The organism is Anoxybacillus sp. (genome assembly GCF_036834105.1).
GTDB lineage: Bacteria > Bacillota > Bacilli > Bacillales > Anoxybacillaceae > Anoxybacillus.
In genome coordinates, this window is sequence record NZ_DAITON010000004.1 from 1 (window position 1) to 49,471 (window position 49,471).

The window sequence follows — 49,471 nt, forward strand, 5'->3', positions numbered from 1 at the left end:
TTTGTTAGTGAAATATTTCTTCTAAATGAACAAACAAACCTGGAAAGCAAACAGATTGAACAGTTCCAACACTTACTTTAATATCCGCCTGCTCGTATAGCCTATCTTCATTTAATACATAAACGGTCACGGCTTGTTTCATCGGATTGACAATCCAATATTCTTTTACACCATATTCCATATATAAATTAAACTTCGTCACTAAATCGTACGCTTGATTCGAAGGACTGAGTATTTCAACAATTAACGTCGGAACACCGACATATTTTGTGTCTGTAAATCCGGTTTGATCACAAATAATGCTTAAATCAGGAATGACGAGCTTTCTTTCAGAACATGTTTCACTCACTAACTCAATGTCCGTAGGGGCGGCAAATACTTTACATGTCTTTCCTTTCAAATAACTCCCAAATATTGTATGAAGATTGCTTGATACGAGTTGATGCTGGATGCTCGGTGAAGGTGTCATATAAACGACGCCATCAATATATTCTAATCTTTCATCACTATGTTGACGCATAATTAGATACTGTTCATACGTGACGTGTGAAAAGCGAGGTAAAGACATATTCATCCCTCTCTTTTTTCTTCCATTATACACCCGTTTTCTTCACGCATACATCCATTTTTGCCATTTTCGATACATTCTGCCGTTCCAATAAAAGAAGTGGGACGTCATGCCACCGGAACGCAACAATTGTTTCGCTAGCTTATGAATAGCTTCTTGCTCGTGTACTTTTTCATCTGATAAATATAATCCGAGCAAACCACGATGAATGAAGCGATGAAATTCGCGATGTGGCAACTGTGCGATATAGCGATCTGCTTCTTCAATGAAATGACGCAAACGGGCAAATAGCGCCTCCTCATTCGGATAATAAAAACAAAAATTTAAATCCCCACCTTGTCGATCTTCCTCTTGATCAATGAAGTAATCAAGCAAAATGTGCAGCCCTTGTACGTACGGAAAATAGCTGTCGCGCACACGTTGGGCAAGACGCTGATCGAACGCATCATTACAGGCGTAAGCAACTAAACAAAAGATGCCGAGCGTTGAACCAGAACAAGCGGAAAATTCATACCATTCCATTTTCGGCAACGATGCTTCGTATTGAGCAAACCATTGCTTAAGTCGAGGGACTCGCTCCTCTTTTTTTACATGTTTATGTACTTGTAAATCACAATAATATGATGCGAGCTCGTGTAAAAATGGAGCGATCAACTCATAATGACGAACTCCTTCTAACGTTTCTTGGCACGTATCGACAAGAGCATGCAAATACCCCCCATCATCTTGCTCCGTCCGATAGCGATAATACGCCTCTTTTTTTGCTCCGACAGTTAATGCGTGCATCATCGAATCGTGCAATGCGCGAAAATCGTTCGGATCAAGCGACGTGCTCCGATCGCATAAATTATCTAAATAATCGCTAATCGTTTGATAAGCGACAATAAAGCGAACACATCGCTCCAATTCTTTCCCTGAAAGCAACGATAAAATAGCTCCCCCTTCACAATGGAACGTTTTTGTTGCGATGCTCGCCAACGCTTGTTTTCGCAATTCTTCATTCGGAATAGCTTTAGCCCTTTTTTTCCAAACAGATAATTCGCGATGCACGAGCGGAAATACACGACGATATACAGCGCGCATTAAACTAAAAGGATTGGTTGGCACGTTCAATCATCTCACCTCTTTGCAACTGCAAAGTTAAAAACGTATGGGCATATAAAAATACTTGTTCACGTTCAAGTTCGTTAAAAATTTCATGATATAGTTTCGGCCATTCTTTATATACTTTCTCGCTCACCGTCAACTGATCAAACCATGATTTGACTGCACGTTTATCGACAATTTTATCATCCCCCGCCTGCATGACGAGTATTGGCACGTCTCGTAAGTCGGCAATTTTTTCATGAGCGATACGAATGGCTTTCACTAACTCACGATACCAACGAACAGACACCTTTGTGACATACAATGAATCGTTTTTGTCCATTTCTCGCACTTCTTCGTTTCGAGTCGCCATTTCTACCGTTAACCCCGATGGAAATCGCTTTTTCGGATGAATAACATTTAAAATGCGCGAGGCGATCTCAAGTGCTTTCGATGGATAATGAACAAGCCCTAAACAAGGAGAAGATAAAATAACGCCGCGCACGGGAAGACGTTTTTCTTGTAATGTGCGAATGACAACAAGTCCCCCCATACTGTGACCAAGTAAAAAAATTGGCTGTTCATACACACTTGCTTCATGCACCCAGCTTGCAACTGCTTCGATATATTCGTCAAATGAATCGATATGTCCTCTTCGACTGCGCGACGTCGTTCCTTGCCCTGGTAAATCTCCCGCAACGACATGAAAACCGTGCGTGCGAAACATTTCAATAAGCCATTTATACCGACCGTGATGTTCAGCGGCACCGTGAACGATGACGATCGTTCCTTTTGCGTTTTCTCCTTCCCATTTCCACATGTACTTCCCCTCCTTTATGTTTACGAATAGACGAAAAATTTGTACACTAAATATAACAAACTGAACTGAAAGGGACGAGTGAAATGATTTATCCATATAAAGAACATACACCAAACATTGCACCTTCCGCCTTTATTGCAGATTACGTTACTATTACAGGCGATGTAACGATCGGAGAAGAAACGAGCATTTGGTTCAACACCGTCATTCGTGGGGATGTTGCACCAACGATCATCGGCAATCGTGTGAACATTCAAGACAATTCTGTCCTGCATCAAAGCCCAAACAATCCGCTCATCATTGAAGATGATGTTACCGTTGGTCATCAAGTCATTTTACATAGCGCAATCGTGCGAAAAGGTGCCCTTGTTGGTATGGGGTCGATCGTTTTGGACGGCGCCGAAATTGGTGAAGGTGCTTTTATCGGTGCAGGTAGCCTCGTTCCACAAGGAAAGAAAATACCGCCACGCACTCTTGCGTTCGGACGCCCAGCAAAAGTAATCCGGCCATTAACAGAAGAAGACGAGCACGAAATGGCGCGCATTCGCCGTGAGTACGTAGAAAAAGGACAATATTACAAGACGCTTCAAGCTAGCAAGCCACGCAGCAAATAAGCGTGGTATTTTTACATTGTTTTATTATTTACTTAACATACGTATTTTATCATAAAGTTAGGGGGAATGGCTTATGTTGCAAAAGTGGTACGATTGGGAATGTAAATTATTTTACAGCATTAATCGTTATTTCGACCGCAAATGGATGAATATATACTTTCGTTCCATTACACATGTCGGGGGAGCAACTTTTTCAATTACAGCCGTCTTGTTAGCCATTTGGCTGCTGCAAGATGAATGGCGAGATGCCGCCATAGCGAGTGCTGCTGCATTAGCTTTTAGTCATATCCCTGTCGCAGTCATGAAAAAAATGTACCCACGTAAACGACCTTATATTTCGCTTCGCCATACGCGAGTAACAAAAAATCCATTAACCGATCATTCATTTCCTTCTGGACATACAACAGCTGCGTTTTCTGTCATCGTTCCGTTTTTACTATACGCTCCAACTCTTGCTGTTTGTCTTTTACCTATTGCTGTTAGCGTTGCTGTGTCGCGCATTTACTTAGGGCTTCATTATCCTTCTGATGTGCTTGCCGGTTGTATGCTCGGTACGTTGTTTGGCGTCGCTTCATTTTCTGTTATTTTATAAGGGAGGAATCGTCATGAAAGTTGCTTTATTTACTGACACGTTTGCCCCTGAAGTGAACGGCGTCGCCCGAACATTAAAGAGATGGGTCGACTTCTTAGAATCTCGTGGAATCGACTTCCGCGTTTTCGCTCCCGAAACGCGGAAAGATTATCTTTTTACAAATTCTATTTATCATCTGAAAAGTTTTCGTTTTTTTCTCTATCCTGAATGTCGTTTAGCTATTCCAAATGTCATAGCTGTACGGGAACAATTAGAACGTTTTCAGCCTACGCTTATTCACGTTGCTACTCCTTTTAACATCGGTTTATGCGGTTTACATTATGCAAAAAAAATGAATATCCCCTTTGTCGCCTCATACCATACACATTTCGATCAATATTTACAATACTACAATCTCGATTTTTTGTCCCCTTGGCTTTGGCGCTATATGCACTGGTTTCACCGCTCTGCCAAAAAAATTTTTGTCCCTTCTGAAGAAACACTTCAACACTTGCAACAACACGGGTTTACAAACTTGCATATTTGGCCGCGCGGTGTGGATTGTACAGCATTTTATCCTCGCGAAAATAACGAATCATTTCGAAAAACATACAATATTACTGCACGACATATCGTTTTGTACGTTGGCCGATTAGCACGCGAAAAAAATGTCGATCTACTTATTCAACTTGCTAAGCAAATGTCCTCCTCTATCCATTGGCTCATCGTCGGTGACGGCCCATTAAGAGAACAACTAAAACAAAATGCTCCTAACAATGTAACGTTTACTGGCTTTTTAAGCGGAGAGCAGTTGGCAGAAGCATATGCAGCCGCCGATATACTAGCATTTCCATCCCCAACAGAAACATTTGGAAATGTTGTGTTAGAATCTTTCGCATCTGGTACTCCTGCTGTGTGCGCGAACCGTGGTGGTGTGACAACAATTGTAAAGGAACAACAAACAGGTTTATTGTGTCCCCCTGATGATTTAAATAATTGGAAAAAAGCAATCGAATATATGCTTGAAAATGAACAGGAACGAAAACAAATGGGGAAAGCCGCTCGCGAATATGCCCAGACGAAAGACTGGGAAAACATATTCAGCGAACTTCTTTCCCACTACGAGCAAGTCATTCACACGCGTCACTCTCATTACGCATGAGAGCGGATGGCAACGTGTTCTTTGAAGAAATCATACTTCTCCTCTACGTATACGGCATGCCAAATCATAAACATAAGCACGGTCCATAATTTCCGACTATAATCTGCCCTTCCTGTCGCATGCTCATCAAGCAACTGTAAAAGAACATGTTTATGGAATACGTCATCCGTTTCGCTTTGTTGAATGGTCGTTTTTGCCCAATCGTACAATTCATCTTTTAACCAATGGCGAATCGGAACAGGGAAACCGAGTTTTTTACGGTATAATACGTGATCTGGCACAAGTCCTTCCGCCACTTTTCGCAGTATATACTTTGTCGTGCCATTCTTCGTTTTCAAATGAGCGGGAATATGCTTAGCCACATCGAACACTTCTTTATCTAAAAACGGGACGCGCAATTCGAGTGAATGAGCCATCGTCATTTTGTCAGCTTTTAATAAAATGTCACCGCATAACCATGTATGCAAATCAACATATTGCATTTGTTCAACCGGATGATACAAAGACGTTTCATCATACAAATGTTTCGTGATGTTTGTATATGCCAGATGACTCTTGTATTCTTTCAATATAAGAGCTTTTTCTTTCTCCTCAAACATTTTCGCATTGCCGATATATCGGTCACGTAACGGCGTCGTACCACGCTCGATAAAACTTTTCCCTTTCATCCCTTCCGGAAGAAGACGGGCGAATGCGCGCAGCATATGCTTCACCGGCTTCGGAAGATAAGTAAAGAAACGTAACGAATGTGGTTCACGGTAAATATTGTATCCCCCAAACAGTTCATCTGCCCCTTCACCTGATAATACGACGGTAACACGCTTTCTCGCTTCACGAGCAACAAAATAAAGAGGCACAGCTGCTGGGTCAGCGAGAGGATCATCCATGTGCCACATAATGTGCGGCAAATGTTGTACATATTCTTCTGGGGAAACTATATAGCTATAATGTCGAACATTTAGCTTTTCAGCTGTTTCCTTTGCTACGTCAATCTCACTAAATCCTTCATGAGCAAACCCGACGGAAAACGTCTCAAGATGAGGATGAAATTGTTTCGCCATGGCGACAACGAGCGAAGAATCGATTCCCCCAGATAAGAAAGAGCCGACTGGTACATCGCTGCGCATATGCACTTCAACAGACTTCATAAGGGCGTTTCGAATATCTACAATCCACTTTTCTTCCGATTGATTTGTCGGCGTGAACGATGGAGTAAAATAGCGAACAAATATCGGTTGTTCGCCGATTTTTTTTACCATGTAATGGCCTGGCTTTAGCTTACAGACGCCTGTCGTCATCGTCAACGGCTCTGGAACATATTGAAACGTTAAATAATGGTGAAGTGCTTCTTTGTTGATATCCCCGTCTATTGCTAACAAAAGGCTTTTCTTTTCCGAAGCAACGAGGAAACGATCACCTTGGGCAGCATAAAAAAACGGCTTAATCCCGAACGGATCGCGCGCAGCAAATACCGTTTTTTCTTCTTTATCCCAAATAACAAAAGCAAACATGCCGCGCAATTGTTGCACACATGCCTCTTTTTTTTCAGCGTATAACGCTAATATCACTTCTGTATCTGAGTGCGTCGCAAACGTATATTTCTGCTCGAGCTGTGCACGCAGTTCAATGTAGTTGTAAATTTCTCCATTGAAAATGATCCAGTATCGGTCGTTTTCGTATGAGAGCGGCTGATGGCCTGCTTCTAAATCAATAATGCTTAAACGTCGAAATGCGAAATGTACATGCTCATCAAAAAAATATCCTTCATCGTCCGGTCCGCGATGAGTAATGATATCATTCATTTGTTGGAACGTCTTTTTCCATTCATCACATACTTGCCTTGGTTGATCATATATGCAACCAACGAATCCACACATTGTCCCACCCCGCTGTTTTAACAAAGAAAGAGAGTTACATGATGTAACCCTCTTCTCTTGCTTACTTCGCTAACTGTAACGCTTGTTGTTTTAATGCTTCCGCTTTATCTGTACGCTCCCAAGGAAGATCAATGTCCGTGCGACCGAAGTGACCATAAGCTGCTGTTTGCTTATAAATCGGGCGACGGAGGTCGAGCATTTTAATAATGCCTGCTGGGCGAAGATCAAAGTTATTGCGAACAACTTCGATTAAAATATCTTCAGATACTTTACCTGTTCCGAACGTATCAATCGAAATAGATACTGGCTTCGCAACACCGATCGCGTACGCTAGCTGCACTTCACATTTATCCGCAAGACCTGCCGCAACGATGTTTTTCGCTACATAGCGAGCGGCATATGCTGCCGAACGATCCACTTTTGTTGGATCCTTTCCTGAGAACGCTCCACCACCGTGACGAGCATAACCGCCGTACGTGTCAACGATAATTTTACGTCCTGTCAAGCCTGCATCGCCTTGCGGACCACCGATTACGAAGCGACCTGTTGGGTTGATGAAATATTTTGTGTTTTCGTCGATCAATTCTGCTGGAACGACAGGCTTAATGACGTGTTCTTTAATGTTGCGCACAATTTGATCTTGTGTAATTTCTGGATGATGTTGTGTAGAAACAACGATCGTATCGATGCGCACAGGCTTACCGTTTTCATCGTACTCGACCGTTACTTGCGTCTTTCCGTCCGGACGTAAGTAAGGTAAAATGTCTTCTTTACGCACTTCTGATAAACGGCGCGCAAGTTTATGGGCGAGCGAAATTGGAAGCGGCATAAGCTCTTTCGTTTCGTTGCACGCGAAGCCAAACATTAATCCTTGGTCCCCTGCACCGATCGCTTCAATTTCTTCGTCTGTCATTTGTCCTTCACGCGCTTCTAACGCTTTGTCAACACCCATCGCAATGTCTGGTGATTGCTCATCAATTGACGTTAATACGGCGCACGTATCTGCATCAAAACCGTATTTCGCACGCGTATAGCCAATTTCACGAATCGTTTCGCGAACAATTTTCGGAATATCTACATATGTAGATGTCGTAATTTCTCCGCTCACTAAAACAAGTCCTGTCGTTACGCTCGTCTCGCATGCAACACGCGCATTTGGATCATTTGCTAAAATCGCATCTAAAATCGCATCGGAAATTTGGTCGCAAATTTTATCCGGATGCCCTTCCGTTACAGATTCAGATGTAAACAGACGACGTTTAGGCATTTAAACATTCCTCCTCAGTATAGTGGCAAATGATACGGTACTCATCCCTCTTATTATGGTCTATCGTGAAAAAAACCTTTCCCTCAGAGGAAAGGTTTTTGCATTTGTCTGCGCCTTTCACTCTTATCGTTCAAGGGCGTTCCCTTGCCACAGGTTAGCACCTTTTCACGCATGTGACGGTTGCTGGGTTTCATCGGGCCTGTCCCCCTCCACCAACTCGGGATAAGAGTATCCGTTCATTTCAGCATCATATCACATCTATACGAAGCGAGTCAACGTTTTTTATGCCACAATGATCTTGAAAATAAATTCAAGAAAAATACATGAATTAGTATGGATTATTTATTAAAATGTGTTATACTTTTTACATGAAGAATAAATCAAACAAAGGTAGGTTTTGTCCAATGAATTCCATTGAATTGACAAACAAATCATCAACACTCTTACAAAGGGATGGGGTTTTTCATAACTTATCTGTACCACGATTAGTAGAAAAAGTGTTAACTCGTCAAGAAGGCATTCTCACTTCATCCGGTGCTGTTTGCGCAACGACCGGAAAATATACAGGCCGTTCCCCAAAAGATAAATATATCGTTGAAGAACCATCTGTTAAACATAAAATTGACTGGGGAACAGTTAATCAGCCAATTTCTGAAGAAGTGTTTGATCGTCTTTACAATAAAGTCGTTGATTATTTAATGACAAAAGAAGAAGTGTTCGTATTTAACGGTTTTGCGGGTGCCGATCCAGCTTATCGTTTACCTATTCAAGTAGTGAATGAGTTTGCTTGGCATAATTTATTTGCTCATCAATTATTCATTCGTCCAACAGCAGAGGAACTAAAAACGCACGAGCCGCAATTTACAGTCATTTCTGCTCCAACGTTTAAAGCTGATCCAGCTGTAGACGGCACACGTTCAGAAACGTTTATTATCATCTCATTTGAACGTCGCACAGTGCTCATTGGTGGAACGGAATATGCTGGCGAAATGAAAAAATCCATTTTCTCTGTAATGAACTTTTTATTACCGGAACAAGGAATTTTCCCGATGCACTGCTCAGCAAACGTAGGGCAAGAAGGAGATGTCGCACTCTTTTTCGGCTTATCCGGCACAGGAAAAACGACTCTTTCTGCCGATCCGAGCCGTCGCTTAATCGGCGATGATGAGCACGGGTGGTCGAACAACGGCGTCTTTAATATCGAAGGCGGTTGCTATGCAAAATGCATCAATTTATCGCGCGAAAAAGAGCCACAAATTTTCGATGCCATTCGCTTCGGCTCTGTATTAGAGAACGTCATCGTCGATCCAGACACGCGCATACCAAACTACGATGATGCGACGCTTACTGAAAATACGCGCGCTGCGTATCCGCTCGAAGCGATGGACAATATTGTTCAACCGAGCGTCGCAGGTCATCCACATACAATCGTCTTTTTAACAGCAGATGCGTTCGGTGTATTGCCACCAATTAGCAAACTAACGAAAGAACAAGCGATGTACCATTTTTTAAGCGGCTACACGAGCAAACTCGCTGGCACAGAACGCGGAGTAACATCGCCTGAAGCAACGTTTTCTACATGCTTTGGCTCACCGTTTTTACCGCTTCCTGCAACGCGTTACGCGGAAATGCTCGGGCAAAAAATCGATGCCCATGGCGTTCAAGTATTTTTAGTAAACACAGGTTGGACCGGTGGTGGATACGGGGTTGGCGAGCGAATGAAGCTATCTTATACGCGCGCCATGGTGAAAGCAGCGTTAGAAGGAGAATTAAACAACGTCGAAACCGTTCAAGACCCAATTTTCGGCTTGCATATTCCTCTCCATGTCCCAGGTGTCCCTGATGAAGTGTTGCAGCCAAAAAGCACATGGGAAGACAAGGAAGCATACGAACAAAAAGCTAAACAACTTGCGGCTAAATTCCGCGAAAACTTTAAAAAATTTACGAATGTTGATCCGCGTATTGAACAACTCGGTGGACCAATTGCATAACAAAAAAAGCTGCCTATTTTTATCGGCAGCTTTTTCATTTTTGTCATCTCGCATAAACGACAAAGATAAAAGCGGGATTTGTGACAAAAAAAGAAACGTTGTATCACAACCAAACGAAAAAGAAAAATGAAATGGCTTTCAATGACATATATCCTCTATAATAAGACACAAGGGGGGATTTGTGGTGCATATGGCAGATGCGCTTATTTCACCTGCGGTAGGAATAGCGATGTGGGGGGCTACCGCGGGAATAGCAAGCTATTCATTAAAAAAGTTAAACATCGAAGCGGATGAGAAAAAGCTACCTCTTATGGGGGTGCTCGGAGCATTTGTATTTGCGGCACAAATGATTAACTTTGCCATCCCGGGTACAGGGTCAAGTGGACATTTAGGCGGCGGATTGCTGCTTGCAGCGTTGCTCGGTCCGTATGCAGCGTTTTTAACTTTGGCAGTCATTTTGTTTATTCAAGCACTCTTTTTTGCAGATGGTGGACTGTTAGCGTTCGGATGCAATGTGTTCAATCTTGGGTTTTACACATGCTTCATTGCGTATCCGTTATACAAACGACTTGTTCGTCAAATGAACGTATGGTTTTCGTCCATTATCGCTGCGGTCATCGGATTGCAACTCGGTTCATTTAGCGTCGTTGTGCAAACGTTGCTGTCCGGGAAAGTCGAATTGCCTTTTACCACTTTCACATTATTTATGCAACCGATTCATTTGGCGATCGGCGTCGTTGAAGGCATAGCTACTGCTGCTGTCATCACTTTCATGATGAAAGCAAAGCCGGAGCTTTCGACAACGACATATATTCCGGTCAATCGAATGATTGCAACTATTGGTTTGCTTGCTTTAATAGTCGGCGGAATTTTTTCATCTATAGCTTCGTCCAAACCTGATGGATTAGCATGGTCTATTTTTCACACGGCTGGCACAGACGAGCTACATGCAACAACAGCCATTCATGGCGCATTGGAATCGATTCAACAATTATTTGCATTGTTGCCCGATTACAATTTGAAAAGCGCAGACGCATCGATCGGATGGCTAAACATTGGGACAAGCATTTCTGGCATCATCGGTGCATGTATCGTTGCATTCGTGCTCATCATACCGTACATGATGAAAAAATGGAGAAAGCAAACGCGATGAACATGATAACAAGTGTTGAAACGCGACGACATATGATGCATCCGCTAAGCATGCTTATTGCGACATTTACGTATATCGTCATCGTCGCCTCGTTCCACTCGTACGCGTTTGTAGAACTCATTCCGTTATCGCTCTACCCGACCGTCATAATCATTGTTTATCGCCTTTCTATCCGCCGTATAAAAAACATGTTGCTCGTCTCGTTACCTTTCATCATAGCGGTTGGCATGTCTCAATTACTTTTTATAGACGAGCATATTTCCATATTTCATTGGCATATTCAAGCAGGATGGCTGGCGTTTGCTACACTTCTCCTGAAAAATGTACTTGCAGTACTGGCAACAGCACTATTATTTTTCATGATCCCGATCGAGCAACTCGCAGGAGCACTTCTTTCGTTACGCATTCCTCGTTTGCTCGTTATACAATTACTTTTAACATATCGCTACATTTTTTTATTTTTAGAAGAAGCAAAAACACTTCATCAAGCGTATATGTTGCGCGCACCCCAACATCGTGCGATCAAGTTATCCGTTTGGGGATCGCTTGTTGGACACTTGCTGTTGCGAACATTTGAACGTGCTGAGCGCGTATATGAGGCGATGACATTGCGCGGCTTTTCGATTCAACGCCTCCATATCAAAATAGAACGGTGGACAATGAAAGACATCGTATATACATGTATATTGGTTGGATTGTTCATCGTTTATCGGTTGGTGATCATATGATAATAAACGTATCGGATATTTGTTACATATACCCAGATGGTCATGAAGCCATTCGTAATGTTTCCTTTTCTGTTCAGCCCGGGGAATGCATTGGTGTGATCGGAGCAAACGGGGCAGGAAAATCAACGCTATTAAAGTTGCTTGTTGGACTGTATATGCCACAAGCAGGGGAGATCATCATCAACAATATGCGCCTATCTAAGCAGACGCTGCGCGATATTCGCCGCACGATCGGCTTTACGTTTCAACAAGCGGACGACCAACTATTTATGCCGACCGTTTACGATGATGTCGCCTTTGCGCTTCGCAATGAAGGTATGGATGAGGAAGAAGTGAAGCAACGAGTCATACATGCTTTAACAAGCGTCGGAGCGATACACGTGAAAGACCGACCGCCATATCGTTTGTCAGAAGGGGAAAAACGTCTCGTCACTTTCGCTACTATCCTTGCGATGAAACCGAACATATTGCTCATGGACGAGCCAACAGCTGCGTTAGATCCGAAAGCACGACGAGCGCTTATTCAACTCGTTCGATCATTACCTCACACAAAAATCGTTACAACACATGATCTTGACTTTGTGCTTGAATGTTGTGAACGAACAATTGTACTCGCTGATGGAACGATCGTATATGACGGTCAAACAGAAGCAATATTAACGAACGAACCGTTTTTACACGAATATCATTTGGAACTCCCCCTCATGTTCCAACGAAAAAAATAAGACGTGGCGTATTTTGCCACGTCCCTCAACATATAAGAAAAGCGCCGATACACGACGCTCTATTTTTGCTTAGCCATTTTTTTTATAGTGATATGTTCTTCTTCTCCTTTATATGAAATGTCATCTATATTTAATCCGTTTCCAAGCGTTCCGTACACATGCCCCTCACGTGGTTCGATCAGCTCCGTTTGTTCATGATAAAGCCGCGGTGTCTTCCATAGCGCAATTAACGCTTTCGTCATCGGCATTTCATGATAACGATCCGGCCATAGTTGTTTAATATATTGCTTCACTAACGGATAATATTTTGAACTCATCGCTGGAAATAAGTGATGTTCTGTATGGTGGGAAAAGTTAAAATGTAACACATCTACCCACTTCGGAACGATAACTGTTAAACTGTTCGCTAACGGATCGTTGACCGGAACGAGCGGATTTAAACGATGGTTCGTTGAAATGTATCCCATAACAATCGCATTGCCAATTAGCAAAGGAAGAACAAACGCGAATATCCATTTCTCAATGCCAATCGCAAAAAGCAAACCAATCCATACCGACCATGGCAATACAAACTGCCAAAATACAGCACGACGACTTCCGCGCTCAAACTCCTTCCAAAAATGAAGAAGCATATGAAGCGAATGAACGGTAAACATCCCTGCTAATGACAAAAACGAGAAAAACGCACGAATCGGAAACGGGATGCGATAAACCCAACGAAGAAAACGACTTTGAGCTAAACGTTTGATCGTCGGCCACGCATCAGGATCGAGCTCCTCATGCTGTGTATGCACATGGTGTGTGGCGTTATGCCACTTTCTCCACAGCTTCGGTCCTGTACAAAGCGGCAAAAAGGCAATCCCTCCTAACAAATCACGAAGCCATGCCCGTTTGACAACTGTCCCGTGCAAAATTTCATGCCCTAGAAAACCTAAACCCGCAAAACAAAAACCGATAACGATAGAAAGCAATCCGTTCCACGCCCAATGAAGATCAAGTAGAGAAATTGTCATAATGCTACTGACTAAAACGAACATGTAAGCAAGCCCACCAAACAATCGAGACGGAACAGGACGAAACGCTTCTTCGGGCAAATACGGAGCGATACGAGCTGCATACCACCCGAATGAATGAAATTGTTTCATGTAATAAAAAACTCCCCTCATACGTAAAAACTTCACTTAAAAGAAACGAATATTCATACATTTCTCTTTTAAGCTTATTGCCATCGTATCATTTACATTCTCGTCCTGTCAACAAAATTTATTACCTGATCATATGATTTATTTTTACTATTTGATATCAACTTGTACGATGTAGTTGTACATTCGTAATAAATATGTTTCAATGAAGGTAAAAGCGCACAGTATGGGGTGAAATACATGGGCATGCCATTAGAGGTACAAACGATGATTGTCACAAACGGAAAGGAAAAACGGATCGAGCATAACTTATTTATTTTAGAGAAGGAAGGATATCGCTTATATCCAATGGATATTCCGTTAGAAGTAAGGCGAACAAAGCATGGAGAAGCGACAGGACAAGCTGTCGTCAAAAAACTCGTTCTTGAAAACGGGACAACGATCGTTACATATGAATTAATCGCCTTGCATTCCATTAACTAAACCGTCGGGCTATGTATATGCTCGACGGTTTTCTTTTTAGGGCATTCACACATTTTCGTTAGGCGCATACGATAAAGCAAACGAAAGGAAAGAGGGGAAACGCATGCGAAAATGGGGATTTTTGTTCATTATTTTCATGTTCTTACTTACAGCTTGCTCATCAAATGATGTAAAAACGTTGCGCGTTGCAGAGGTAACCCGTTCCATTTTTTATGCACCACAATATGTTGCTATTGAAAAAGGTTTTTTTGCTGAAGAAGGGATTCATATTGAGCTAAATACAACGTGGGGCGGCGATAAAACGATGACGACCCTTTTATCGAACGGAGCGGATATTGCGCTCGTCGGTTCGGAAACGTCCATTTACGTATATAGCCAAGGTGCTGTTGATCCGGTCATCAACTTTGCCCAGTTGACACAAACAGACGGAACATTTTTAGTTTCACGCGAACCGATTGCTAACTTCACATGGGACCAATTGAAAGGAAGTACATTTTTAGGACAGAGAAAAGGCGGCATGCCGCAAATGGTCGGAGAGTATGTGCTTAAGCAACACGGAATTGATTCACATAAAGACTTAAACCTTATTCAAAATATTGAATTTGCCAATATTGCTAATGCGTTTGCAAGCGGAACAGGTGATTTCGTCCAACTATTTGAACCGACTGCTAGCGTGTTTGAACAAGAAGGAAAAGGATATATTGTCGCTTCATTCGGGACGGAATCTGGTCATCTCCCATACACGACATTTATGGCAAAACAAAGCTTCATTGAAAAAAACAAAGATGTGATTGATAAATTCACACGAGCTCTTTACAAAGCACAACAATGGGTGCAAACACATAACGCCAAAGAAATCGCAACGGTCATTCAGCCGTACTTTGAAAATACGGATGTCGCGCTCATTGAAAAAGTCGTCGATCGCTATAAAAAACAAGGCTCATACGCTACAGATCCGATTTTAGATGAGGAAGAATGGAACCATCTGCAAAACATCATGAAAGATGCAAATGAATTACCGTCGTACGTGGATCACTCTATCTTAGTCGATACATCGTTTGCTGAAAACGCGAAAAAGTAGGTGAACATCATGCCTATTTTAACAATTGATCAAGTAATGCACGCCTACGTAACGAACGATTCAGCCATATTAGCACTCGATCGTATTTCACTTACTGTTGAGAAAGGAGAATTTCTCTCCTTTCTCGGCCCAAGCGGCTGTGGAAAGACGACTCTCCTTTCCATCATTGCCGGATTGATTGAACCAACAAAAGGACGAGTGCTTATTGAAGGGAAAGAAATACAAACGATGCGTCAAACGATCGGATATATGCTACAACATGATTATTTGTTCCCATGGAAAACAATCGAGCAAAACGTCACACTCGGATTAAAACTCACAGGCAAATATAGTGAGAAAACAAAAAAACAAACACTCGCTCTTTTACACCAAATCGGGCTGCGTGATGTGGACGACCGTTACCCGAATGAATTGTCCGGAGGGATGCGCCAGCGCGCTGCACTCGTGCGCACACTCGCAACTGATCCAAAAATTTTATTGTTAGATGAACCGTTTTCGGCGCTTGATTACCAAACAAAACTGAAGCTTGAAGACCTCGTATGGGAGACGTTAAAACAATATCGCAAAACCGCCCTTCTCGTCACGCACGATATTGGCGAAGCTATTGCGATGAGCGATCGCATCGTTTTATTTACCGCAAGGCCGGGAAAAATTCAAAAAATCGTTACCGTTCCAGATTCATTAAAAGCATGCACGCCGTTTCAAGCTCGTCAACATCCAGATTTTTCACCGCTCTTTCAAATGATTTGGAAGGAGTTAGAGAACATTGAACAAACATGAATGGCTACAACGCATATATGATCAACATCTATCACATGAAAAACGAGAAAAACGAATCGTCCGTCTTTTTCAAATCATGATTATGGTTTTATTTTTTAGCTTATGGGAAATAGCGAGCCGCTTCCGCTGGATCGACCCTCTATTGTTCAGCTCGCCATCCTCAGTTTGGCATTTGTTAATTACCAAACTACGCGATCATACGTTGCTTGCGCATACAACAGTAACATTGACAGAAACTGTACTCGGCTTTATCGTTGGTACAATTATCGGTGTTTGTTTCGCTACGATGCTTTGGTGGTTTCCACGTGTATCAAAAATCGTTGATCCGTATTTAGTCATTTTAAACGCGATGCCAAAAGTGGCGCTTGGGCCAATTTTAATTGTCGCACTCGGACCGAATATGACATCCATTGTAGCTATGGGGGCGATCATTTCGATCATCATTACAACCATTGTCGTCTATACATCGTTTAAAGAAGTCGATGCAAATTATATAAAAGTGCTCCAAACATTCGGCGCAACGAAGCGACAATGGTTCATAGAAGCTATTTTACCCGCTTCATTTCCTACAATCATTTCAACGTTAAAAGTAAACGTCGGTTTATCTTGGGTCGGTGTCATTGTCGGTGAATTCCTCGTCTCTAAACAAGGACTCGGTTATATGATTATTTACGGGTTCCAAGTGTTTAACTTCACACTCGTTTTATTAAGTTTACTTATGATTGCTTTACTTTCGAGCATCATGTACCAACTTGTCAGCTGGCTCGAGAAAAAGTTAGTCAAACGCTCGTAACCTCTCGCTACACGTTAAAACGGCGAGGGGATTTTTTAAATCAAACCTCGCCGTTTTAACTCCTGCTTCGTACATGCCCATACTTTATCCTTCATAATAAAGCTAAATCGTTCATCCGCCACGATGTCATCTGGCATATGCTTCATTTGCACAGGACCGTTCGTCTCAAAATACGATTGCCTTTGCTCAATCGTATGAACATGGGCAAAGTAAATATTTTTTACGATCGTTTCATTCGGGCGGTTTACTTCGTACTGTCCAACGTACGTCACTTTTTGAACGATGCCGCCAGTTTCTTCCCTTACTTCACGAATAGCTGCCGCTTCCGCCGTCTCTCCCTCTTCTACTTTGCCACCCGGAAACTCTAATCCACGTACTGCGTGATTTGTCAATAACCAATGGTTACCGTAACGACAAATGACAAAAACATGTTTTGGACGTCGTGAAAAAGGATGGTCAGAAAATGACAGTCGAACATCATATCCGTAATAATCTTGAAATATAATCATCGCCGTCTACCCTCAACTGCATGTTTTCTTCATTGTACCATACAGAACAATTGGCGACAGCTTTCAATGTTCAATGATCCCCATTGTTTCAATTTGTTGTTTTGCTTCTTCATCCCCAAGCTCATAAATAAGTCCATACACTTTTTTCATTGCGTGATCGTAACCGTCATTCGGGCGGTCATAATGATATTGTACATATGGCACATGCGCACGCCAAAATGATTGCCAATCCGATGAATACATCTCATCAAAATATTCACGCAACTGAATAATTTGTTCGTCCGTCGCTTCAATGCGAAAATCCCACGGCGAAGCCGTTTTTACTTGCGAAATTTCGCCGCGCGCCACCGAAATATAGTACGTCTTTTTCATCGCCCCACCTCTTTTCCGTTCGTTTACGGTTAGTGTGAGTCGGTATTCTTTTTTTATACAAAAAAAGGCGGTAAATCCGCCTTATCCGAGAAAAGATTTTAACATCCAAACATGTTTTTCTAAGCTTTGATGAATGCCTAAAAGCATATCCCCTGTCGTTTCATCATCAATTTCTCCGGCATAATTCATACCTTCTTTTAGCTCTCGGATCATCGTTTCAAAATCACGAACAATTTCTTCTACCATTTCTTCTGCCGTTTCATTTCCTTTTGCTTCATGTACAGAAGCTGCCGCTAAATAATCTTTCATCGTCGCTAACGGTTTTCCACCTAGCGCTAACAACCGCTCTGCTAGCTCATCAATATGTAGCGCTGCTTCGTTGTACAGTTCCTCAAATTTCGTATGCAGCGTAAAAAACTGCGGTCCTTTCACATACCAGTGGTAGTTGTGCAATTTTACGTATAACACATTCCAGTTCGCAATTTGTTTGTTGACAATGTCAATTAATTTTTCTTTCATCCTCGTTCCCTCCTCAATCATAACTTTTCCCCTCCTTCATTATAGCAAACAAAAAATTTTTTGGAAAATAATATGTTTTCGCATTCAGATAACATGTGGACATCTTAAGCGTTGTAACAGTTTCGAAAGCATAGTTGATAAATGGCCAACTGAAAAAATAAAGGTTCAGACGTATAGGGCCTGAACCTTTATTTTTTAACCGAACACCTTTTTCAATTCTTCCTTTGGCTGTGATAGCCAATAGCGCATCAATCGCTTCGCTCCTTCTAAATCATGCAACTTTGCTTGACCGCACTCTTTTTCTGTTGCGGCTGGTACTTCTGTCACAGTTAACGCCTCATTCATCGTCGCTTCTAATAAATCAATAATGTCTTCGACTGTTGGCGTACCGCTAACTACTAAATAGTAGCCCGTTTGACATCCCATTGGGGAAATGTCGATAATATCAAAATGGTCATACTTCTCGGCATGCTTGCGAATATGTACCGCAAGCAAATGCTCAAGCGTATGAATAGCCGCTGGCTGCATCGCCTCTTTATTCGGCTGACAAAAACGAATATCAAATTTATTCACAACACCGTCGCTCCCGACTCGATGAACACCGCAATGGCGAACGTACGGCGCCTTAACCGCACAATGATCCAGTTCAAAGCTTTCTACTGAAGGCATACTTCTCACCTCTTTTTCAATTGTTACGTTTTTATCATACACAAAAGTCCGACTTTTTTCATCTTTTTTTATTGGAATTACTTCAAACAACTATGTTACAATAAGCAAAAATAGGGGTAGGTGTATCGTATGAAATACATATTCATTTTGCTCATTCGTTTTTATCAACGTTTCATTTCCCCTCTGAAACCGCCAACATGCCGCTTCTACCCGACTTGTTCACACTACGGATTAGAAGCGATTCGCCGCTTCGGTGCCTTAAAAGGTGGCTATTTAACGATCAAACGCCTTTTAAAATGTCACCCGTTTCATCCCGGAGGATTTGATCCTGTCCCAGAGAAAGAACAAAAATAGTTGTTCTTTCTCTTTTTTTTCGCTATGATAAACAATGTAAATCGTAATAATTACGCTTTGTGAAAGGGGAACAATAAATGAAAGTGCCTGTTACGGTATTGAGTGGATATTTAGGTTCAGGAAAAACAACGTTGCTTAACCATATTTTAAACAATCGCGAAGGGTTAAAAATTGCTGTTATTGTGAATGACATGAGTGAAGTAAATATTGATGCGGAGTTAATTAAACAAGGTGGGTTTTCACGTACAGAAGAAAAGCTTGTGCAAATTCAAAACGGCTGTATTTGTTGTACATTGCGGGAAGATTTAATGAAAGAAGTCGAGAAACTTGTCAAAGCAGGAAACATTGATTATATTGTTATCGAATCGTCCGGTATTAGTGAGCCCATTCCTGTCGCCCAAACGTTCACATATATGGATGAAGAGTTTGGAATCGATTTAACGTCAACATGTCGGTTAGATACGATGGTTACCGTCGTGGACGCAAATCGCTTCTGGCATGATTTTGCTTCTGGTGAAACGTTGTTAGATCGCAAGCAGGCGGTGGATGAAACTGATACACGTGAAGTTGTAGATTTATTAATTGACCAAATTGAGTTTGCAAACGTCATTATTTTAAATAAAGTCGACTGCATTTCTAAAGAAGATGCGGACGAATTGGAAGCCCTTTTGCGCAAATTGAATCCGGAAGCAAACATCATTCGTGCCACATACGGAAAAGTAGCGCTTCATCACATTTTAAACACACGTTTATTTGACTTTGAAAAAGCAAGCCAATCTGCTGGATGGATGAAAGAGCTAAATGAAGAACATACACCGGAAACAGAACAATACGGCATTTCCTCTTTCGTCTATCGTCGCCGTCGTCCATTCCATCCTGAGCGGCTTATGCATTGGCTTGAAAACTGGCCTGTTGAAATCGTTCGAGCGAAAGGTTTTTTCTGGCTTGCCTCGCGTAACAATATGTGTGGCCTTCTTTCACAAGCTGGTCCGTCCATTATGTTGCAAGGAGCAGGTGAATGGATTGCTACGTACCCTCCGCATGAGCGCGAGCAAATATTGCAAGAAGAACGTGAATTGCGTGCTAAATGGGACGAGACGTATGGAGATCGCATGACAGAGCTCGTGTTTATCGGTGTCGATATGGATGAAAAGGTCATTTCTTCTTCACTCGATACATGCTTGTTAACAGACGAAGAAATGGAAGAAGATTGGTCTACTTTTGTCGATCCACTTCCACCATTTACGACTATTTCATAGTTTTCAAATCGTAACGATTACGATATAATAAAACAGGAACAAGAAAGATGTTATCTGGCAACAGAAAACATCTTTCTTTTTTGGAAGGAGGAGAATAATGAAGTTAAAAAACATTTTATCTATCGCACTTGCGAGTACATTAACATTGTTTGGTTGCTCAAAACAAGAACAGACGAACGAATCGAAAAGTGAGGAAAAAAATGATCAGCTTATCGTTTATACAACGGTATATCCGCTTCAACATTTTGCACAACAAATTGGTGGCGAGCACGTTCAAGTCGAAAGCGTATACCCTCCTGGTGTAGATGCACACACATATGAACCGACAGCAAAAACGATGCAACAAATTGCTGATGCGGACGCTTTTATCTACATCGGGCAAGGGATGGAGGGATTTGTCGATCGCATCATTCAGACGCTACAAAATGAGAAAGTGGAGTTTGTCGAAGCGACGAAAGGGATGGAACTACTCCCATCAAATCATGCTCATGAAGATGAACATGCTCATGAAGATGAACATGCTCATGAAGATGAACACCATCATGACGATGTAGATCCGCACGTCTGGCTCGATCCGATCTACTCCATTCAAATGGCTGAGACAATTAAACGAACACTCATCCAACTGAAGCCTGAAGCAAAAGAAGATTTTGAGCAAAACTTTACTTCGCTAAAACAACAGCTTGAACAGCTCGATAGTGAGTTCCAGCAATTAATGAAGGAAGCGAAAAGAAATGATATTCTTGTTGCTCATGCGGCATACGGCTATTGGGAAAAACGATATGGCATCAAGCAAATAAGCGTAACAGGATTGTCACCAACAAATGAACCATCGCAAAAGCAGCTCGCTTCGATCATTCAAACAGCAAAAGACAACAACATACGTTACATTTTCTTTGAACAAAATGTCACTTCCAAAATTGCTGAAGTTGTCAAAAATGAAATTGGAGCAGACGTGCTCATTCTTCACAACCTAGAAGCACGTACAAACGATGATATAAAACATAATAAAGATTACTTTTCAATTATGAATGACAACATATCAGCATTAAAAAAAGCATTGCAATAAGCGACTATGACGGTCGCTTTATTTTTTTGTATATTTTTTCCCCTTTCACATCAAACTATGAAACGACATTGTATGGAAAGGGATGAACATTTCGGTATGGATCATGTATTAACAGCAAGAACGTTGTTTGGAACTACAATGGCGTTTCATATTATTTTCGCAACGCTCGGCGTCGGCATTCCACTTATGATTTTACTTGCGGAACTCATGTATCAAAAAACGAAAGATAACGACTATGCTCTTATGGCTAATCGCTGGACAAAAGCGCTCGCCATTTTGCTTGGTGTCGCTATTCCATCCGGTACGATTGCAGGAGTGCAGCTCTCCCTTCTATGGCCAGGTTTTATGGAAGTAATAGGAAAAGTGATGGCACTTCCTTTCCAAATTGAAATTTATGCCTTTTTCATAGAAGCGTTGTTTTTATCCATTTATGTATATGCAGCTAATCGCATTTCCCCGACAATGCGCATCGTAAGCTTGACGTTTGTTGCGATCGGAGCGGCTGCTTCTGCTATTTTAATTACGAATGTGCACGCCTTTGAAGGTACACCGACAGGCTTTCGCATCGAAAACGGACAAATTGTCGATGTCGATCCATGGAAAGCATTTTTTAATCCAAGCTTCGTCGTCACCGCCACACACGTCGTTTTATCTGCTTATATGACAGGCGCGTTTACGATCGCCTCAATCGCAGCATATAACATGTTGAAAAATAAACAACACGAACGCCTTCAACGTTTTCATAAAAAGGCGCTCATGCTCGGATTAACAGTCGGGGGGATTTTTTCATTGCTTACAGCGATTAACGGGCATGAATCGGCTCAGCTTCTCCATGAATATCAACCAGAGAAACTAGCAGCTGCTGAAGGATTATTTGAAACACAGTCGCACGCTCCGCTCGTCATTGGTGGCTTTACAGATCGCGAAACACAAACAGTCAAATGGGGGATTGAAATTCCTTGGCTACTTAGCTTTTTAGCTGGCAATCGGTTTGATACTGTCGTTGTCGGATTAAATGATTTTCCTGAAGAATGGTGGCCACCCTTGTTCGTCCATACTCTCTTTAACGCCATGGTCGGCATCGGCATGTTTCTTCTCCTTCTTTCGATCGTCGGATTTGTTTGGCATCGGATGAGAATAGAAAAAGGATTTCCAAATTGGTTTATGTGGACGGTTGTGACCGCTGGCCCGCTTGCCTTGCTCGGCATTGAATTTGGTTGGATTTTCGCTTGCACAGGCAGACAACCATGGGTCATTTATCGCATGATGACAACGGCAGAAGCTGTGACGCAAGCGACGAATTTAGGAACGCTTTTTGTCTTATTTACGTCCATTTACGTATTTTTGCTCATCGCGGTCGTTCTCGTCTTACGTTCATATTTCCGCCGCCATCCGATTGAACATCACTTATCGGTGCATATGTAGAAAGGAGTAAGCTGATGACAGATGAATTAATTGCTATTTCGATTTTATGGGGATTTATTTTTATTTACGCAGTCATGGCGACAATGGACTTTGGAGCTGGCTTCTGGTCGATGATCTACATTCATCGTCCGCAGACGAAAGCTACAAAAATCGCCAATAGATATTTGTCCCCGACATGGGAAGTAACAAACGTATTTATCGTTGCTATCGTTGTGGCACTCGTCAGCTTTTTCCCAGGGGCAACGTTTATACTCGGGACGATTTTACTCATACCCGGCAGCATCATTTTACTTTTGCTTACCGTTCGTAGCGCCTTTCTCGTTTTTTCGCACGTTGCTCCTAAGTATGAAAAAGTGCTCGTTTACATTTCTGGTATGAGCGGCTTATTGATCCCTGCGTTTTTAATTAGTGTCTTGCCGATTACACACGGATCTTTCGTCGAAACAATAGATGGTGTCAGTCGTCTTCGCCTTGATCGCTTATTTACAAGCCCGCATGAATATGCGTTCATCGCCTTTGCGGTTACGAGTACACTTTTTCTTTCTTCCCTTTTGCTTGCGGATTACTCAAACGAAGCTAACGAAGCAGAAGCATATGCAATTTATCGGCGAGATGCACTGATTATCGGACCGTTTACCCTTCTTTCTTCGCTGTTCATTATGGTCACGATGCGACATGAAGCACGTTGGTTATACGACGGAATGATAACGCATTGGCCGTGGCTTGCCGCTTCCGTCGTTCTATTTCTCCTAGCTGGTGCAGCGCTTTTTCTTCCTTCACGGAAGCAGAAAACGGTGCGCGGAATGCCGCGTCTTGCGGTTGTAGCAATTGTATTACAATATTTTTGTGCAAGTTACGCATACGGGAAAGCCCACTTACCGTATATGATTTATCCAGATGTGACGATCGAATCAGGATTTACGCATCCCAATACGTTTCGCGCCCTTTTCATCACATATATCGTCGGCTTTGCAATTTTATTTCCAGGTTTCATTTATTTTTGGCGGCTGTTTATGAAAGATCGTCGTTATTTAGCAAATGATGAAAAATAATGATTGCAAATGTTGAGATTTTTCGCTATAGTTTTAAACGTAAACGTTTTTCATACAACATATTGTGATTTACGGACAATATAATAACTATATATTGTAACCGACAAGCAAAGGTGTCCGAACGGACTTAATAGGGAATCTGGTGCGAATCCAGAACTGTCCCCGCAACTGTGTGCGCAGACGAAATGGAAACAACACCACTGTATATGTCAGCTTTTGTGGCGCATATATGGGAAGGAATCCAAAGTAGGATGAAGCGCGAGTCAGGAGACCTGCCTTGCTTGTATCGTTTCATATTCTTCGGGGATTGAGAAGATGAAACGATGGTGAAAGCATGCCTTTTTCCATCGTTTCATCCGCTCAACAAAAGCGGATGTTTTTTATTTTATAAGGGGAAGGGATTTTACATGATGCACATAAAAGAACGAACTGAAGTAAATGAAGAAACGATTCGCACACTATTGTCTCATATTTTCAAAGACTTTCCACACTTATCGAGTGAGCGGTACATCGAGCGTACCGTGCGTGCACTTGCTCACACACGAAAATACGACGACATGATGAACAAACTCATTTTAAACGCACTTGATGAAATTACCGTCGAACAACCAGAATGGACATTTGTAGCGGCTCGCCTCTATTTACAACAACTATACGATGAAGCAGCTACAAACCGCGGCTACAATGTATCCGAAACATACCGCTACTTTTATGAATTGCAAACAACGCTCTGCGATTTTGGCATTTACGATTCGTTTTTACTTGAACGATATACGAAAGAAGAGCTACAAGAAGCGAGCGCATGGATCGATCCGAAAAAAGATGAAAGATTTACATATATCGGCTTAAAAACATTAGTTGATCGTTATTTAGCAAAAGGCTACAATGGCGAGATTTACGAATTGCCACAAGAACGATTCTTAACGATTGCGCTAACACTCATGGCTAACGAAAAGAAAGAAAAGCGCATGGAACTTGTAAAAGAAGCGTATTGGGCATTATCTAATCAATATATGACAGTAGCGACACCAACGTATGCAAATGCAGGAAAGTCTTATGGACAGCTTTCAAGCTGCTTTATTGATACAGTCGATGACAGTCTCATTGGCATTTACGAATCAAATACAGACGTTGCCCGCCTATCTAAAGGTGGCGGTGGAATTGGTGTATATTTAGGGAAAATTCGTGCAAGAAATTCTGATATTAAAGGATTTAAAGGCGTATCATCTGGTGTCATTCCGTGGATGCGACAATTAAATAATACCGCTGTATCCGTAGACCAATTAGGGACACGTCAAGGTTCGATTGCCGTCTATTTAGACGTTTGGCATAAAGATATTTTCTCTTTCTTAGATGCCAAACTGAACAATGGCGATGAGCGACAAAAATGTCATGACTTATTTTACGGCGTATGCATTCCTGATTTATTCATGGAACAAGTCGAACAACGTGGTGATTGGTATTTATTCGACCCGCATGAAGTGAAACAAGTGATGGGTTGGAAAGACAAAGACGGAAACCCATTAGGACTTGAAGATTTTTACGATGAAAAACGTGGCGAAGGCTCATTCCGAGAAAAATACGAAGAATGTGTCAACCATCCTAAATTAAGCAAAGAGCGTGTACCTGCTATTGAAATTATGAAACGGATTATGAAATCGCAACTAGAGACAGGGACACCGTATATGTTTTATCGCGATGAAGCGAATCGCATGAACCCAAATAAACATGCAGGAATGATTTATTCGTCTAATTTGTGCACCGAAATTATGCAAAATATGTCCGCTACTACAGTAACAAAAGAATACACACAAGATGGAGAAATTATTGTCCATAAAAAACCGGGCGATTTTGTCGTATGTAACTTATCAAGCATCCATTTAGCACGTGCGGTACAAGACGATGTATTGGAGCGGTTGATTCCTATTCAAGTGCGCATGTTAGATAACGTCATCGACTTAAACGAAAACCGCATCGAAGTGTTACAAGCGGTCATAACGAACAAAAAATATCGTGCGATTGGTCTAGGAGCGTTCTCATGGCATCACTTACTCGCATTAAAAGGAATCAAGTGGGATAGCGAGGAAAGTGTAGAGTTTGCCGACAAACTATTTGAGAAAATTGCTTATCTCACAATTAAGGCAAGCATGGAATTAGCGAAAGAAAAAGGAGCGTATCCTGCTTTTGAAGGTTCGGATTGGCATACAGGCGCATACTTTGAACTTCGTGGTTATACATCGCATGATGAGTTAGATTGGGACGGTTTAAAACAACAAGTCATGAAGCACGGTGTACGAAACGGCTATTTAATGGCACCCGCACCGAATGCTTCGACTTCCGTTTTAGCAAACGGAACAGCGTCATGCGACCCTATATTTAACCGTTTATATTTTGAAGAAAAGAAGAATTATAAAATTCCGGTGACTGTACCTGATTTATGTGCCAAAACGTATTGGTATTACGATAACGCTTACGAAGTGGATCAAAAAATGAGCATTCGTCAAAATGCAGCGCGACAAAAACATGTCGATCAGTCTTTAAGCTTTAATTTATATGTATACAACACAATTAAAGCAAAAGATCTTCTTGACTTGCACTTAACCGCATGGAAAGAACGATTGAAATCGACATATTACGTTCGTAGCACAGCAGTAACAATTGAAGAATGTGACGTTTGCTCATCATAAAGGAGAGAAACAAATGAACGTTCTTATTTGTTATACATCAAAAACTGGTAACACAAAAGAAGTCGCCCTTTTGATTGAACAAGCTTTTCGATCGTACGGACATGCTGTAAAAACGATCGATGTTCAACACGCATTTGCAATCGAGTTGCTCATCCGTGAAGCACACCTTCTTTTATTCGGTTCATATACGTGGGGGAATGGACAACTTCCAGATGAGATGAGAAAACTGTTACGTTTTCTCATTAAAGAACGAAAACTTCCTTTGCCCCCTGTGGCGCTGTTTGGCACAGGGGATCAAATGTGGACGTACTATTGCCGTGCCGTCGATGAGATGGCATACCATTTACAAAAGGTTACATCGGTACTTGGCACACTAAAAATCGAGCAATCGCCGCGCGGTCACCAAAAACATTTGCCAGCTATTTTCGTACAACAACTATTGCAGGAGGTCGAACGTTTTGTTATTGACGAAAGTGAAATTGTTGGAACCGTCGCATCCAAATAAAGCAACGAGCATTATAAATGGAAAAGCAAGCGGCATTTTAAATTGGAACGATATTAAATATAATCATTTTTATGATATATACAAAATGTTACTTGGAAACTTTTGGACACCATTTGAAATTAACATGTCTGATGATATTAAACAATGGCGTCATTTAAGCGAACGTGAACGTGATGCATTTTTACACATTATCGGTTTGCTCTCCATTTTAGATTCCGTTCAGCCGAACTTTATTGGGGCGATGAAAGAATACATTACAGATCCGAGCGTAAAAGCTATTTTTTCTATTATTGAACAACAGGAAGTCGTTCATAACCAATCGTACTCTTACGTTCTTGCTTCCATCGAAAAGTTGTCTGAGCAACATCGCGCCTTTGAAATGGCGCGCACGAACCCACATATTTATAAACGAAATGAGCATGTCATCCGCGTATATGAAGCATTTCGTGAACAACCGACTGTTGAAACGTTTTGTCAGGCGCTTGTCGCTTCACTCGTGTTAGAAGGGATCAATTTTTACTCCGGTTTCGCCTTTTTCTATAACTTGGCGAGAAATGAAAAAATGTTAAAAACATCTACAATGATTAGCTATATCAACAAAGATGAACTATGCCATAGCTACTTTATTTCTCAACTTGTTCGCGCTGTATTATGGGAAAATCGACATATTGATGAAGATGGATCATTTTCTGCATGGATATATGATTACGTCGATGAAGCGATCCGTTATGAAGTAGAATGGTCGCGCTTCGTGTTACGCGATATAGATGGGATTGATGTAGTAGAGATGGAGAAATATATCGAATACCTCGGAAACAAGCGACTGCGCATGCTTGGTTTAGAAGATCGGTACGATGCGGATGAAAACTCTATGCCTTGGATTCGCGTGTTTAGCGATGAAAATGTAAACTTAGGGAAAACTGACTTTTTCGAGGCGCGCCCACGGTCATACACAAAAACAACAGATATAAACGGATTTGATGAATTATAAAAACCGGGTAGTCGCCCGGTTTTTTATAATAAGTGTGTAAAAGATGCTTCGTTTTTCAATACGACGTGAAATAAACGATTTTTCATGACGTTATACATTCGCACTACTCTCGGCTTTTGTCCGAACCGCTCTTCAAATTGACGACATACGTGCAATGATGGGGTGCAATCAAAAATGAAAACATTCATACATGATGGGACAACGCATGTTTCAGACGTACAAGATGCAGTTATAAATGCTGCACGCTCGTCAAATATGTGAACAAACGACCGATCATGAGCAACGAAACGAAGCAAATAGTCAGTCATTTGCGCAATCGTTTTATAATATGTAACGGGAGAGTCAAAAGAAGCGATTGAAAACGATGATGTTGCCCGTTCAATCCCTTTTAGCAACGTAAGCGATGAACGATGAGATGGAGATATATTGTAATGATAAGCTAGCACGTCATTTAAAAACGATTGCCACAATGTCATCTCCCCCTTAGTTCATCCCCCATTTGTTGAATAACCGTTTGGATCGAGCTCCATGAACGCTTCACAAAATAAATCGGCTTATGCTGGTCTTTCGCTTTTTGTTTAATGACTTTCGCTAAATTATGGTTAATATAATCAGTCATAACGAATACGATATCAACGTGCTCCGGAATTTGTCGCTTCACCATATTCACTTTTCTTCCATCTAAATGAATAATTTCCTTGAACCCTGAGCTTTTTAATTTATCAGTAATGTTTCCTAAATGATCAGCTCCGACAACTAATAACGATGACATCTCATTCCCTCCGACTTTTTGTTTTATATTGCACAATTTCATTCTAATTGAGAATGATTATCTATGTCAATATTTAATGATAAAAATTCTCACTATTTTTGCTCATTTTTTCATGTTATGTCCTGTCAATCTTTTGTCAACACTAACATCAGCATATCGAAAGGAGGGAATCGTGATGGCAAAAGATGTACTTTGTGAAGTACAAAACTGTCAGTTTTGGTCGCAAGGCAATCGATGTAGTGCAGACGCCATTTACGTCGTAAGCCACGCTGGCTCGACAGCGACAAGCTCAACAGAAACAGACTGTAAAACGTTCCAACCGAACGAGTGAAAATAACCTCCTTGCCCATTGCAAGGAGGTTTTCCCTTTTTTCACGTTAATCATAGTAAATAGACACATTTTTTTTAAATTATCGTCACAGCTTTGCAACATTTCCCTCACTCCTTTCTCACTTATTGCGGTTACTCTTATACATATAAAAATATTTAACGTGTTGGAGGGAGATAGATGAGCGACGTCCTTTTGCTTAGCCGTTTTCAATTTGCCATTACGGTTTTTTATCATTTTTTGTTCGTTCCATTAACGATTGGACTTATTGTTTTAATTGCATGGATGGAAACACAGCATGTACGAACAAAAAATCCACTTTATCGACAAATGGCAGACTTTTGGGGGAAACTGTTTGCGATTAACTTCGTCCTCGGAGTTGTCACAGGCATTACGATGGAATTTCAATTTGGCACAAACTGGTCGGAGTATTCGAAATATATGGGAGATATTTTTGGATCTCCGCTCGCGATTGAAGCGCTCGTTGCTTTCTTTTTAGAATCTACATTTATGGGAATTTGGCTATTCGGGAAGGACAAAATTTCACCGAAACTCCGTGCATTCTCGATTTGGATGGTCGCGCTCGGCACAAACATTTCGGCACTTTGGATTATTACGGCAAATGGGTTTATGCAAAATCCCGTCGGATATATTGAAAGAAACGGTCGTATCGAACTGCAAAACTTTTGGGAAGTTGTGACGAATCCATATGCTTGGCATATGTTTGTACACACAATCGTTAGCTGTTATATTGTTGGAGCGTTTTTTGTGATGGCTGTTAGTGCATGGCATTTGTTACGTAAACAACATGTTGAGTTTTTTGAAAAATCGTTTAAGTATGCGCTCATTCTAGGCCTTATCGCAACAACAGCAACACCATTTATCGGTCATAAATCAGCATCATTTGCGGCAAAAATGCAGCCTGCTAAAGGGGCAGCACTAGAAGCGGTTTGGGAAACGAAAGAGGGGTTACCTTTTCATATTATTCAAATTCCCGATCCAAAAAACGAACGAAATATCGTTGAATTTTTAACGATTCCCAAGCTAGGTAGCTACTTTTATACTCATTCGTTTGATGGAAAAGTCGTCGGATTCGACCAAATTCCGAAAGACGAACGACCGAACGTCAATATTGTGTTTTACTCATTTCGATTAATGGTCGCCCTCGGACTATATTTCGTCGCTTTATGTTGGTATGGGTTTTACTTGTATCGTAAAAATAAATTAATTGAATCAAAACGCTTCTTAAAGATAGTCATGTATTCCGTTTTGTTACCGTACGTTGCGATTAATGCTGGATGGGTCGTGGCGGAAGTCGGTCGCCAACCGTGGACTGTTTATGGTCTCATGCGTACAGCTGAGGCAGTATCGCCAATCTCGCTCTCTCAAATCATTTTCTCGCTCGTTAGCTTAGTCGTGTTTTATACGATTTTGCTTATTGCTGACGTGTATTTAATGTTGAAATATGCGAAAAAAGGACCTTATGCATCCACAGCTACGAAAGGTGGGGAAATTCAACATGTCTCATGAAACGGTTGCAATCATTTGGTTCGGCTTGTGGGGGCTTATTTGGACAGTTTACTTCGTTTTAGATGGGTATACACTCGGTACAGGAATGTTATTCCCTTTTTTAACAAAAAGCCGTCAAGAAAGAAACCAACTTCAAGAAGCCGTCGGGCCTTTCTGGGGCGGAAACGAAGTATGGTTAATTACAGCCGGAGGGGCGACATTCGCTGCATTTCCAGCCGTTTATGCAGACTTATTTAGCTTCTTGTATACGCCAATGATGCTTATTTTATTCGCACTTTTCTTCCGAGCAGCAGGATTAGAATTTATGCATAAAGACGAATCACCACGTTGGCAAACGAGTTGGAAATGGGCATTTACAATTAGTAGTTTTGCCTTGGCACTTTTATTTGGTGTTGCTTTTGCTAATTTATTTTACGGTTTAAAAATCGGACCTTCGGGATATGAAGGAACATTCCTCGGCTTGCTACATCCATACGGGCTATTAGGTGGATTGTTGTTCACAAGCTTATTCATTGTATCTGGCGCTTTATGGATTATGATTAAAACGGTTGGTGATGTGGCACAACGAGCATATGAAATTGCACGGCCAGCTTCTGTTGTTTCTGCTGTCGTACTGTCCCTTTTCTTTGTGGCGACAAGCAATCGGACAACACTATTTAATAACTTTACGAAAGTTCCGATTCTTTGGATCGTACCTGCCCTTACTTTCGTATGTGCGTTGCTTACGTTGTTGTTTGTGTGGCAAAAACGAATTGGGCTTGCGTTTACAAACATTTGCTTAACTATTTTCACACTTATGGCAACTGGTTTTATCGGTATGTTTCCAAGCATGCTTCCTTCGCGCATTGATGAGAAATATAGCACAACACTTTTTGAAGCAGCGGGAAGCGAACTCAACTTAAAAATTATGCTCGGTGTTGCGATCGTTATGGTTCCTATCGTCATTAGTTACCAACTTTGGAGCTACAAGTTGTTCAAAGAAAAAATTACGAAAGAAACAGCAAAAGGATATCAATAAAGGAGGCCTCTCATGCCTCCTTTATTGTTTCACCCACTTTTTTAGCTCATGACGCATCAGCTTGTTCGCAGCGTTGCGCGGCAAATGGTCAACAACTTGAATCCGTTTTGGCACTTTATATTTTGCGAGTTTATTCATACAAAATTGCTTTAATTGCTCTTCTGTTATGTGTTCATCATCTAACACAACGAACGCATATGGCACTTGTCCCCATGTTTCATCCGCCACACCGACCACTCCTGCTTCTTTGACAACTTCATGTTGCAAAAGTACGGATTCAATTTCAGCTGGATATACGTTTTCACCACCGGAAATAATTAAGTCCGAGCGACGATCGAGCACATATAAAAATCCTTCTTCATCAATATATCCAATGTCCCCGGTATATAACCAACCGTCTTTTAAAACAGCGGCCGTCGCCTGCTCGTTTCGCCAATATCCCTTCATCACGCTCGGGCCTTTGACAACAATTTCTCCCGCTTCATTTGCATGCATGATTTCCCCATCTTTTTCAATCCGAATGTTCATATGAAAAAGCGGCTTTCCTGCTGAACCATGTTTATGGCGCGCCTCCGGGGATAATGTAGCAACTTGTGAAGCTGTCTCCGTCATTCCGTACGTTTGATATACAGGTATATTCAAGCGATCACACCTTTGCAATAAAGGCGCCGGTACTGGACCGCCACCAACGAGCATGCAGCGGAAAGACGGAGGATACGGCTGTTTCAATTCGTTAACCATTTGTTGCACCATTGTACTCACAGCAGACATGATCGTTATGTTCCGTTGAGCAATGAGTTCGTTTGCGCGCTTCGCATCAAACGAAGACATGATGTACACTCCAATTCCATAAATCACGCTACGCATTAAAATGGACAAACCGCTAACATGAAAAAAAGGAACTGCTGCAAGCCAGCAATCATCTTCACGCAATCCGAGGTTAAGGGCAGAACCGATCGCACTCCACCAATGATTCCCATACGTCTGCATGACACCTTTCGGCTTCCCTGTCGTTCCTGATGTATACATAATCGTTGCTACATCTTCAAAATTGTACATCGTTTGCCATTGTCCATCTCGTTCATTCATATGAACAAACTCATTCCATGTAACCGCTCGTTCATCAGGAAACGATTCATCGCAAACAACGAAACGGGCTCCACTATGTTCAAGTTGCCACCTTACTTCCTCGACTGACAACCGAACATTTTGCAATAAAGCAATAGCGCCAATATATTGAATGGCGTGAATAATTTCGACCATATGCACACTATTTTTCATTAAAACAGCTACAACATCCCCCTTTTTTACACCGAGATACGCGAGTTGCCGCGCCCGTTTTACCGCTCGTTCATGAAGTTCCACAAATGAAACCGCTTCTGTTCCATCATGTAGTGCTATGCGATTCGGCGTGATATGTGCACGTTGAAGCAACCAATTTGGAATCATCTGATTGTCACAACTCCTTCAAAAAAACAGCTTGATGCGCATACCATCAAGCTGTTTTTATGTTTACGGAAAACGTGGGAATTGTTTAAAGTCCGGTTTCCGCTTTTCTTTAAATGCATCGCGTCCTTCTTTCGCTTCATCTGTCGTATAGTAAAGTAGCGTTGCATCTCCTGCAAGCTGTTGAATACCTGCAAGTCCATCTGTATCGGCATTAAATGCCGCCTTTAAGAAACGAATCGCTGTCGGGCTTTTTTCTAAAATTTCCTCCGCCCATTTTACCGTTTCTTCTTCGAGTTGCTCAAGCGGAACAACTTTGTTGACTAATCCCATTTCCAACGCCTCTTGGGCGTTGTATTGGCGGCATAAATACCAAATTTCACGCGCTTTTTTATGGCCGACAATACGTGCTAAATAACCAGCTCCATACCCGCCATCAAAGCTGCCAACTTTCGGCCCTGTTTGTCCGAAGATCGCGTTATCTGCTGCAATCGTTAAGTCACACACGACATGTAGCACATGACCTCCACCGATTGCATAACCAGCGACCATCGCAATAACCGGTTTTGGAATAACGCGAATTAAACGTTGCAAGTCCAACACGTTTAAGCGTGGAATTTGATCGTCGCCAACATATCCCCCATGCCCACGTACTTTTTGATCACCGCCAGAGCAAAACGCTTTGCCACCTGCTCCTGTTAAAATAATGACACCAATATTTGAATCGTCGCGAGCATAAGCAAATGCATCAATTAACTCCATGACCGTTTTCGGGCGAAACGCATTATGTACTTCTGGGCGATTAATTGTAATTTTCGCAATGCCGTTATACGTTTCATATAAAATATCTTCATATTCCCTCTCTTTTACCCATTCAATCGCCATACAACAAGCCTCCTCTTAACACAAATTGTTGAACAAGTGTACAAAACCGTTCACGCTGTTCAATATGCACAACATGCCCAGCATGCGGAACGGTAATGAGCGTTCCGTTTGGTAATAATTGTACCATTTCTGACGCGATTCGACAAAACTTTTCATCATTTTCCCCGCAAATCAACAACGTTGGCATCGTCACTTGATGCAACATGCCCCACCAAGAAGGTTGGGCTCCTGTTCCCATGCCACGTAAACTGTTCGCTAACCCGATCGCTTGATGCTGCAGACGCTCTTCACGCAATTGTTGTTGTACATCTAATGGAAGACGTTGGAGCGAAGAAAACAACGGGATGTTTTCCCATCGCTCAACAAACGACGCCACCCCATGTTGTTCAATAAACTGTGCTAATCGCTCATCTTCTTCGCGCCGTTTTATTCTCTCCTTTTCCGTCTTTAATCCCGGGGAGCTGCTTTCTAATATTAATGTTTGAACAAGATGCGGATAACGAACCGCAAATGTTAGCGCAAGCCTCCCACCCATGGAATAGCCTAAGACGTGAGCTTTTTTTATTTCCAATTGCTCAAGCAATGTAGCAATATGTTTCGCGACCGTTTCAATATGATATCGCTCGACAGAAGAAGGGGCATCTGTCCGTCCATGACCAACGATGTCGATCGCTATGCATTGCATATGCTCGCCCCATGTTTCAACAAACGGATGCCACGTGCGACAGCTACCTGTAAAGCCGTGCAGCAATAAGAGCGGCTGCCCGCTTCCGTACATTTCTACATAATACGTTTGCCCATGAATGACAAACTTCATGCCCATTCCCCTTTATTCAACAAGTTGCACATTTCCTGGGAAACATCTTTCCACAATTTTTGATGGATTTTGACATTATATTCGCGTGACGAAGGGACTTCAATGACATTTAACGTCTCACGGGAAAATGCATTTGTTAACGCTTGACGGAAATGTTCCCACGTCTCTACCTTTTCATAATGCCCGTCATACATGTCGACAACATGGTGAAATGATAAATGCGTCGGCGTTCCAAATAACCGTTCAAAATGCTTTCGTTCATTCGCCTGTGGCAAAAAGGAGAAAATGCCTCCACCGTTATTGTTTAATACGATGATTGTCGCATGTAGCTTTTGTAATTTAGCCGCAAGTAAACCATTTACATCGTGATAAAACGACAAGTCTCCAATGACTAGCACAAGCGGTTGGGCAACATAGCTTGCCCCGAGAGCGCTCGATACAACCCCATCAATTCCGTTCGCCCCACGATTGGCTAATAAGCGAATTCGTTTATTCGATGACATAAAAAATGTATCCGCATCGCGAATCGGCATGCTGTTTCCGACGAAAAGAGTCGCCCCATCAGGCAATAGTTCACATAATTCAATAAACACTTTTCCTTCGAACATATCCTCTTCTTCTTTTGCTTGCAACAATATTCGCTTCGCTTGTTCATTCATTTTTTTCCATTCATTGACCCATTGTGACGAACGGTTCGCAGTAGAAGCACGTTCAGCTAATTGATAGCAAAATTGCACTTCATTTGCCTCAACAAGCGTATGAAGTGATAATGTCGGGTCTCGCCAATGTGCTGCTTCATCGACGACAATTTGCTTCGCTTGTTTATGATGTTGTAACCAAACGTAAAGCGATTTAGATACAGGCATTGCTCCGAAACGAATCACTACATCTGGAGCGAACCGTTTCATAAACGATTCACATTTTAACATCGCATCATACGATTCAATAATGAACCGCTTTTCATGTACACCTGTTCGCAAGGAAGAGAGCGGATCAGCTAAAATAGGATATTGCAATGCTTCAGCTAACTGAACAACCGCTTCAGAAAACCCTTCTACATGCAAATCCCCACATACAATTACCCCTTTTTCGACATTGCGCAGTTGTTCATACAATTCATCGATCATGTCTTCGCTCAGATGCTTACTTCCTCTATAAGTAGCACGAGCGGAAGAAGACGACGAAAATAATGGTTCGTTGATTTTAGGAACGAGCGGTTCGCGTAGCGGAACATTAATGTGAACCGGGCCTTTCGGAACAGATGATGCAACACATACTGCACGGGCAGCTACCATTTCCGCATAGCGAATCATCTGCTCACTCCCTTCTGGAAGAGCCATATCAACGAACCATTTTACATACGAACCGTACATATGCAGTTGATCAATCGCCTGTGGCGCTCCGACATCGCGCAGTTCATGAGGCCGATCAGCTGTAATAACGACAAGCGGAACACGGGCATAATATGCCTCAACGATTGCTGGGTAATAATTGGCTACTGCCGTTCCAGATGTGCAAACGAGAGCGACTGGCTTCCCGGAAACTTTCGCGATGCCTAATGCGAAAAAGGCAGCAGAACGCTCGTCAATATGGACGTGAATATTTAAAGCTGGATGTTCTGCCATAATCATCGCAAGAGGGGTAGAACGGGAACCTGGACTAACTACAACTTGCTGTATCCCCATATGAGCTAATTGCTCAACAAACGCTGCAACGTATACCGTCATGTCATTCATCTTCATTTCCCCTCCAACGCTAATAACATCGGCTTAAACTTTACATTCGTTTCCTCATACTCGCTACGCGGATTAGAGTGAGCAACAATACCACATCCAGCAAATAAATGCGCTTCATGATCATGAAGTAATGCCGATCGAATCGCCACCGCAAACTCTCCATTTCCTTTAGCGTCAACCCAACCAATTGGAGCAGCATACCATCCGCGATCGAGCGGCTCAATCTCCCGAATCGTTTGCACTGCCTTTTCTTTTGGGAATCCTCCGAGCGCTGGTGTCGGATGTAGTCGTTCAACAAGAGAAAAAATAGAAACGTCATCGTGAACTTTCGCACGAACAGGTGTGTACAAATGTTGAATATGTCGCATTTTTAAGAGAACCGGCTCACTCGGAACGATGACTTCCGCACATACTTCGTTCATCGCACGTTCAATCATATCGACTACAAACGCATGCTCGTGACGATTTTTTTCATCTCTTAACAACCATCGACCAAGTTCTTCATCTTCCTTTATCGTATGCCCACGGCGGATAGACCCTGCCAAGCAAGCTGTTTCACATATATCTTCGTTCTTTTTAACAAGCTGTTCCGGTGATGCCCCGATGAAGCAAGCTGATCCGTTTTCAAATGCGAAAATATAGCTCATCGGCTGTTGTTCGCGCAACGAGCGCAACACATGAGCATAGTTTAGCCGCTCAGAAAAGGAAAGAAACAGTTCACGAGCTAAAACAATTTTTTCAATGACTCCATGCTGAATGAGACGCGTTGCATGATGAACAGCATGAAGCCAATGATCGCGCGCGACTTCCTCTTTTTTTACAATGTACGAGCCGCCCCATTCCCCTTCCTCGTGCTGTGCAAATAACGAATCGATCATATGCTCGATTTGTTCAAGGGATTCATGAACGACGTTAACTGTAAGCCACGTTTCATCTTGTTTCTTCGTCAACAAAAATGTAGGCACAACAAACTGAGCAGAAGGGAAGTTATCCCAATGTTCAGCTGATCGCTTCATCGGATCAAAAGCAAATCCCCCAAACATAAGCGGTCCTTCACCTTGAATGAAAGCGCCTTCCACCATTTGTTTCCATGCATATTCCACTTCACGAAACCGCTCACTCGTCTTATCTTCGCTTTTTATGACGTACGCATGTCCAAGGCCAACAAACGTTTGTTCACGCAAACAATCTGACCAGTAAAAACGCTGACCGTGGAATAACTTTGCGCCAGCTTCAAAAAAGGTGAGTGGGTCGATTTGTTCTATTTTTACAGCGACACTAGCCATATGCCTTTTTTTGTTTAACGCATCACGCACTTGGTCAATAACTTTGCTTTGATATAAAGTAACCACCTTGTATCACGCCTATACTTAAACTTTTTATCCCTTTTCCATTATAATATTGTTTTTTAGAGATAGGAAACAATTTATGTTGTCAAGACATTGACACATTTTCCCCTCTTCCCTAAACTTATTGTGAACGACATTTTACTTAAAGGAGAAGAAGGGTATGCCAACACCAGTACGTTCAAATACCGAAACTGTTCACTATAAACGAGACTGGCGCGTTTGGTGGCGCCTATTGCGACCACATACGCTGACTGCGGCGTTCGTTCCTGTTTCCATTGGTACGGTGCTTGCCGTAGATGAAGCACCAATTCACTTCCCTTTATTCATTGCCATGCTCGTTGCCTCATTATTTATCCAAGCTGCAACAAATATGTTTAATGAATATTACGATTACAAAAGAGGGCTCGATACACCCGAATCTGTCGGCATCGGTGGGGCTATTGTCCGCGATGGCATTTCGCCAAAAACCGTTTTATTGCTCGCTTGGTCTTTCTTTGCGATCGCTATGCTACTCGGCGTTTATATTTGCGCCAATAGCAGTTGGTGGCTAGCTTTCATCGGCACGATTTGCATGGCTGCGGGATATTTTTATACAGGAGGACCTGTTCCGATTGCTTATACGCCGTTTGGAGAGTTAGCGGCAGGCTTCTTCATGGGTCTTACCATTATTTTAATTTCATTTTTTATTCAAACAGGCACAATTACAACGACGCCTATGCTTGTCTCTGTCCCTATCTCTATTTTAGTCGGAGCCATCTTGTTAGCCAATAACATTCGCGACTTAGATGGAGATAAAAAAAGCGGTCGGAAAACATTAGCTATTTTGCTTGGAAGACAACGCGCCATTTGGCTATTAGGTAGCATGTTTATTGCATCGTTTTTATGGATCGTATGGCTCGTTTTTAACAAAACGATCTCGCCGTGGACGTTGCTTGTATTTTTCAGCATACCAAAAGCATGGCAAGCGACAAAAGGGTTCGTTGGAAAAACAAAACCAATTGAAATGATGCCGGCAATGAAAGCAACAGCCCAAACAAATACGCAATTCGGGTTTCTACTTGTCATTGGTCTGTTCATTCATTATTGGATACAATAGCTAGCTAGAAAAACTATAGCGTTCGTGCTATGGTTTTTTCTTTTTAGTAAATACTATGCGTAGTGAAACGTTAAGGAGGGATGATATTGCATCATGTAGCCGCTTTGCGTAAACGGTTGTTGCAAGAAAAACAACAAATCGAACAGCGACTAAAGCAAAACGACCATTTCGGGCTCACAAAAACGTCTGCCCATGATTCCGTTGGGGAGTTATCGAATTACGATAACCATCCCGCAGATAGCGGAACAGAGCTGTATGAGCGGGAAAAAGATCTCGCATTAAACGAGCATACGGAACGAGAGCTTCACGATATCGAGCGCGCATTACAAGCGATGGAAGAAGGGACATATGGAATTTGTGAAGTATGTGGAAGACCAATTCCATTGGAGCGTCTTGAAGCCATTCCAACAACGACGTTTTGTAAAGAACATAGCACCGATCAAGCCGTTTCACAACAGCGTCCCATTGAAGAAAGCGTGCTGTCTCCCCCATTCGGCGAATTTGTCGTTCATGAGGACGCAGAAACATTTGATGCCGAAGATAGCTGGCAAAAGGTTGCTCGCTTCGGTACGTCCGATACACCTTCCGACGTGCAAGAAGATGCGGAACATTATGATCGAATGTATATCGACGCAGGGGAACAAATTGGATACGTAGAGCCATTTGAAACATTTGCAGCAACAGACCTTTACGGAACAGGTATTACCATTTATCCAAATATCGTCCACGAGCAATACGAACAAATGCTTGATGATGAACAGCTTATGTCCCCGCTCGGTGATCTTCCCGCTTATGAGAAAGATCCTTATACTTCTTAAAAAAGGACTGTCCGATAAGTCCCTAAAATGAAGCAAGTGGAGAAAAACAATTCGTTTCTCTCCACTTGCTTTTATATTTTCTCGATGTTTAATGAAAGTAGCTGACGGATGCCGGCTACTTTCGGAAAGTTGTGGGCTAATGCCACAATCCCTTTTTGTTAGTGAATGCGCCAAATGTCGTGAGCATATTCTTCAATGGTTCGGTCGCTTGAAAAATATCCCGAACAAGCGATATTTACGACGCTCATTTCTAGCCATTTATTGCGATTTTCATACGTTGTCCCAACCCGCTGTTGCGCATCAGCATACGATGCAAAATCGCGCAAAACAAAATATTGATCATTATGGGCGAGCAACGAATCGTAAATCGGTTCAAAATGGTCGTATGCATCAGGGAAAAAGCCATTCACAAGTTGGTTGACCACTTGATGAATGCGCTGATCATGATGATAATATTCATACGAATGATAACCGCCATTTGCATAATAATGCAACACTTCTTCCGCGGTTAACCCAAAAATAAACATATTATCATGACCAACGCGCTCTAAAATTTCAATATTTGCCCCGTCAAGTGTTCCAATCGTAATCGCTCCGTTCATCATGAATTTCATATTTCCCGTTCCAGATGCTTCTTTACTAGCTGTCGAAATTTGTTCGCTCACATCAGCAGCTGGAAAAATCTTTTCTGCTAACGAAACACGGTAATTTTCTAAAAAAATGACTTTTAATCGCCCATTAATTTGCTCATCACCATTCACTTTTTGCGCCACGGAATTAATTAACTTAATGATTCTTTTCGCATAATGATATCCCGGTGATGCTTTTGCGCCAAAAATGAACGTGCGCGGATGCATGTCAAAATGCTCATCCTCTTTTAGCCGATTATATAAATGCATAATATGCAACACATTTAACAACTGCCGTTTATATGCATGCAGCCGCTTCACTTGCACATCAAAAATCGACGAATCATCCACAACAACCCCTGTTTTTTCGTAAATATATTTTGCCAACTGTTGTTTATGGTGGTGTTTCACTTTTGCTAATTTCTCTTGAAACGAGTGATCCGTTGCATACTTTTTGAGTTGGATGAGCTGCTCAGGTTGTTTCACCCATTCCGTTCCAATGGCTTCACTAACTAATGTGGAAAGTTGAGGATTAGCTTTTAATAACCAACGTCGATGTGTAATACCGTTCGTTTTATTATTAAATTTTTCTGGAAAATACTCATAAAACCATTTCATTTCGCGATGCTTTAAAATTTCAGAGTGGATTTTCGCAACCCCATTTACACTATAACTTCCTACAATTGCTAAATGAGCCATCTTCACTAATCCGTGGGCAATGATGGCCATCTCCTCAATCCTTTTCCAATCACCAGGATATCGATTCCATAAATCACGACAAAACCGTTCGTTAATTTCTTGCACAATCATATAAATTCGCGGCAAAAGTGGTTGAAAAATGTAGATTGGCCATTTTTCTAACGCTTCAGATAATGTTGTATGATTCGTATAAGAAATCGTATTCGTCGTAATATGCCACGCTTCGTCCCATCCCATTCCTTCCTCATCTAGCAAGATGCGCATAAGTTCTGGAATCGCTAATACAGGATGCGTGTCATTCACATGAATAGCTACGTGGCGATGGAAATGATGTAAATGTCCGTACCGCTGACGATAATCACGTACAATGCTCCCGATACTTGCAGCAACAAGAAAATATTGTTGTTTTAGTCTTAAAATTTTCCCTTCATCATTTGTGTCATCAGGGTATAAAAATTCAGAAATTGCTTCCGTTTCCCTTTTATACTGCATCACATGCTTATGAAGCGGAAATTTGGCAGGCTCGGCACTCCATAGTCGCAACGTATTTACAGTCGTCGTATCATATCCGATAACAGGCATATCGTAAGGGACGGCCATCACTTTTTCCGTATCATAATGTCGAAACGTTAACCGACCGTTTTGTTCGTAGCATTCCACTTTCCCCCAAAAATTGACCTCTACCGCTAAATCCTCTTTTTTCACTTCCCAAACGTTTCCATGACGCAACCATTGTTCCGGGAGTTCGACTTGATAACCATTTACAATTTTTTGATCAAACAACCCATGCTTATATCGAATACCTTGACCATGCCCGGGCAAGTCAAGCGAAGCAAGCGAGTCTAAAAAACAAGCAGCTAGGCGCCCGAGCCCTCCATTTCCTAGTCCCGCGTCAATTTCTACTTCTTCAATATGACTTAATTCAATACCAAGTTCTTTCAACCCTTCTTCGACAACATCTCTTATGCCGAGATTCATTAAATTACTTCCTAGCAACCGTCCCAACAAAAATTCGATGGATAAATAATATACTTGCTTTTTATGCTCAGCACGGTATCGTTCGTTCGTTTGGATCCAATGTTTACTAATATACTCGCGAATCATATGTCCTAACGTATTGTACTGATCGAGAACGGTCGATTCCCAAAAACGTTTTCCGTACATCATTTCTAATCGTTTTAAAAACGTTTGTTTGAACTCTTCCTTATTCGTGAACATAGATGCCACTCCCAGCCATTAGTTCGTCGTATAGTTGATTGTATTTGAATGCCGATTTTGCCCAACTGTAGTCACGACTCATCGCCTGCTTCATAATTGTTTCCCATATTTCTTTTTGTTCATAAAATGAACGAGCCCGGTGAATCGTATATAACATGTCATGGGCGTTAAAGTTTTTAAACGTAAAACCTGTTCCTTCTTTCGTGAATTCGTTAAATGACTGCACCGTATCGTTTAACCCACCTGTTTCTCGAACGATCGGCACGGCCCCGTAACGCATCGCAATGAGCTGCCCAAGACCGCACGGCTCAAACTGAGATGGCATTAAAAACATATCAGCACCGGCATAAATTTGATGGGCAAGCTGCTCCGAGAAACCGATATATACCCGCACACGATCCGGATACGTCATTGCCATTTCGTGAAAGAAATGTTCAAATTCCCACTCTCCTGTTCCGAGAATAATCATTTGCACGTGTTCAGCAATGATTTCATGAAATACACATTTGACCAAATCCAACCCTTTTTGCTTTGTTAATCTCGAAACGATCGCAATTACCGGAACATCTTCCTCTGACGGTAACGAAAAATGTTGTTGAAGCGCCCGTTTATTTATGCTTTTTCGCGCAATCGTCGTCACATCATATGGCACTGCAATATATGGGTCCTTTTTCGGATTATATATTTCATCATCAATCCCATTTAAAATACCAACTAAATGTGAGCTTCGCGCACGCAACAGTCCGTCAAGCCGCTCACCGTAATACGGTGTTTGAATCTCTTCTTTATACGTCGGACTAACAGTAGTGATCAGATGTGCGGAGACGAGCGCCCCTTTCATAAAACTGACATGTCCGTAAAACTCTAAATGTTCAATTGAAAAATAGCGGTCGCTTAAATTTAGCAAGTCCCCTAAAATTTCGCGTGGAAAAATGCCTTGGAACTGCAAATTATGAATTGTAAATACCGTTTTCATCTGTGCGTAAAATGAATTTCTCATATATTCTTCACGCAACAAAAATGGGATCATTCCTGTATGCCAATCATGACAATGAATGACATTTGGCTGAAAGTCGATGACCGGAAGACAGTCCAGAACGGCCCGGCAAAAATATGAAAAACGCTCGCCATCATCGTAATGCCCATACAATGAATCGCGTTTAAAATAATATTCGTTGTCGACGAAATAGTATGTGATTCCTTCATGTTCTAACTGTTCAATTCCACAATATTGCCTTCTCCAGCCAACGCGAACAACGAGTTCAGCTATTTTTTTCATTTTTTGACGCATATGTTGCGGAATCAATCCATATTTCGGCAACATGACACGCACGTCGGTTCCGAGCTTTTTCAGCTCTTTTGGTAGCGCACCAGCAACATCGGCTAAACCGCCTGTTTTCACAAATGGTACACATTCTGATACAACAAATAACACTTTCACGATTTCATCAGCGCTCCTTGTATTGTCCCTTTTCGAATGACGATCGGCTGCTTCGGCGTCCCGATCAATTGGACGCCATCGCCAATACGAGCATCTTTATCTATGATGACATACTCGAGGTAACAATTTTCTCCAATTTGACTTTTTTGCATGACGACACTATTTTGGACAACGGTTCCTTTTCCGATTTTAACTGCCCTCGAAATAATGCTATTTTCAATCTTTCCTTCAATGATGCATCCGTTCGCAATCATCGCATTGCGAACGCAAGCGTGCGATGTATACTTTGTCGGTGGCTCATCTTTTACTTTCGTATAAATAGGTCTCCCTTTTAAAAACAATTGTTTCCACACATCTGGTTGAAGAAGCTCCAAACTATGATGAAAATAACGCTCGATGCTATCAATGACCGCAACGTACCCATTATATTCATAGTCGCATACCGTTAATCCGTTCGTTTCATCATTGACGACGTCGACAATACTTTGGTAGCGATTGTTTTGTTGATTTGCAATTAAATCAAGCAACAATGATGTTTCTAAAATAAACATATCAAGTGATTGACCACGATCACATATGCGGGTAATGTCGCAATGGTTGGTAATATGACGCTTTAACACTTCTTCATAATCAATATTACACACTGTATAGCTATTGCAAATGAGAGCGTATTTTTGCGTGCTTCTCAAAAAGTAGTCAATATGTTGTTGAAAATGTTGAAACGAGCCGATATGGGAAATCGGAAGATCAGGCGAAGGAAAAAAAAATAATCCATCACGTTTTCGGTTCAAATCCCAATTTTTCCCCGAACCAAGATGATCCATTAACGAGCGGTATTGATACTTTGGAAAAATAGCGACACTTTCAATACCTGAGTTCACCATATTCGACAAAACAAAATCGATTAATCGGTAACGCCCAGCAAACGGGACAGCCGCAATCGAACGCTGGAGCGTTAAATCGTTCATTTCCTTCTTATATGTTGTAGCATCAATGACCCCAAGCATTAATTTTCCCACAGCTTTTCATCCTCTCTCTCTGAAAAATGTCCCAAAAGCCCCTCTGTTACAAGAATAACTTCCCCTTCAGATGAACTAGCATAAATCGAAGTTCCGTCTGGAATTTCTATGTTCGGTGGAACAATTGCTTTTTCAATGTATACATTTTTTCCAATGACCGCATTGGGCATAACAACGCAATCTTTTACCGTTGCACCTTGTGCAATGTGCACCCCTTGAAACAACACAGAATGCTCTACATACCCTTCAACAATGCATCCTTCATTCACTAAAGATTCTTTTACTTGCGCATATGGAGCAATATATTGCGGTGGCTCATTCGGATTGACAGAATAAATGCGCCACGTATGATCGAATAAGTTTAATGCCGGGGTATCTTCGAGTAAATCCATATTTGCTTCCCATAAACTCTTTACTGTACCGACATCTTTCCAATATCCTTTAAATGGATAGGCAACAAGTCGCTTTTTTTCATCGATAAGTAAAGGGATAATATCCTTGCCAAAATCATGGCTCGAACGATCGTTGCGATTGTCCATTTCCAAATATTCTTTTAAAACAGACCATTTAAAAATATAAATGCCCATGGAGGCTAAATTATTTTTCGGATGAGCTGGCTTTTCTTCAAACTCAACAATTTCCATCTCCTCATTTGTGTTCATAATGCCAAAACGACTCGCTTCTTCCCATGGCACTTCAATAACAGAAATCGTCACATCTGCCTTTTTCTTGATATGGTATTGCAGCATATACTCATAGTTCATTTTATAAATATGGTCACCGGAAAGAATGAGCACGTACTCGGGATCATATTGCTTTAAATAATTTAAATTTTGATAAATCGCGTTTGCTGTTCCTTTATACCACCGCATTTCAGACGATTCTGCATACGGTGGAAGAACGGCCACCCCTCCATGTTTTCGATCCAAATCCCATGCACTACCAATTCCAATATACGTATTTAACTCTAGCGGTTGATATTGAGTCAGCACGCCAACTGTATCAATACCGGAATTGGCGCAATTACTTAATGTAAAATCAATAATGCGATACTTTCCCCCAAACGGCACAGCGGGCTTAGCTAAATTTTTTGTTAATGAACTTAACCTACTTCCCTGTCCCCCTGCGAGCAGCATAGCGACGCACTTTTTTCGTACCATAGCTTTCCTTCCCTTCTCTTTTTCTAGTTGGCCGTAAAATAGTGATAGCATACGGCGGAATCGTCATTCGAATGTGGTACGGCTTTCCGTGATACGGTTCTTCACATGCCTTAAGTGGCTTTTTGTTTATATGTCCCGCACCACCGTACATCACATCATCGCTGTTGAATACTTCCCGATATGATGTCAGAAATGGCACACCAATTTTGTAATTGTCATATACAACATTTGTGAAGTTACAAACAACAATTAGCGTATCTTCCTCTTTTTTTCCGCGCCGAATAAAAGAAAAAATACTTTGTTCAGCGTTGTTCACATCAATCCATTCAAACCCATTTGGATCATGATCATATTCATATAGTGCTTTTTGTTTTTTATAAAAATACGTGAGGGATTTCACGTAATCATCCATTTTTCGATGCATATCAAAATCAAATAGCACCCAGTCGAGTTGTTCTAAATCTTTCCACTCATCAAACTGTCCGAACTCTCCACCCATAAATAATAGTTTTTTTCCTGGATGAGTCATAAAATAGCCGTAAAGCAAGCGAAGTTGGGCGAATTTATCCCAATAATCGCCGGGCATCTTATTCAGTAACGATTTTTTTCCATGTACTACTTCGTCATGAGATAAAGGTAAAATAAAGTTTTCCGTATAAGCATAAAGTAGAGAAAACGTCATTTTGTGATGCATATGTTTTCGTTCACCCATGCCCGTTTCCATATAACTTAACACGTCGTTCATCCAGCCCATATTCCATTTATAGTTAAATCCTAACCCGCCATCATACGTCGGCGCTGTTACTTTCGGCCAATCAGTTGAATCTTCTGCAATCATTAGCACGCTTGGATCAAAAGCAAATACAACTTCATTCAGCTTTTTTAAAAATGAAATCGCATATGGATTTGGATGCAGCACATCGCTGTTCGGCCAATAAAGCATGTTCGCAACAGCATCGACACGAAAACCGTCAATATGATAATACTGCAGCCAAAACAGAGCATTTGAAATTAAGAAACTATGCACTTCCGGCTTTCCTAAGTCAAAATTCGCCGTTCCCCAAACAATATTTTCGCGATCTTGCACATTCACATATTCATACGTCGGTTCACCATCAAACATATACAATCCGTGTGCATCTTTACAAAAATGTCCAGGGACCCAATCTAAAATGACACCAATTCCTTCTTGATGGCACCGATCGATGAAATACATCAAATCGTGTGGCGTTCCATACCGACTTGTTGCAGCATAATAACCTGTTCCTTGATATCCCCACGAGCGATCGAGCGGATGCTCAATAAGTGGTAACAACTCGATATGAGTAAATCCATGTTCAACAACATAAGGAATTAACTCATCTGCCATCTCCCTATATGTATAAAACTGCCCATCATCTTTCTTTTTCCATGTACCAAAATGAACTTCATAAATAAACATAGGTTGGTCATAAACCCGTTTACGTTTTTTCTTCCTTTGCCACGCCTGATCATTCCATTTATATCCATCTAATTCATATACAATAGAGGCAGTATTGGGGCGTTCTTCTGCATAAAACGCGTATGGGTCAGCTTTAAGAAAGGTGCGTCCATCTTTTGTTATGATTTCGTATTTATATAGATGCCCTTCTAAATTTTCATGGACAACAATCATCCATACTCCTTGTTCATTTATTTTTGTTAATTTATGTTGTTCCCCGTTCCAGTTGTTAAACGTTCCAACAAGCCGAATTTCTTTAGCATGTGGAGCCCATACACAAAAACGAGTGACAATCGTTCCATCTTGTTTCACTAAATGCGCGCCAAATAATTGATAACTTTGATAAAATGTTCCTTCATGGAATAAATGCATCTGCAAATCAGTTGGACTCATCGTTAACAAGCGCCTTCTCACCCTTTCTGAAATAAAATGTTCAAAAACAATTACGTACTGAATATATTACACAAGGCTATATAAAATTCCTGTAAGAAAATTAAGATATTTTTCGACATTGTTCAACAAATCACATAAAAAATGTGACGAAATGAAAATCAATATGAACGTTCATATAATTATCACTTGAGTAGCAAATGATAATTATATAAAATAGTTTATAGTAATTATTATTTATATTTTTTAATATTAAATTTAAATAAGGGGAATGCATAATGTACGATTATCATCACTTGCCACATATGAAAGCACAAACTGCGTCAAAAAAGGCGCTTTGGACGACATTGATATTAACAACTTTTTTCACGATTGTGGAGATCATTGGAGGCATTTTATCCAACTCCCTCGCCTTGTTGTCAGACTCGGCACATATGGCTTCTGATGTCATTGCATTAAGCTTAAGCATGATTGCGATTTACTTAGCTTCCCGTCCGCCCAATGAAAGATTCACGTTTGGCTATTTACGTTTTGAAATTATTGCGTCATTTTTGAATGGCCTAGCGCTCGTGATTATTGCTATTGGGATTTTCATTGAGGGGATTCGTCGTTTTATTCATCCTGAAAACATTCAGTTTTCACTCATGTTAACGATCGCAACGATCGGTTTTGTCGTTAATCTCATATTAACCATCGTCTTAAGTAGGAGCATAAAGGAAGAAGAAAATTTAAATGTAAAAAGCGCATTATGGCATTTCATTGGTGATTTATTAAGTTCCATCGGTGTCATTATTTCAGCCATACTCATTTACTTTACAGGGCTATATATGTTCGATCCGCTTATTAGCATCGTGATTGGTACTATTATTTTTATAGGCGGGGCAAAAATTGTTCGTGAATCATATTTTATTTTAATGGATGCCGTGCCCCCTCAATTTGACATCGAGCGTATTCGCACCGATATTCTCGCTGTTGAAGGGGTTGAAGATGTACATGAACTGCATATTTGGGCCATTTCAACCGATCATTATTCTTTAACAGCGCATGTTCTTATCAACGAATGCATCCAGCCATTTTGCATCATTTTAGCTATTAATGAACTGCTAAAGGAAAAATACAATCTCTCTCATGTAACTGTTCAGGTGGAACATCCATCTATTCATCAACATGGCGAGTATGGAAAAAAGTTTTTAGAAAAGAGAAATGACGTGAGTGAACCGTACGAAAATGAGGATAACTTAGCGGACTTTTAAAGTCAGTTTGTTGAGAAAAACGATGCATCTAATACAAAAAAGTAGGGCTAACCTTACAAGGTTAGCCCTACTTTTATTAGTGACCCGTACGGGATTCGAACCCGTGTTACCGCCGTGAAAGGGCGGTGTCTTAAC

47 protein-coding genes and 2 riboswitches are annotated in these 49,471 nt (G+C 41.5%); of the genes, 25 read left to right on the forward strand and 22 right to left on the reverse strand.

The annotated features are described in order from the left end of the window. Positions 1-4: 4 nt before the first annotated feature. The 3 genes from V7Z64_RS00905 to V7Z64_RS00915 are packed head-to-tail and all read right to left on the reverse strand — an operon-like array spanning position 5 to position 2,474. On the reverse strand, positions 5-568 hold the full coding sequence (locus tag V7Z64_RS00905) for a Uma2 family endonuclease (RefSeq protein ID WP_091700243.1): 564 nt from the start codon (positions 566-568) through the stop codon (positions 5-7). A 42-nt stretch (positions 569-610) separates the two neighbouring features. Further along, positions 611-1,681: a tetraprenyl-beta-curcumene synthase family protein gene (locus tag V7Z64_RS00910; RefSeq protein ID WP_334109285.1), complete on the reverse strand. Its 1,071-nt coding sequence runs from the start codon at positions 1,679-1,681 to the stop codon at positions 611-613. After that, entirely contained in the window at positions 1,656-2,474 is an 819-nt protein-coding gene (locus tag V7Z64_RS00915; protein WP_219985157.1) for an alpha/beta hydrolase, read from the reverse strand. The genes V7Z64_RS00910 and V7Z64_RS00915 overlap by 26 nt, the downstream gene beginning before the upstream one ends. 83 nt (positions 2,475-2,557) lie before the next feature. Between V7Z64_RS00915 and V7Z64_RS00920 the strand changes: the two genes are divergently transcribed. The 3 genes from V7Z64_RS00920 to V7Z64_RS00930 all read left to right on the forward strand — a co-directional run bounded on the left by V7Z64_RS00920 (position 2,558) and on the right by V7Z64_RS00930 (position 4,821). Continuing rightward, positions 2,558-3,088, forward strand: a complete 531-nt coding sequence (locus V7Z64_RS00920) for a gamma carbonic anhydrase (RefSeq protein ID WP_297987500.1) — start codon at positions 2,558-2,560, stop codon at positions 3,086-3,088. Between the two features lie 73 nt (positions 3,089-3,161). Then, positions 3,162-3,680 (forward strand): phosphatase PAP2 family protein, encoded by a 519-nt coding sequence (locus V7Z64_RS00925; protein ID WP_297987499.1) that lies wholly within the window; start codon positions 3,162-3,164, stop codon positions 3,678-3,680. A 13-nt stretch (positions 3,681-3,693) separates the two neighbouring features. Next, complete coding sequence (locus V7Z64_RS00930; RefSeq protein ID WP_297987497.1) at positions 3,694-4,821, forward strand: glycosyltransferase family 4 protein; 1,128 nt, start codon at positions 3,694-3,696, stop codon at positions 4,819-4,821. Here the strand turns inward: V7Z64_RS00930 and asnB are convergent. Both asnB and metK read right to left on the reverse strand, forming a co-directional pair. Beyond that, a complete protein-coding gene (asnB, locus tag V7Z64_RS00935) occupies positions 4,812-6,698 on the reverse strand; it encodes an asparagine synthase (glutamine-hydrolyzing) (RefSeq protein ID WP_297987495.1) in 1,887 nt (628 codons plus the stop codon). The two genes, V7Z64_RS00930 and asnB, sit on opposite strands and share 10 nt — an antisense overlap. A gap of 61 nt (positions 6,699-6,759) precedes the next feature. Continuing rightward, entirely contained in the window at positions 6,760-7,965 is a 1,206-nt protein-coding gene (gene metK / locus V7Z64_RS00940) for a methionine adenosyltransferase (RefSeq protein ID WP_003397777.1), read from the reverse strand. Between the two features lie 120 nt (positions 7,966-8,085). Beyond that, positions 8,086-8,194, reverse strand: a riboswitch (SAM riboswitch). Between the two features lie 175 nt (positions 8,195-8,369). On the opposite strand from metK, the gene pckA reads away from it, so the two are divergent. From pckA to V7Z64_RS00960, 4 genes are all read left to right on the forward strand, one after another. Further along, positions 8,370-9,956, forward strand: a complete 1,587-nt coding sequence (gene pckA / locus V7Z64_RS00945) for a phosphoenolpyruvate carboxykinase (ATP) (RefSeq protein WP_297987492.1) — start codon at positions 8,370-8,372, stop codon at positions 9,954-9,956. 184 nt (positions 9,957-10,140) lie between these two features. Beyond that, on the forward strand, positions 10,141-11,109 hold the full coding sequence (locus tag V7Z64_RS00950; RefSeq protein WP_297987490.1) for an energy-coupling factor ABC transporter permease: 969 nt from the start codon (positions 10,141-10,143) through the stop codon (positions 11,107-11,109). Then, a complete protein-coding gene (locus V7Z64_RS00955) occupies positions 11,106-11,837 on the forward strand; it encodes an energy-coupling factor transporter transmembrane component T family protein (RefSeq protein WP_297987488.1) in 732 nt (243 codons plus the stop codon). Before V7Z64_RS00950 ends, V7Z64_RS00955 begins: the two co-directional genes overlap by 4 nt. Next, on the forward strand, positions 11,789-12,562 hold the full coding sequence (locus V7Z64_RS00960) for an energy-coupling factor ABC transporter ATP-binding protein (RefSeq protein WP_297987486.1): 774 nt from the start codon (positions 11,789-11,791) through the stop codon (positions 12,560-12,562). The genes V7Z64_RS00955 and V7Z64_RS00960 overlap by 49 nt, the downstream gene beginning before the upstream one ends. 59 nt (positions 12,563-12,621) lie before the next feature. Here the strand turns inward: V7Z64_RS00960 and V7Z64_RS00965 are convergent, their stop codons facing one another. Continuing rightward, positions 12,622-13,707, reverse strand: coding sequence for a fatty acid desaturase family protein (locus V7Z64_RS00965; RefSeq protein WP_297987484.1), 1,086 nt, complete (start codon positions 13,705-13,707; stop codon positions 12,622-12,624). A gap of 237 nt (positions 13,708-13,944) precedes the next feature. Here V7Z64_RS00965 and V7Z64_RS00970 point away from each other — a divergent pair, with 237 nt between their 5' ends. The 4 genes from V7Z64_RS00970 to V7Z64_RS00985 all read left to right on the forward strand — a co-directional run bounded on the left by V7Z64_RS00970 (position 13,945) and on the right by V7Z64_RS00985 (position 16,841). Further along, positions 13,945-14,187 carry a DUF2584 domain-containing protein gene (locus V7Z64_RS00970; RefSeq protein ID WP_297987482.1) on the forward strand — a complete coding sequence of 81 codons (243 nt, stop codon included), beginning with the start codon at positions 13,945-13,947 and terminating at the stop codon, positions 14,185-14,187. Between the two features lie 103 nt (positions 14,188-14,290). Continuing rightward, the gene (locus V7Z64_RS00975; RefSeq protein ID WP_297987480.1) at positions 14,291-15,268 is read left to right on the forward strand and encodes an ABC transporter substrate-binding protein; all 978 of its coding nucleotides are present in this window, start codon (positions 14,291-14,293) and stop codon (positions 15,266-15,268) included. Between the two features lie 9 nt (positions 15,269-15,277). Further along, positions 15,278-16,048 carry an ABC transporter ATP-binding protein gene (locus V7Z64_RS00980; protein ID WP_297987478.1) on the forward strand — a complete coding sequence of 257 codons (771 nt, stop codon included), beginning with the start codon at positions 15,278-15,280 and terminating at the stop codon, positions 16,046-16,048. Then, the gene (locus tag V7Z64_RS00985) at positions 16,035-16,841 is read left to right on the forward strand and encodes an ABC transporter permease (RefSeq protein WP_297987476.1); all 807 of its coding nucleotides are present in this window, start codon (positions 16,035-16,037) and stop codon (positions 16,839-16,841) included. Before V7Z64_RS00980 ends, V7Z64_RS00985 begins: the two co-directional genes overlap by 14 nt. 35 nt (positions 16,842-16,876) lie before the next feature. Here the strand turns inward: V7Z64_RS00985 and ytkD are convergent, their stop codons facing one another. The 4 genes from ytkD to V7Z64_RS01005 all read right to left on the reverse strand — a co-directional run bounded on the left by ytkD (position 16,877) and on the right by V7Z64_RS01005 (position 18,910). Then, a complete protein-coding gene (gene ytkD / locus V7Z64_RS00990) occupies positions 16,877-17,350 on the reverse strand; it encodes an RNA deprotection pyrophosphohydrolase (protein ID WP_297987474.1) in 474 nt (157 codons plus the stop codon). Between the two features lie 63 nt (positions 17,351-17,413). Then, positions 17,414-17,722 carry a hypothetical protein gene (locus V7Z64_RS00995; protein ID WP_003397765.1) on the reverse strand — a complete coding sequence of 103 codons (309 nt, stop codon included), beginning with the start codon at positions 17,720-17,722 and terminating at the stop codon, positions 17,414-17,416. Positions 17,723-17,803: 81 nt separating this feature from the next. After that, positions 17,804-18,241: a Dps family protein gene (locus tag V7Z64_RS01000; RefSeq protein ID WP_003397764.1), complete on the reverse strand. Its 438-nt coding sequence runs from the start codon at positions 18,239-18,241 to the stop codon at positions 17,804-17,806. A gap of 195 nt (positions 18,242-18,436) precedes the next feature. Beyond that, entirely contained in the window at positions 18,437-18,910 is a 474-nt protein-coding gene (locus V7Z64_RS01005; protein WP_297987471.1) for an S-ribosylhomocysteine lyase, read from the reverse strand. A 129-nt stretch (positions 18,911-19,039) separates the two neighbouring features. Here V7Z64_RS01005 and yidD point away from each other — a divergent pair, with 129 nt between their 5' ends. The 8 genes from yidD to V7Z64_RS01045 all read left to right on the forward strand — a co-directional run bounded on the left by yidD (position 19,040) and on the right by V7Z64_RS01045 (position 28,252). Continuing rightward, positions 19,040-19,264 carry a membrane protein insertion efficiency factor YidD gene (yidD, locus tag V7Z64_RS01010; protein WP_297987469.1) on the forward strand — a complete coding sequence of 75 codons (225 nt, stop codon included), beginning with the start codon at positions 19,040-19,042 and terminating at the stop codon, positions 19,262-19,264. Between the two features lie 77 nt (positions 19,265-19,341). Beyond that, positions 19,342-20,523, forward strand: a complete 1,182-nt coding sequence (locus tag V7Z64_RS01015; RefSeq protein ID WP_297987467.1) for a GTP-binding protein — start codon at positions 19,342-19,344, stop codon at positions 20,521-20,523. A 97-nt stretch (positions 20,524-20,620) separates the two neighbouring features. Next, entirely contained in the window at positions 20,621-21,592 is a 972-nt protein-coding gene (locus V7Z64_RS01020) for a metal ABC transporter substrate-binding protein (protein ID WP_297987465.1), read from the forward strand. Between the two features lie 96 nt (positions 21,593-21,688). After that, positions 21,689-23,017 (forward strand): cytochrome ubiquinol oxidase subunit I, encoded by a 1,329-nt coding sequence (locus V7Z64_RS01025; RefSeq protein WP_297987463.1) that lies wholly within the window; start codon positions 21,689-21,691, stop codon positions 23,015-23,017. Between the two features lie 14 nt (positions 23,018-23,031). Further along, positions 23,032-24,069, forward strand: a complete 1,038-nt coding sequence (locus V7Z64_RS01030; protein WP_297987460.1) for a cytochrome d ubiquinol oxidase subunit II — start codon at positions 23,032-23,034, stop codon at positions 24,067-24,069. 94 nt (positions 24,070-24,163) lie between these two features. Continuing rightward, a riboswitch (cobalamin riboswitch) is annotated at positions 24,164-24,362 on the forward strand. A 114-nt stretch (positions 24,363-24,476) separates the two neighbouring features. Continuing rightward, positions 24,477-26,756: a ribonucleoside-diphosphate reductase subunit alpha gene (locus V7Z64_RS01035; protein ID WP_297987458.1), complete on the forward strand. Its 2,280-nt coding sequence runs from the start codon at positions 24,477-24,479 to the stop codon at positions 26,754-26,756. A gap of 13 nt (positions 26,757-26,769) precedes the next feature. Next, on the forward strand, positions 26,770-27,261 hold the full coding sequence (locus V7Z64_RS01040) for a flavodoxin domain-containing protein (RefSeq protein WP_297987456.1): 492 nt from the start codon (positions 26,770-26,772) through the stop codon (positions 27,259-27,261). Further along, a complete protein-coding gene (locus tag V7Z64_RS01045) occupies positions 27,215-28,252 on the forward strand; it encodes a ribonucleotide-diphosphate reductase subunit beta (RefSeq protein ID WP_297987455.1) in 1,038 nt (345 codons plus the stop codon). Before V7Z64_RS01040 ends, V7Z64_RS01045 begins: the two co-directional genes overlap by 47 nt. A 23-nt stretch (positions 28,253-28,275) precedes the next feature. Here V7Z64_RS01045 and V7Z64_RS01050 read toward each other — a convergent pair whose 3' ends face one another. After that, positions 28,276-28,728, reverse strand: coding sequence for a diverged REC-like domain-containing protein (locus V7Z64_RS01050; protein ID WP_297987453.1), 453 nt, complete (start codon positions 28,726-28,728; stop codon positions 28,276-28,278). Then, positions 28,725-29,024 carry a DUF2325 domain-containing protein gene (locus tag V7Z64_RS01055; protein WP_091700200.1) on the reverse strand — a complete coding sequence of 100 codons (300 nt, stop codon included), beginning with the start codon at positions 29,022-29,024 and terminating at the stop codon, positions 28,725-28,727. The genes V7Z64_RS01050 and V7Z64_RS01055 overlap by 4 nt, the downstream gene beginning before the upstream one ends. 175 nt (positions 29,025-29,199) lie before the next feature. Here V7Z64_RS01055 and V7Z64_RS01060 point away from each other — a divergent pair, with 175 nt between their 5' ends. The 3 genes from V7Z64_RS01060 to cydB all read left to right on the forward strand — a co-directional run bounded on the left by V7Z64_RS01060 (position 29,200) and on the right by cydB (position 31,900). Then, positions 29,200-29,355 carry a DUF1540 domain-containing protein gene (locus V7Z64_RS01060; RefSeq protein ID WP_077429356.1) on the forward strand — a complete coding sequence of 52 codons (156 nt, stop codon included), beginning with the start codon at positions 29,200-29,202 and terminating at the stop codon, positions 29,353-29,355. 177 nt (positions 29,356-29,532) lie between these two features. Beyond that, positions 29,533-30,882: a cytochrome ubiquinol oxidase subunit I gene (locus V7Z64_RS01065; RefSeq protein ID WP_297987446.1), complete on the forward strand. Its 1,350-nt coding sequence runs from the start codon at positions 29,533-29,535 to the stop codon at positions 30,880-30,882. Beyond that, on the forward strand, positions 30,872-31,900 hold the full coding sequence (gene cydB / locus V7Z64_RS01070; RefSeq protein ID WP_297987444.1) for a cytochrome d ubiquinol oxidase subunit II: 1,029 nt from the start codon (positions 30,872-30,874) through the stop codon (positions 31,898-31,900). The genes V7Z64_RS01065 and cydB overlap by 11 nt, the downstream gene beginning before the upstream one ends. 21 nt (positions 31,901-31,921) lie before the next feature. Here cydB and V7Z64_RS01075 read toward each other — a convergent pair whose 3' ends face one another. The 5 genes from V7Z64_RS01075 to V7Z64_RS01095 all read right to left on the reverse strand — a co-directional run bounded on the left by V7Z64_RS01075 (position 31,922) and on the right by V7Z64_RS01095 (position 38,136). Beyond that, positions 31,922-33,349 carry an o-succinylbenzoate--CoA ligase gene (locus V7Z64_RS01075; RefSeq protein ID WP_297987442.1) on the reverse strand — a complete coding sequence of 476 codons (1,428 nt, stop codon included), beginning with the start codon at positions 33,347-33,349 and terminating at the stop codon, positions 31,922-31,924. A gap of 63 nt (positions 33,350-33,412) precedes the next feature. After that, positions 33,413-34,231 carry a 1,4-dihydroxy-2-naphthoyl-CoA synthase gene (menB, locus tag V7Z64_RS01080; protein ID WP_003397737.1) on the reverse strand — a complete coding sequence of 273 codons (819 nt, stop codon included), beginning with the start codon at positions 34,229-34,231 and terminating at the stop codon, positions 33,413-33,415. Then, positions 34,221-35,048: a 2-succinyl-6-hydroxy-2,4-cyclohexadiene-1-carboxylate synthase gene (menH, locus tag V7Z64_RS01085; RefSeq protein ID WP_297987438.1), complete on the reverse strand. Its 828-nt coding sequence runs from the start codon at positions 35,046-35,048 to the stop codon at positions 34,221-34,223. The genes menB and menH overlap by 11 nt, the downstream gene beginning before the upstream one ends. Next, complete coding sequence (gene menD, locus V7Z64_RS01090) at positions 35,045-36,784, reverse strand: 2-succinyl-5-enolpyruvyl-6-hydroxy-3-cyclohexene-1-carboxylic-acid synthase (RefSeq protein ID WP_297987436.1); 1,740 nt, start codon at positions 36,782-36,784, stop codon at positions 35,045-35,047. Before menD ends, menH begins: the two co-directional genes overlap by 4 nt. A 2-nt stretch (positions 36,785-36,786) precedes the next feature. Beyond that, positions 36,787-38,136 carry an isochorismate synthase gene (locus V7Z64_RS01095; RefSeq protein WP_297987434.1) on the reverse strand — a complete coding sequence of 450 codons (1,350 nt, stop codon included), beginning with the start codon at positions 38,134-38,136 and terminating at the stop codon, positions 36,787-36,789. Positions 38,137-38,293: 157 nt separating this feature from the next. Here V7Z64_RS01095 and V7Z64_RS01100 point away from each other — a divergent pair, with 157 nt between their 5' ends. Next, positions 38,294-39,229: a 1,4-dihydroxy-2-naphthoate polyprenyltransferase gene (locus tag V7Z64_RS01100; protein ID WP_297987432.1), complete on the forward strand. Its 936-nt coding sequence runs from the start codon at positions 38,294-38,296 to the stop codon at positions 39,227-39,229. An 80-nt stretch (positions 39,230-39,309) separates the two neighbouring features. Then, a complete protein-coding gene (locus V7Z64_RS01105) occupies positions 39,310-40,047 on the forward strand; it encodes a yteA family sporulation protein (RefSeq protein ID WP_297987430.1) in 738 nt (245 codons plus the stop codon). Positions 40,048-40,205: 158 nt separating this feature from the next. Here V7Z64_RS01105 and V7Z64_RS01110 read toward each other — a convergent pair whose 3' ends face one another. From V7Z64_RS01110 to glgB, 5 genes are read right to left on the reverse strand one after another with little or no spacing between them, the layout of a single operon-like run. Beyond that, a complete protein-coding gene (locus tag V7Z64_RS01110; protein WP_297987428.1) occupies positions 40,206-42,593 on the reverse strand; it encodes a glycogen/starch/alpha-glucan phosphorylase in 2,388 nt (795 codons plus the stop codon). Continuing rightward, a complete protein-coding gene (gene glgA, locus V7Z64_RS01115) occupies positions 42,580-44,034 on the reverse strand; it encodes a glycogen synthase GlgA (RefSeq protein ID WP_297987426.1) in 1,455 nt (484 codons plus the stop codon). Before glgA ends, V7Z64_RS01110 begins: the two co-directional genes overlap by 14 nt. Then, positions 44,031-45,053: a sugar phosphate nucleotidyltransferase gene (locus V7Z64_RS01120; RefSeq protein ID WP_297987424.1), complete on the reverse strand. Its 1,023-nt coding sequence runs from the start codon at positions 45,051-45,053 to the stop codon at positions 44,031-44,033. Before V7Z64_RS01120 ends, glgA begins: the two co-directional genes overlap by 4 nt. Next, complete coding sequence (locus tag V7Z64_RS01125; protein ID WP_297987422.1) at positions 45,041-46,213, reverse strand: glucose-1-phosphate adenylyltransferase; 1,173 nt, start codon at positions 46,211-46,213, stop codon at positions 45,041-45,043. The genes V7Z64_RS01120 and V7Z64_RS01125 overlap by 13 nt, the downstream gene beginning before the upstream one ends. Continuing rightward, positions 46,161-48,086: a 1,4-alpha-glucan branching enzyme gene (gene glgB, locus V7Z64_RS01130; protein WP_334109292.1), complete on the reverse strand. Its 1,926-nt coding sequence runs from the start codon at positions 48,084-48,086 to the stop codon at positions 46,161-46,163. The genes V7Z64_RS01125 and glgB overlap by 53 nt, the downstream gene beginning before the upstream one ends. Before the next feature lie 275 nt (positions 48,087-48,361). Between glgB and V7Z64_RS01135 the strand changes: the two genes are divergently transcribed. After that, a complete protein-coding gene (locus V7Z64_RS01135) occupies positions 48,362-49,336 on the forward strand; it encodes a cation diffusion facilitator family transporter (protein ID WP_297987420.1) in 975 nt (324 codons plus the stop codon). The last annotated feature ends 135 nt before the right edge of the window (positions 49,337-49,471 follow it).

Excerpts from the sequence above, each read along its gene's own strand:
- V7Z64_RS00955 (WP_297987488.1), top strand. The coding sequence starts at position 11,106 with ATGAACATGATAACAAGTGTTGAAACGCGACGACATATGATGCATCCG.
- V7Z64_RS00975 (WP_297987480.1), top strand. The coding sequence starts at position 14,291 with ATGCGAAAATGGGGATTTTTGTTCATTATTTTCATGTTCTTACTTACA.
- V7Z64_RS00925 (WP_297987499.1), top strand. The coding sequence starts at position 3,162 with ATGTTGCAAAAGTGGTACGATTGGGAATGTAAATTATTTTACAGCATT.
- menB (WP_003397737.1), bottom strand. The coding sequence starts at position 34,231 with ATGGCGATTGAATGGGTAAAAGAGAGGGAATATGAAGATATTTTATAT.
- V7Z64_RS00920 (WP_297987500.1), top strand. The coding sequence starts at position 2,558 with ATGATTTATCCATATAAAGAACATACACCAAACATTGCACCTTCCGCC.
- V7Z64_RS00980 (WP_297987478.1), top strand. The coding sequence starts at position 15,278 with ATGCCTATTTTAACAATTGATCAAGTAATGCACGCCTACGTAACGAAC.
- V7Z64_RS00970 (WP_297987482.1), top strand. The coding sequence starts at position 13,945 with ATGGGCATGCCATTAGAGGTACAAACGATGATTGTCACAAACGGAAAG.
- V7Z64_RS01000 (WP_003397764.1), bottom strand. The coding sequence starts at position 18,241 with ATGAAAGAAAAATTAATTGACATTGTCAACAAACAAATTGCGAACTGG.
- V7Z64_RS00915 (WP_219985157.1), bottom strand. The coding sequence starts at position 2,474 with ATGTGGAAATGGGAAGGAGAAAACGCAAAAGGAACGATCGTCATCGTT.
- V7Z64_RS01135 (WP_297987420.1), top strand. The coding sequence starts at position 48,362 with ATGTACGATTATCATCACTTGCCACATATGAAAGCACAAACTGCGTCA.
- V7Z64_RS01075 (WP_297987442.1), bottom strand. The coding sequence starts at position 33,349 with ATGATTCCAAATTGGTTGCTTCAACGTGCACATATCACGCCGAATCGC.
- V7Z64_RS01040 (WP_297987456.1), top strand. The coding sequence starts at position 26,770 with ATGAACGTTCTTATTTGTTATACATCAAAAACTGGTAACACAAAAGAA.
- pckA (WP_297987492.1), top strand. The coding sequence starts at position 8,370 with ATGAATTCCATTGAATTGACAAACAAATCATCAACACTCTTACAAAGG.
- V7Z64_RS01110 (WP_297987428.1), bottom strand. The coding sequence starts at position 42,593 with ATGTTCACGAATAAGGAAGAGTTCAAACAAACGTTTTTAAAACGATTA.
- asnB (WP_297987495.1), bottom strand. The coding sequence starts at position 6,698 with ATGTGTGGATTCGTTGGTTGCATATATGATCAACCAAGGCAAGTATGT.
- V7Z64_RS00905 (WP_091700243.1), bottom strand. The coding sequence starts at position 568 with ATGTCTTTACCTCGCTTTTCACACGTCACGTATGAACAGTATCTAATT.
- metK (WP_003397777.1), bottom strand. The coding sequence starts at position 7,965 with ATGCCTAAACGTCGTCTGTTTACATCTGAATCTGTAACGGAAGGGCAT.
- V7Z64_RS01005 (WP_297987471.1), bottom strand. The coding sequence starts at position 18,910 with ATGCCTTCAGTAGAAAGCTTTGAACTGGATCATTGTGCGGTTAAGGCG.
- V7Z64_RS01050 (WP_297987453.1), bottom strand. The coding sequence starts at position 28,728 with ATGACATTGTGGCAATCGTTTTTAAATGACGTGCTAGCTTATCATTAC.
- V7Z64_RS01025 (WP_297987463.1), top strand. The coding sequence starts at position 21,689 with ATGGATCATGTATTAACAGCAAGAACGTTGTTTGGAACTACAATGGCG.
- V7Z64_RS01035 (WP_297987458.1), top strand. The coding sequence starts at position 24,477 with ATGATGCACATAAAAGAACGAACTGAAGTAAATGAAGAAACGATTCGC.
- menH (WP_297987438.1), bottom strand. The coding sequence starts at position 35,048 with ATGAAGTTTGTCATTCATGGGCAAACGTATTATGTAGAAATGTACGGA.
- V7Z64_RS01015 (WP_297987467.1), top strand. The coding sequence starts at position 19,342 with ATGAAAGTGCCTGTTACGGTATTGAGTGGATATTTAGGTTCAGGAAAA.
- V7Z64_RS01105 (WP_297987430.1), top strand. The coding sequence starts at position 39,310 with ATGATATTGCATCATGTAGCCGCTTTGCGTAAACGGTTGTTGCAAGAA.
- menD (WP_297987436.1), bottom strand. The coding sequence starts at position 36,784 with ATGAATGACATGACGGTATACGTTGCAGCGTTTGTTGAGCAATTAGCT.
- V7Z64_RS00960 (WP_297987486.1), top strand. The coding sequence starts at position 11,789 with ATGTATATTGGTTGGATTGTTCATCGTTTATCGGTTGGTGATCATATG.
- V7Z64_RS01055 (WP_091700200.1), bottom strand. The coding sequence starts at position 29,024 with ATGTCATCGTTATTAGTTGTCGGAGCTGATCATTTAGGAAACATTACT.
- V7Z64_RS00965 (WP_297987484.1), bottom strand. The coding sequence starts at position 13,707 with ATGAAACAATTTCATTCATTCGGGTGGTATGCAGCTCGTATCGCTCCG.
- V7Z64_RS01030 (WP_297987460.1), top strand. The coding sequence starts at position 23,032 with ATGACAGATGAATTAATTGCTATTTCGATTTTATGGGGATTTATTTTT.
- V7Z64_RS01100 (WP_297987432.1), top strand. The coding sequence starts at position 38,294 with ATGCCAACACCAGTACGTTCAAATACCGAAACTGTTCACTATAAACGA.
- glgB (WP_334109292.1), bottom strand. The coding sequence starts at position 48,086 with ATGAGTCCAACTGATTTGCAGATGCATTTATTCCATGAAGGAACATTT.
- V7Z64_RS00995 (WP_003397765.1), bottom strand. The coding sequence starts at position 17,722 with ATGAAAAAGACGTACTATATTTCGGTGGCGCGCGGCGAAATTTCGCAA.
- V7Z64_RS01020 (WP_297987465.1), top strand. The coding sequence starts at position 20,621 with ATGAAGTTAAAAAACATTTTATCTATCGCACTTGCGAGTACATTAACA.
- ytkD (WP_297987474.1), bottom strand. The coding sequence starts at position 17,350 with ATGATTATATTTCAAGATTATTACGGATATGATGTTCGACTGTCATTT.
- V7Z64_RS01060 (WP_077429356.1), top strand. The coding sequence starts at position 29,200 with ATGGCAAAAGATGTACTTTGTGAAGTACAAAACTGTCAGTTTTGGTCG.
- cydB (WP_297987444.1), top strand. The coding sequence starts at position 30,872 with ATGTCTCATGAAACGGTTGCAATCATTTGGTTCGGCTTGTGGGGGCTT.
- V7Z64_RS01065 (WP_297987446.1), top strand. The coding sequence starts at position 29,533 with ATGAGCGACGTCCTTTTGCTTAGCCGTTTTCAATTTGCCATTACGGTT.
- yidD (WP_297987469.1), top strand. The coding sequence starts at position 19,040 with ATGAAATACATATTCATTTTGCTCATTCGTTTTTATCAACGTTTCATT.
- V7Z64_RS01125 (WP_297987422.1), bottom strand. The coding sequence starts at position 46,213 with ATGGTACGAAAAAAGTGCGTCGCTATGCTGCTCGCAGGGGGACAGGGA.
- V7Z64_RS00930 (WP_297987497.1), top strand. The coding sequence starts at position 3,694 with ATGAAAGTTGCTTTATTTACTGACACGTTTGCCCCTGAAGTGAACGGC.